This window comes from Oceanobacillus sp. MO10714A (assembly GCF_037072045.1).
Classification (GTDB): domain Bacteria; phylum Bacillota; class Bacilli; order Bacillales; family Amphibacillaceae; genus Oceanobacillus; species Oceanobacillus indicireducens.
Map to the genome: position 1 here is coordinate 57,672 of NZ_JAXHDC010000005.1, position 57,671 is coordinate 115,342.

Genomic DNA, 57,671 nt, shown 5'->3' on the forward strand with positions numbered 1-57,671 from the left:
CTAATTAATCTTGATCAGGAATATCATGTTTTCAATGAACTCACCTACTTCCGCAATAATGCATCAATTCCATTTGCCGGAAGATACCGTCTGATCGATTTTGCTTTATCAAATATGACCAATTCTGGAATGGAGGAAGTGGCAGTATTTGTTCGGCATAAATATCGCTCCCTGCTCGATCACCTTGGGTCGGGGGAAAGTTGGGATCTCGACCGGAGACATGGCGGGTTATTTATTTTACCGCCGGACTGGAATGATCCTAGTGATCGCTCACGTGGTGATTTGAGCTTTTTCCATAATAATCGAGATTATTTTAATCGGGGGAAGGCGAATCATGTCCTAGTTAGCGGCAGTCAGTTCATTGCGAATACGGATTATAAAGAAGCGTTCAGCCAGCATCTTGAAACGGACGCGGACGTGACGGTAATTTATACGCCGGTTGATGAGATCCGACCGGAGCATCAAGCTTATTTCCGGATTGAAGAAGGGGAAGACGCTAGGGTAATCGGCATAACGAATGATGAGCAGAATCCTAATGTATTCACGGGTGTCTATATCATTAAGAAGGATTTACTGATGGAGATCGTCAATTATTGCATCGCTTACCATAAGGAGAATCTTTTTGCCGATGGAATCAAAGACCAGCTCCATGAATTGGACGTCCGGGCGTATAAATATGATGGATATCATGCGTTTATAAATACGATTGAAAGCTTTTACCGGGAAAATATGAAACTATTGACGGAAGAGAATTTCATTAATTTATTTGCGAAACCGTTCATCCGGACGAAAGCATCAAGCAACCCGCCTGTGAAATACCAAGCTCAGGCACTCGTTAATCATTCGATTATCGCAAATGGCTGTATCGTGAATGGTCAGGTGGAAAACAGTATCCTTTTCCGAGGGGTGGAAGTAAGTGACCATTCTACAATCAAAAATTCCATCATCATGCAACGCTGTAAAATTGAAGAAGATGTCTACCTCGAAAATGTAATCTTAGATAAAGACGTCCATGTGAAAAAAGGCCAGCGCATCATTGGCACAAGCGACAAACCATACGTCGTAGCAAAAAGACAAATCGTTTAGCGGGACATTGGGGTCAGAGCATTTGTCCCAGTGGTGGGACAAATGCTCTGACCCCAATGTCCCAATGATAGGAGGTAAGTGCAAATGGAGAGGGTTTTATTTGTTGCTTCAGAGGGTGTGCCGTTTGTTAAGACTGGGGGGCTGGCGGACGTAATCGGTTCTTTGCCACAGGCTCTTCAAGCTCATGAGGAACTGGAAGTACGGGTAATGTTGCCTTATTATGATGAGATCGGCGAGGAATGGCAGGAGAAAATGGAATACCTTACGACATATGACGTTCATGTCGGCTGGAGAAAACAGCAGGCGGTGCTTTATACGTTAACTCATGAAAACTGTGTCTATTATTTTATTTCGAACGACTATTATTTTAGTCGAAAAGGTATTTACGGTTATTATGATGACGGAGAGCGATTTGTCTTTTTCAGTCATGCGGTGATTACAGCGCTTCCCCTGCTTGATTTCACACCAGACGTTCTGCACGCCCATGATTGGCAAGCAGGTCTTGCCGTCCTGTTAGCAAAAGTCATGCAGCCGTTGCCGAATTTAAAAACAGTTTTCACCATCCACAATTTGAAATATCAAGGGCTAATGCCAACAGATGTTTACGAAGATTTCTTTCAAATAGACCGCGGACATTTAGCGGGGATGGAATGGGACGGGATGATTAATAGCTTGAAGGCAGCTCTGTTTCATGCGGATAAAATTACAACGGTAAGCCCAACCTATGCGGAAGAAATAAAAGAACCGTACTACGGTGAAGGGCTGCATCAAATGATCCGTGAACGAGAAGCGGATGTCATCGGCATATTGAACGGGATTGATACGACGGAATATCATCCACTGACAGACCTGCATCTGCCAGTCAATTACCGGACAGCTCGTAGTAAAAAACGTGAAAATCGCGAGTTGCTTCAAGAAGAAATTGGCTTCACTTATCACCCGGATCGGCCGCTTTATGTGATGGTGACAAGGCTTGTGGAACAAAAGGGGCTTCACCTCGTTCAGCGGATCATAGATGACTTTTTACAAGAAGATATTCAATTCCTTGTTCTTGGTACCGGGGAGCAGGAGTTTGAGGATTATTTTACGTATCTTGAAGGGGCATATCCAGATAAGGTGAAAACATTGCTTACGTTCAGTGAACAGCTCGCTCGGAGAATTTATGCGAGTGCCGACTTTTTACTGATGCCTTCGAAGTTTGAGCCTTGCGGGTTATCCCAGTTGATTGCACTCCAATACCGCACTGTTCCAATTGTAAGAGAAACGGGCGGCTTGAAAGATACGGTGACCGCCTTTAACAAGGAAACAGGGGAAGGGAATGGCTTCAGTTTTACCAATTATAATGCCCATGAACTGCTTCATGTGCTCAATCACTCCCTCGAAATCTATCGCGATACAGAAAAATGGAAGCAGCTTATTAAAAATGTAAATAAAGGTGCTTATACTTGGAAGGAGTCAGCGAAACAGTATAAAGAGCTTTATAAGGAAATAGTATCACCGACAAATGAGTTTGATGAACAGGGAGCGATTTAATTTGAAGCGGTTAACTGCAGAAGACCTGAAAGCACGCATTACAACGTATATAAACACGAGATATCGTCTTGATGTAAAAGAAGCGACGGAGGAAGAAGTGTTTTACGCCTTAGCAGCTGTCGTCAATGAACAAGTGAAGCCGCTTTGGGATAAAACAAATGAACGTTATAAATCGGAGCAAGCGAGACAAGTTTATTACCTTTCTCTGGAATTTTTAATTGGAAGACTGATCGAAAGTAATTTACTGAACCTCGGTATGCTCAAGGAAGCAACTCAGGCGCTTCAAGAACTTGGGTTCCAAGCAGAAGACGTCTTTGCAGTCGAACAAGACGCTGCGCTTGGGAATGGCGGTCTTGGCCGGCTAGCTGCTTGTTTCCTTGATTCCCTCGCTTCTTTAAATTATCCAGGGCATGGTTACGGAATCAGATATCGTTACGGATTGTTCGAGCAACGCATTATCCATGGAAACCAGGTCGAGCTCCCAGACTATTGGCTGAAAAAACCTTATCCATGGGAAGTGCGGAGAGAGGAAGAAGCATGTGTTGTCCAGTTTCAGGGGATTGTCCGAATGCATCAGAGGCGTAACGGTTCACTCGAAATCAATCATGAACATACAGATAAAGTTTTGGCTGTGCCTTATGATGTTCCGGTTATCGGATATGAGAATGAGACGGTGAACACGCTCCGGCTCTGGAGTGCTGAACCTGTATCCGGGGCACCGGACAATTCCGGGAATCAAGAAGAATTTTATCATCACCTTGATTTCGAGCATTCGATTGAACAGCTCTCCGGCTTTCTTTACCCTGATGATTCCAGTTATGAAGGAAAGGAGCTGCGGCTAAAGCAGCAATACTTTCTAGTTTCAGCGAGCGTGCAGAATATGATCAAGCAGTTTAAGAAAAATCACCGGCTTTCCTTAAAACATATTCCGGAAAAGATAGTCATTCAGATTAACGACACCCACCCAAGCTTAAGTATTCCAGAGCTGATGCGTATTTTAATGGATGAGGAGGATCTTGGCTGGAATGAAGCATGGGATATTACGACACGTGTATTTGCCTACACGAATCATACAACATTAAGTGAAGCATTAGAAACATGGCCAATAGCAATGATGCAGAAGTTACTTCCGAGGATTTATATGATCATCGATGAAATTAATGAACGCTTTTGCCAAGGGATATGGTTTGACTATGAGGAAAAACGGGATAAAATTCCCGAGCTTGCAATTATTGCAGATGAACAGGTACATATGGCACGGCTCGCAATCGTCGCAAGCTTTAGTGTGAACGGGGTCGCCAATATCCATACAGAAATTTTGAAGAAAAAGGAAATGAAAGAATTCCACGAGCTTTATCCGGAGCGCTTCAATAATAAGACAAATGGAATTACCCATAGGCGCTGGCTCATGCAGGTGAATCCGAAACTCACCTCCCTTATCCAAGACATGATTGGCGATCAATGGGTCAAACGGCCGAAACAATTGATCAGCTTACTCCGGTTCCAACATGACAAGGATGTACTTGAACAATTTGCGAAAGTGAAAAATGAAAACAAGCTTGCACTTGCCAACTTTATCCACCAGCAAATGGGGATAACTGTTGACGACCGATCGATCTTTGATGTGCAAATTAAACGGCTGCATGAATATAAACGGCAGCTGCTCAATGTGTTCCATATCATTTATCTTTACAATGAGTTGAAGGGAAATCCGAATCTTGATATGACACCGCGGACGTTCATTTTCGGGGCCAAAGCTGCGCCTAGCTATCATTTAGCGAAGGAAGTCATTAAGCTCATCAATACAGTCGCATCGATTGTCAATTATGATAAAGATACTAAGGGTAAGCTGAAAGTGATCTTCCTAGAGAATTATAATGTAAGCTTGGCGGAGAAAATCATACCGGCTGCAGAAATAAGTGAACAGATTTCAACAGCGAGCAAAGAAGCTTCCGGGACAGGGAACATGAAATTCATGATGAACGGGGCGCTGACGATGGGAACGATGGATGGAGCAAATGTGGAGATCCATGATTTGATCGGTGAAGAGAACATGTTTATCTTCGGGCTAAGAGCAGAGGAAGTACTGGATTATTATCAGCACGGCGGGCGGGTACCATGCCCGTGATATTTATAACAAGGATGATCGAGTAAGGCGCATTCTTGATCAGTTGAATAATGGAGAATTTGGTACCCATGATATTGAATTTAAAGATATCTATTACAATATTCTATATCATAATGATCCCTATTTCGTCTTGAAAGATTTCGAGCCATATATTGAAGCCCATGAATACGCGGAAAGTGTCTACAGGGACAGACTGAAATGGCAACGTATGAGCCTCATCAACATCGCCCATTCCGGCAAATTCTCCAGCGACCGCACCATCCAAGAATATGTAAACGACATCTGGAAAATAAACCCAACCTGAGTGGGACATCGGGGTCAGAGGCACTGTCCCGTTTTAGGATCGGTGGGACATTGGGGTCAGAGGCACTGTCCCGTTTTAGGATCGGTGGGACATTGGGGTCAGAGGCACTGTCCCAGTTTGGGATCGGGACATTGGGGTCAGAGACACTGTCCCGGTTTAGGATCGGGACATCGGGGTCAGAGGCACTGTCCCAGTTTGGGATCGGGACATTGGGGTCAGAGACACTGTCCCGTTTTAGGATCGGGACATTTGGGGTCAGAGGCACTGTCCCAGTTTAGGAGAGTGGAACATAACTGTAAAATATCAGGTTATGTTCTGCTCTCTTTCTTTTTGGTTTCTCTTAGCGGGGTCTCGTGTGTGTGCTACAGTCGTTTATCGCACCTTTAATCACTCAAATTCTTCCACTTGATGAGCTTCGTTTGATAATAGAGATTCTCTAATCGGCCAAACAACTACAATTCCACATGCTTCGATCGGTAATAAGGCCTCTAATTCGACGAACGTCTCTACTTCCGCTTCCCTCAGGCTTTAACTAGTCCTCCCATAACTTCCATATCGCCTTTCTAGGTTCGCAGACAAGATAACCCCCAGACATCCTCGCTTGTCCAGATTTTCCTTTTAGCGGAAAAAGTCGAAAAATTTGTAGATTAGCTATTGTTTTTTGTATTAAAAGATAGTATAGTAGATTCCAGCCGATATATTGCATATAGCTCGAATTCTATTGAATTGTTTGATAATTCTATCAAAAGGGCTAACTAAAGAATTAACTAAAGAACATCTAGGAGGAAGAAAGATGAGAGATAAAATATCAGTATCCGCATATGTCGCAATAGGTTTTATGTTATTTGCATTATTCTTTGGAGCAGGGAACTTAATTTTCCCAGCACAGCTAGGACAGTATGCAGGAGAGAATTTATGGCCAGCCATTATCGGATTTCTGATTACCGGAGTTGGTTTACCGCTCTTAGGGGTCGTGGCAATTGCCTTTTCAGGAAGTGCCAACTTGCAAGAACTATCGAGCAGGGTACACCCAGTTTATGGAGTATTTTTTACAGCACTACTTTATTTAACGATTGGGCCATTCTTTGCAGCGCCGAGAACAGGTACAGTTGCTTATGAAGTGGGAATTATGCCGTTCGTTCCGAATGGTTCCGAACAAACTGGACTTCTTATTTTTACATTAATTTTCTTTGCAATTACTTTAATATTCTCGCTTTACCCAGCGAAAATAGTAGATAACGTTGGTAAAATTCTAGCTCCAGCTCTAGTTCTATTGCTGGCAATACTATTAATTGTAGCAATCTTTAATCCAATGGGCGCAATTGGCGAGGCTCAGGAAGGATATATTGAGGGAGCATTTGTTACAGGATTTTTGGAAGGTTATAATACAATGGATGCCCTTGCGTCACTAGTATTTGCTATTATTGTAATTAATGCGATTAAAGCATTGGGCATTAAAGATAAAGGCCAGATATTATCTGCAGCTACAAAATCTGGATTCATTGCGATCACGCTACTTGGAGCCATTTATATCGGAATTGCAATCTTAGGTGCGGGTTCGGTTGGCTCATTAGGCTTATTTGACAATGGAGGACCGGTATTAAGTGGTGCGGCGTCCCATTACTTTGGAAATGTCGGTTCCTTGTTACTCGCAGTCATGATTATTCTTGCTTGTTTAACGACGGCAATTGGCTTAGTGACTGCAAATGCGGAGTATTTCAATACTTTATTCCCGAAAATCAGTTATAAAGTTTTAGTTGTCTTTTTCTCAACGATTACCTTCATTGTTGCGAACTTTGGCTTAACGAATATCATATCCTTTTCGGTTCCGGTGTTGATGTTCTTATACCCATTAGCGATTGTATTGATCATTTTAACATTCTTATCACCACTATTTAATCACGCCCGTATTGTATACGTGGCAACAATCGGAGTAACTTTCTTAATCAGTATTTTCGATGGTTTAAAAACTTTTACAGATACACTTGAAATTGCTGATTTCGCATTTATGGTACCAGTACTCGATTTCTATGAGTCCTTTTTACCGCTTTATAATCAAGGACTCGGCTGGTTAGCTCCGGCACTAATTGTTATCCTCGTTACAGGAATTATTGCAAAGTTTACAGGCAGCCCTGCAGCGACAGAGACAAATTAATAACTTGATAAAGTGAAACTTCATTCAGGAGGGTTCCTTACCTCACCACTGAATGTTAGTTGAACAGAATCAGGGATTTACGGACTGTATATCCCCCACCTACTCATGCTGGGCTTCCCTTATGTTTAGAGATGGGGGTATTACAGACCGTTAATGCGTGATAAAAATAAACAAACCCCCGTATGAAACACTTATACGGGGGTTCAGTTTTTTTATTAATCTATTAGAATATCCAATGTCCTCAGCCAATTTTTCTCCATTATATCTGCAGCCTCTTCCGGTTTTTTCCTCTTAAGGTAATGGATAATGTTCCGGTGGTCGGCAATTGAAGCTTCGGTAAGAACGATCCCATTATGGAAGAAATGTCTTCTTACATGCGCCTGCAAGGAGCGGACAAGCTGCTTGATATATGTATTGTCAGCTGCATCGACAATTACTTGGTGGAACAATTCATCAATTTTGAGTGCAGAATAATAGTTCTCCGTCTCGATCGCCGCTTGGAAACGTTGATTAATGTCTTCCAGTTCCGTAATTATATTCTCTTCAATCTCTTCACTTACAAGCTTTGTTGCGAGAACCTGTAAAGATGCAAGTGGGGGAAGCAGCTCATGAATGGATTCCCGATGAATTTCAGTAACTTGGGTAGCTTTACCGGGAAACATCTTGACAAACCCTTCCGTTTCGAGAATTTGCAAGGCTTCTCTAATTGGCGTCCGGCTGACACCGAGGGCTTGTGCGAGCTCTGTATCATTTATTTTCTCCCCGGGCAGGAGGGTACCATCAATAATCCATTGTTGTATTTGATTGTAAGCATGGTCTTTCGCAGTTAAACGAACCGATATGGAATGATTATCAGGTATCGGCATCCTTTTACCCCCTCGTATACATTCTAGTACTAGTATATAGGAATGAACGAAGAAAAGAAATATACAATATATCGCTCCGGGAGGGATCCTATCAGTTAGAGCAGAAACCGCAACAAATGAGGAAAATTATTTTTTTATAATAAAGGATAGATATACTTTTGAGAAAAGGACAGGTAAATGTTTGACAAACTTTTTCTTACTCATCATGGAGGAATGGTTCAACTTCTGAAAATCAGGCATGTTTTTTGAGAGTTAGGGAATATAAGGAGAGAATGATTTTTTCATAGAGGTGTTTCCACTGGTTGGTAATTTTATGAATCTCCTCACTTATTTTTTTGTAACTATTTTAAAACAAATTACACCAATGTCCCAAACATTTGTCACTTCAGTCAGGATAAATTAGAATGATAGTAATAAACAAAAAAAGGGACTGGTGGCAGATGGGTCAGGGATATAAACTTGGTGATCTTACATTAGATGAAGGGATGCCGAAAGTTTGTGCGCCTTTAACGGGAACAACTTTAAAAGAATTACTGGATGAATGTGGGTTAGTGCGGAATTCGGAAGCAGATCTTGCTGAGTGGCGGGTCGATTTCTTTGAATATGCGCTAGATACGGAAAAGGTGCTTGAGGCATTAGCTAAACTAAGACAAGAACTCAGGTGTATGCCACTTATCTTTAGCTTTCGGACAGCAGAAGAGGGCGGAGAAAAGAATATCTCTGTCAGGCAATACATTGAACTGAATAAACAAGTAGCCCAGTCGGGAGCTGTCCAGCTAATTGATATTGAATTATTCCGTGGGGAAGATACCGTTAAAGAACTTGTTGCCATTGCGAAGGAGCAACAAGTTCTAACGATTATTTCAAATCACGATTTCTCACAGACACCTGAAACATCGGAAATTATGAGCCGGGTAGAAAAAATGCTTGATCTTGGTGGAGATATACCGAAAGTCGCTGTCATGCCGGTCAAAGAGGAAGACGTCCTCACTGTCCTCCAGGCGAACCTGCAATTGAAAAAATCGTATCCAAACCGAAAGATGATTATGATTGCAATGGGGAGTCTAGGCATCGTGACCCGAATGAGCGGAGAGATTTTCGGATCTGTGCTTACTTTTGCGGCGATAAAACACGCTTCCGCACCTGGTCAGGTGACTGCAAATGAGATGAAAAAGGTTCTACAAATCGTTCATAATGCCCACTAGTTAACGGTTTACAAATAGAAAAATCAACTGTAAAATGACGTACATCATCAAAGAATTGCAGCCAGATAAGTTGGAGGTTTGACAATGTTCACTTTGGAAAATTGGGAATTTCTCATATCTTATACACACTTGAAAGCTCTCGGAATCGCAGTAGGAGTCTTTCTCTTATTCTTGCTGTTCCGCAAATTATTTACGAAATATGTTTTCCGCATCATCATGCGCTTGATCAATAAAACGAAAGTTAATTTTCTATCGAATGTTTTCCAATCCTTTCAAAAGCCGGTCGAATGGTTATTTACACTTGTAGGGCTTTACGTAGCTTTACGCATATATCCTTATTTTAACCATGGTCAGGATTGGTTTATTAGTCTCATGAAAGTAGCGCTTATCGTGCTAATGACTTGGGGATTGTTGAATTTGTCGTCTTCCTCGTCGAATATATTTTATAAAATTAATCAGCGAACAAATGTAAGGATAGATGATATTCTTATCCCATTGTTGTCGCGAACTTTACAAGTCATCATTATTGGGGTAAGTGGAACGATTATTCTAAAAGAGTTCGGGTACAGTATCGAGGGGTTCATTGCCGGACTTGGCCTCGGGGGACTTGCGATTTCACTTGCGGCGAAGGATGCCCTTGCGAATATTCTTGGCGGGATTGTCATCATCTCGGAAAAACCATTCACACTTGGCGACTGGATTTTAACGCCATCGGTTGAGGGAACAGTAGAAGATATTAGCTTTAGAAGCACGAAGATCCGTACGTTTGAGGACGCTCTTGTTATCGTCCCAAATAATACACTTGCGAACGAGAACATTACGAACTGGAGTAAAATGGGTAAACGTCGGATTAACTTTTCCATTCGCCTTGTTTACGATACACCGAAGGAAAAAATCAAAAGCGTCTTGGAAAAAATTAATACACTGCTCAGGGAGCATGATGAAGTCCATCCGGAAACGATTATGGTCTATTTTGAACAGTATCAGGAAGACGGTATAGAAATTTTTCTTTACTTCTTTACGAAGACGACAGTTTGGGCGGAGCACTTAGCGGTTCGTGAAGATATTAACTTTAAAATACTAGACATTCTTGAAGAAGAAGGTATTGAAATTGCTGTGCCGACCAGACGGCTGATGGTTGAGTCGGAGGAAGAAAAGTCTCAAGGAAGGGACCGGGCAACCGAATAATCTCCAACCAAAGACGGAGAAACCCTACAACGATTGTAGGGTTTTTTCCAGTTTAAAAATCACCCTCCGAGCCGATTTCAACGAATGATTTCTCCTTTATGATGGAGTTAACAAGAAAACGAAAGGGGAAATCACACATGCAGTTAATTGATCGTTCTTTATACCGTTGCATCGTAGAAGACCGGATTAACGATAACAGGAAAAGTGCTAAAGAATTAAATTGGAGAATCTTGAAAAAGAGCAGAAAGTTTTTTCGTTAGTTTCCTAAGCGCTCCAGATTAAATAGTGACACAAACTAATAATTAAGATTGTTTCTTTTTATCCAAAAACCGGGTATAATAAATATAGAGAGTAATAAAATAATCAAACCGTCTGGTGCTCGAACACCAAACGGTTTAGTGCAATAGCCCTTCAAGGGGCGACTCACTAATTAAGGTTAAAAAATAACCTCCTAAAATTAGCATATCAGGCTGCTAGGGTGGTTATTTTTTATTTGAAAATGACAGAATTGCTATGATTAAAAGGTCAATAGTTTGATATCCTTTGAAAGGAGTCTGACAAATGTGGAGTCTGGTTGCTTTAACACTATTATTTATTAGCGCAGCAATTCTTCTTTCATTCATTCCAAAGGGATTAGGGAAAAAAATACTTATTCCGATAGCGTTCGTATTCGTTAGCATTATTTTATTTTTCACCAGTTTCCTTATTGGGAGATGGGAAGGGATGGGACTAGGAGCAGTAAGTGTTTCGTTATTTGTCGCATCGATTATTGCTCTTCCGGCTATTGTGTTATTAAACAAAAGGAAAGCGAGTAGCTGATCATACGCTTTTAACGTAAGATTAATTAACAGAAATATTTGTAAAGGTTAAAATATAAGATAAGTCCTCTTTCCCCCGGATTTATCACGTATTAACGGACTGTAATATCTCCACTTCTAAACATGAGCGATGCTCAACATGTGAAGGTGGGGATATACAGTCCGTAAATTCCTTTTATGATGGGGGTATTAGCAGATTTATTTGGGATTAGAATGGTATTTGTATTTTCTGGAATATTGCTATTGATTGTAAGCATGATGGTTTATCGGAGTAGGAAATTACTTGTTAGAAATGGGATGGAGCGATAAAATAAATGGCAAGGTCATTCGTTCATGACCTTGCCTATTCATTTGGGCCAAAGATTAATCGAATAAAAGGAGGCAGTCCTGTTGGAAACCTTACTAGAACAGTTACATCAACTCTCCATCTTATTGCTATTATTGAGTTCATTTTTTTACTATAGACACTTAAAGAAAATCAAAAGGGAAAGGAAGCTGACCCCTTTTGAATTCACGATGTATATTACAACTCAGCTTGCATATCTTCTTTGGGGATTTACAATGCTTATCTACCTCATGAAATAAGTGGGACGGAACAGAGACGTCACACGGTTTTTGGCACGCGGAAATAGTTTAGCAGATTAGTCCCAGTTTAAACAACATTAGCCTATGATTTTTAATAAAGTGAAACTTCATTCAGTGGGGGTATTACAGACCGTTAATGCGTGATAAATCTGTAAGACTCGAATCATTCATTATTAAAAAATTTAATTGCCAGCAAGGAGGCATGCAATGAATGCAACATGTGTTAAATTCTATGAATTTGGCAGTCCCAAGGATGTGTTAAGTGTTGAGGATAAGATAGTTAAGCCACCAAAAGAGAATGAAGTTCTTGTTCGAATGTTAGCACGTCCTATTAATCCTTCCGATCTTATTCCAATTAGAGGGGCTTACTCCCATCGTATATCCTTACCAACTATTCCCGGTTATGAAGGTGTAGGTGTGGTGGAAGAAGTAGGTTTAAACGTGTCCAACCAACTTATCGGAAGACGTGTCTTAGCCTTGCGCGGGGAGGGGACGTGGCAAGCGTATGTGAAGACCTCAACGGATTTTGCAGTTCCGATACCAGAGTTCATTGATGATTTTACAGCAGCGCAGATGTACATCAATCCGATTACAGCATGGGTGATTTGTACAGAGGTGTTGAAATTACAGCCCAATGATACTTTATTGGTTAATGCGTGCGGGTCTTCCATTGGTCGGATATTTGCTCAATTAGCGAAGGTGCTAGGATTTAAATTAGTTGCAGTTACACGAAATGATAAATTTACGGAAGATTTACTTGATTTAGGTGCCTCTTATGTTATAAACACTTCAAGCGCTTCTCTAACTGAAACCGTTATGGAGTTAACAAATGGAAGGGGTGCGGTTGCCGCTATCGATTCGGTTGGAGGCCCTTCTGGTAACGAGTTGGCCTTTTGTGTACGTCCGAATGGTAAATTCTTAACAATCGGCCTTTTATCAGGGATGCAAGTGAACTGGATGGAAATTGTAAATAAAGCAAAAGTGAAAGTTAATCTATTTCACTTGCGGAATTGGAATAAAATGAATGGCGGGGAGCCTTTGATCATGTGATCAGATTATTAGGTGAGCAGAAATTGCAGCTGATGGTTGCAGATTCTACATATGATTTATTAGATATTAAATCGGCTATACATGCTGTTGAGGCTAAAAAGGTTCAAGGGAAGGTGTTTTTAACAAGCAATTGAGTCAAGACCAGGTTTACGCCTGTTTATTTTCAGAAAATCTCAGATGTCAATTTGAATAAGATGAAGCAAAAGAGAAAAAGACGCATGTTCCGCAATTGCGGGAAAAACGTGTAACATGCGTCTTTCTACTTCAATCACACTCTCATTCTTCCTCTCTAATCAGGCAATACCACATTGAGACCCTGCTAGAAATCTATAATTAATTTCTACCCGTTGCTTTCGTTCTTTTTTAATTCAGTAACTGTCTCGTACTTGCGAATAGGCTCCATAAATTTGTTGGTACTTGGTGTTTTCTTTTCTTCGGTATTTACTTTAGATTGCAATTCCTTATATCTCTGAGTTACTTCCTTTTGTTCCGATTCATAGGTCAACGACATCTTGGAAAAGCGTTCATCTGTAACTTTTCCTAATGCATTTTGCTCAAAGAGTTTCATAATGATATGATCAATTTCTTCGATACGCTTTTCCAACGTTACCAGCTTTTGCTTGAATTGATGGATTTTTTTATTTCCACTTGTTTCACTTAACATACGCATTTCTTCCAGCCCTACTCATAGCTTGCGACGCTTTGAACGCTCGAACCATGACGGTAGGGGAGTATCATTATCATACTGATGGGTTATCGCCAGCAATCCACCACGATTGTATTAGACTCATAGATTATCGCTCACTTCTAACGAAGGTCATGGCGTATGAATCAAGTGGCTCACCACCAGTAGAACGTATCTGATTTTTTTCGTTTTATACTGCACGGTGTTATCTTCCGTGTTTTCTTTGTCAAAGAACAAACATATGATTATTGAAAGGAAAAACCTAGCCATTATTTAGTTAAATTTTGAAAGCCAAAACAGCTTGCATAAGCTTTGAACGTAAGCGATCACGTGTATCTTCGTCGATGCCCCAATAAGTATTTCCTTGCTCATCACGAAGCTTACGCATGGATAAACTTGTCATATAGCTTTTATAATGTAGAACAACTACTTTCATTGCTTCTAGCTCACCCTTATTTGCAGCTGATACGGCAACAAGCCACACTCGTTGTTTTCAACATTAGAATTAATCATCCCATTCATCTGCATGTTCCTCCAAAAACTGTTTTAACCGTTCAAAAGAGCTTGTCCGTCTATACTGAACGGTACTGCGTGGAATATTGAGTAGTTGACCAATTTCCACATCAGACAGTTGCAAAAAATAGTATAGTAGAACAGTGATACGCTTTTCTTTTGGCAAAGTACGCATTGCTTCAGCAAGTAATTTCGGAGTGATTTTCTTTCCAGCCACTTGAAAACTTTGTCCTTCTTCTCCTTCATATTGCTTATCTAAGGTATAAAGTTGATTTTCTTCTTGTGGTGTGAGATCAGAAAATGTCAGCTCCTTTGCCTGTTGCTGTCGTCTTTCGTTGTAAATGTTGATTGCTTCATACCTCAATACTTGTTTACCAAAAGCGTTAAATGCACAGCGTATTTGCCATTCGGTACGATTTGGTTCTATCATGCATTTCCTCTCCCTTCGCAACTGCAAAGGTGGGCGATGATTTCCCCTTTCATAACCTTCAACAAGATTTTTTATGAAATGCCAAAAATAAGAGCTTTTTTAAAAAAAATCGCCCCAAGCCAGAAAAAACCCAACCGAACATAAGTCAGCTGAGCAATAATATTTTTTTCATATTTTTAAATATACTTGTAAATAAATCACAACTAAAGCTAGAACTTCTGGTGTTAAGAGACTTGCTTTTATCTTTTGCTAGTAAGCTATGAAAATAACTACCTTAAAGTTTTATAGGTGGTTATTTTTGTATATAGCCTTTAAAAGTTAGACACTTTTTTAACTATGGTATATAGACCCATTAATACTTATGTTTGAACCATCAAATTTAACTCCAACTCACGTGTGGTATGTTTTGTGATGCTTGCTTTAAGATTGTCTGGACAATAATTTGTGAAGTGTCACCAAAATACTTATGTTTATGGTTATGTGCGGTAATCCATGAATGCAATTCCATATATAAAGTTGCCTCTGCTTAGATAATTGACTGCATAGGAGTGTCGCGACGAAAACATTGCTTTTACTTTCTTACCAATATCTCTATCAATGATGAAGGAGGTGAATCTTGTCCAATCAACTTCAACAATTTCACCTGGTTTTCTACGAATACGTAAAGTGGCTTTGTAGTTATTTGCAGCTTTATTGTAATGACACAAAAAGCTGCGATACGAGTAAGGGTTCTGTAATTCGCCGCGACACACAGCTTCATATTCATTATGAAGGAGGGAAGGTTTCAAATTAGGCTTCGATAACTCTTCATGAATATAATAAAAGTTTCAAGGTTATCACCCCGAACCCTTGAAATTCCACTCTAGAAAAGGAAACTCTTCAATCCATTGATCCGTCCATTTCTTCGTCTTTAAAGGTCAAACTAATCCTTTCTATTCTCCCAAACGAATAACCTCTGTTACTTTTTGATGAGAGTTAGAAGTACTTGCAGTAATGAATCTAAGACTGATTCCCTCATTATGTAATTCAAATATCTTTTGATAATGGATCATTAAAAAATAAAAAATACTTCCAATATAAAAAAATGTCACACCCACGGGTGTGCTCATTAGGTATACAAAGATATTAAGTGGTAAGTACATGGCATTTACGGGTATATTTTTTGTCATTCGATGGTAAAAACTATAACTTAGTTGGTACATTTTAGGGACGTGTAATCAAGCAATTCATTATTAAGTTTTGATGGTTTTTATTATGCACTTTTCTCAACTTCTTTTAATAATTCATTAAAATCTTCTTCGTTAAACCCATTTAGCCGTTTTATTATAGTTCCGTTTTCGTCTACCACATAAAAGACTGGAAATACTTTCATTTTTAAGTCAGACTGTATTTTTTTATCAGCAATTATGATGGGAAAATTAAAATTATGATTTTTCTTTACTTGCTCATATTCCTTCTTATCTCCTTTTCCAACCATAACAAAAGGAGTTTTTTCCTCTTTAAGTTTCTTTAATGTAGGATAGGCACTTTTGCATACCTCACAATCGCTTTTTGAGACCATAATAATAAATCTATTATCACGGAGTTCCTTTGTATTATATTCCTTGCCTTCAACTTCTTCTCCGGAAATGTAAGGCAGCTTGTCACCTTTATCAAATCCACCCATATCCACAAATATTTCGGCAACGCCTTTCGGATTATTTATTACATATATGAGAATAATTGGAATCAAGGCTATAAATATAAGAAATGTCCACTTGAATAAGCGTTTCATATTATATCCCAGCTTTCATTATTTTTTGTTCTTCCTTTTCTTTAATTACCTTTGTTGCATATAAATCTGCATAGTACATTTCTAAATTCATTAATTCCTCATGAGTTCCTTGCTCAACTATCTGGCCATCGTGTATAACAATAATGCTATCTGCATTTTTTATAGTACTCATTCTATGTGCAATAACAATGCGGGTACAATCTAGATTTGATAAGCATTGATCAACTTTTTGTTCTGTTAGGGTGTCAAGTGCACTTGTTGCTTCATCAAGTAACAATACTGAAGGGTTTTGACAGATTGCTCTTGCTAATGCAATTCGTTGCCTTTGTCCCCCAGATATATTTGACCCCATTTCAGAAATTATAGTTTCATATTTCATAGGCATACTTATAATTGTATCGTGTATTCCTGCAATTTTAGAGGCATTAATAACCTGATCATAACTTGTATTAGGGTTATACATTGCTATATTATCAAAAACTGAACGATTAAATAAAAATGTATCTTGCGTAACTACACCCAGTTGTTTTCTTAAATCAGATTTGTTAATTGCAGATAAATCATGCCCATCATATAAAATTTCACCTTCATTAGGATCATAAAGTCCAATTAGCAAATGAGCTAGTGTACTTTTACCTGAACCTGAAACACCGACTAAAGCCACTTTCTGCCCCTTAGAAATCTTCAAAGAAACATTGTTAACTACTTTTTTTCCGGATAAATGGTATTTAAAACTAACATTTCTTAGCTCTATTTCCCCTTCTAGCTTTTTGAGCTTTATTGTATTTTTTTCACCTTGCTCAGTAGGCGACTCTATAATATCTAAAACCCTATTTAAATAAACTCCGACAATTATTATTTGATTAAAAGTTGTCACAAGCGAGGTTAATGGTCCAAAAAAAGAGCTAGCTATTGTAAAAAAAGCAAACATTGCCCCCAATGTCATTTGATTCGAAATGACTTGATGTGTACCAATCCATAATAGAATTAATGGGGCTGCAAATTTTAAAATATTAGTAATTGATTCAGTATTCGCAGATAACATGCCTCTCCGACGTGCTGCTGTAATTTGCTTTTTAAAAAGATTGGACCAATCGTTATATGTTACGTCCTCTGCACCTGTTGATTTTACAACTGAAATCCCATGTATCGCTTCTGTTAAGTAACTAGAAGCCGCAGTTTGCCTAAGTAATTCCTCTTGTGAATATCGTTTCATTAGTAAGTTAGATAAACTAACGATTATCACCTGAACAAAGCCAATTAATAAGACCCAGCTTGTCATGATCAACGATTGTTGTAACATGTAAATAACAAAGACAATAATAAAACCGCCATCCAATATGGCATTGACCAGACGGGAAGAAAGAACTTCCCTTATAATCATGTTACTATTAGCCCTTAAAATTAAGTCGCCACTAGTACGTAGTTGGAAAAACTTGTATGGTAAACGAAGTAAGTGATGAAAAAAAACACTCATTAATTGCCAATCCAATGCATTTTGAAGTTTGACCAAGTATCTAGATCTTAAAAAGGTAAAAATAGTTTGAAATGCGAGTAGAAAGAGCATACCTACTGCAACTATTTTCATCGGCTCCATATTTTCAGGCATTAAAATTTGATCCGTAATATATTGAGTTAACATTGGTGTTAATAAAGCCAATATTTGTAGCCACAATGCCCATACTAGAATTGTAGAGACTAGCCATTTTTCTTTTAGCATCATCTTTAGAAGCTTTGCCCAAACAGATTTAGCCTTAATCTTAGTTAACTTTTTCGTTGGCTTTAGTAATAATGCCATACCGGAATAGCCGTTTTCTAATTCATTTTTATCAATGACCCTTCTACCAATCGCTGGATCAAGAATGCAAACTTTGTTCTTCTTAACCCTTTCTAATACCACAAAGTGGTTGTTCGCCCAATATAAAATAGCTGGCTGTGATATTTCTTTGAGCCTATCTATTGAAACCTTCTGACCCTCACTTTCCATACCTAATGAACGAGCTATATTTCTTAAAGTAAGAAGGTTGGTACCATCACGTCCACCTCCCCCTATTTCACGTAGCTTAGAAAGTGAGATGTTATGTTTATAATAAGATAAGATCATTGCCAGACAACAAATACCGCATTCCGATTGCTCCATTTGTTCAATAAAGGGAACTCGAAAACGACTGACATGTTCCCTATCTCTATTTCTTCTATTTGTTGTTATCATAATTAATTATCCTATCTAAAATTATTTTACAGGAGGGGCAAGTAAGACAACAGGTGGCACTTTATCAGGATTAGCTAGGCGAAGAAGCCCGTATCCAATTCCTGATAGACCAAGCATTAAACTTGGAGTTTCTTCTTCTTGCGGAATTCCACAAAACCAACCATCCTGTTTCGCATCTAATAATGATTTTGTTCCAAATTCATAGGCCTTTCCTTTTAAATATTCGTCATTTAACCTCATACCAGACGAAAGTAAAACTTCTAAATTACCAAAATCACCGTGACATAAACAATGGCTTCCACCAAATCCCGTTTTTAAAGTAGTATCAATTCCTACTTTGATTTCAATATCAATTTTAGGATCACTATAATATTTTTGTATCATTAGACGACCAAGTGTAATACCCGCCGCGCCATGACACCATTGAACTGGTATGCCTAAACCCAATTCCTCTCTCTTCTCCAGAAAACGAGTATCGGTCCAGTTTCCTTCTTCCTCATTAAATAAGGTTCTTTCAAATTCGATAGTCTGTAAGGCTTTTTCAAGGTATCTGTCATCCTTTGTGACATGAGTTAGTTCAATTAAAGCCCATGCTATTCCAGCTGATCCGTGTGAAAGTCCAGCTATTGGTTCATGACCAGCGCCGATATTAAAGGACCAACCACATCCAATTTCAAGCGGTTGGGCATTTTTTAGTAAGTGTCGGCCACATTTTTCTGCTATATCCAACGCCTTTTTCTCACCCGTTAATGAATATAAACGTAAACAAACTAGTATAGTACCCGCACTCCCACTTAATAGGTCATATAATACATCTTTTTCAATCAAAGGCTCAACTTTATCTAATAGATAAATAGCCTCATCTAGAAGTTCATCTTCTTCCCATATGTTAGAAAGGTGCATTAATCCATATATAGCTGAAGAATAGCCATGGAAGGCAGATAATGATTTTATAGTATCATCGGCATTTAAAAATTCCCTTGCTGAATTTAGGGAAGCACGCGCTATTTTTTCAAATTTTTCTATACCAGTCTCCTTGGATAAATAAGCATAAAATATTGTAACTCCCATTAGACCATCATATAAACTTGAATCTAGGGGAGTAAATAGCCACTGGTCATGTTCATCCGCACCTAACCCTATCCATGTTACTGTTTTGCCATCAGCACCCCAAATGGCTTTTTTCTCCAAACGTTCTCCTATGTCAATAGCTGCAGTTATAAATTCATCGCGAGTTGCTAACGTATTTACTTGCTTTTGCATTGGGTCACGATATGCAAGTTTAGCATCCCATTTTTTAATCATAGTGGCCATTGATGTCTTAATCATTTGTATCTGTTCTTGACAATCTTTCTGATTTAACCGTTCTAACAGTATAAAAGTCGCAGATAAGCTATCCTGCTCGTAGAAATTTTTTATTTTTTTCCCTCTGTTATCCCAAATATGGCAAGAGGATACAGTTGTTATAAATGAAGGAATGTCCCCTTGAAGTAGATCTCCATTCTCGGAAGGAACAACTTTAGAGATTTTAGGTACTTGTTTTACAAACCTCCACATAAAATCAAATAATTGCACACGTAACAATCCATGTTTTAAATTTTTCGGATGCATTCCGGCTTCTAGCATTGTGCCGTATGTTTGTGTATCTCGTATAATAGCTCGAACAGAATCATTTTTAAACTTTGCAATAGGACCACTTTCAGATTTTAATTCCTGCTTATTAGATAGAAATAGTTGATACGTATTATAAAATCCTTCTGTTATTTCTTGAATATATTCTTCTGAGTTTATTGTTTTACCGTTAATACTCGGTCGATTATTACCTTCTTCTAAATAAAATTGTTTCTTTTCCATTCTCATCTCATCGGTTCTTACATTTACAAAGCCATACGTAGATTTAGGAATTGCTTGCCCCTTATATCCACCTAATCCGCTCACTTCAATCCCCTTTAACACACCATTTTTAAATAATGAAACTGGAAGTAAACCAGTTCTTAAAACAGAGTTCATTAGTTTATTAGATGCTAACTGAGATGCATTCTTTTTTGTAAAGGCTGGAATACGATTTTGAAATAATGATTCAAGGTCAATAAAAAAAGGGTGTTCACCTGAGGCAATTATATTCTCCGAGTGAAAATCAGTAGCATTTAATAAATACGATATTGCTAGAAATCCACCTTGCCGCTGATAAAATCTACTAACCTGTTCCAATTCCATACATTCTTTAGTTTCAATGAATTCCTGCCATCCATACGTGGTACGATCAATAACCTTCATTATTTTAAACTTTGGTTTAGCTCCCTTATCATTCATCCAGGATAAAAACTCTTGAAAATGTTGATCAATTGCTAAAGAGCGCGGTTTATATATTAACTTTTTTCCGGAAAGAAATGAAAGGATTAAAACACTTCGACCATTATTATGCATATCCCCAACATTGCCCTCAATTGAAATTAATTCGTTATAATCACTACCGAATTTTTCTTGGATATCAATATAGTCAACTAAATAGTTTTCTATTGCTTCCAACCTAGAATTAATAATATTTTTCATGGAAGTAATCATTAAACGACCTAATACTGGGTATTTTTCAAGCAAGGACACAATGTCCTCTGATTTTGTAATGTGGGAGGAAATAAAATTATCAAATCTTTCTTCTTTGGTAGAACCAACTAATTTTCGTTGTACTCTTTTGGTATTTAATTCTAAAATTAAAGTTTGACATGATAAGGATAATAAACTTTGATAAATGGGTTTTAATATACTCGATAATACCCTCTTAGAGATAGGGTACTGATTAAAGTTATCTTTTAAAATATAGAGTCGATTTAATATGTCTTTTTTACTCCATATAAGAAAGGGTAAAGTTATGTTAAAAAAAGGTGCTTTCTCCCTCTCTTCGGGATTAATATCATCATCTGTTAAAACAATATCCTCTTTATTATTAAAAACTGAATTTAAAATTTTAAACCACGCTGGCTCTTCTTCCCCCATAAATCTAGGACTAGGGTTGGATAGAATAGATACGAAATCAGAATAACTAAGACCATCTTCGTTTAGACGATACTTAAGTATTTCTAAAGGTTGAAGACCAGTTCTTTCGACCCATGCCGCAGCTTTTTCTTGCCCTTCCTTGCTAGTTTGCGTTAAGTCAATTTGTTGCTCATTTAAAAACGTTGCTTTCTCCCATATATTCTTTTTAATAATATTATTCTCAGTTACCAACAATATGAGCTCCTTTACTTAATATTTAGAAACCAATCGGCAAGAAAAATTCTCCCACCGATTGGTTTCTATTAACAACAGTTAAACCAGCGAGTACCTGGACAATCTAGAGTAAAAGTACAAACCCAGCCACATCCGACACCACCTGACAATTCTGCTAATTCTTCGTCTGATACATTACTGATTACATTTTCCAAATTTTCCATTATAATTTCCCTCCTCTCCCCGATTTTTATGGGTATTTTTACATCCCATATACATAAAATACATTGAATACTTAAAAAGTTCTCTAGGTAATCCTTTAGATTGTGTCTAAAATTTTCTTAATGTATAATTAATATATTAAGAATCCCCACTTAACCTTGTGATTCTTGAGTAAAAATTAAATTTTCACAAACGAAATACCAATTAATAATTCAGATATTCTGTTTGCAAATGTATATATTCCAAAAGATTGTAATGTATTTATTCCTATTTGTTTTGTTGAGAAAACAAATAGGAGCTGGATTCATTAATAAAATTTACATTATCCATATTAATGGTGTAACCTTTACCCTTGTCTGTGAGTAGAATATTAGGACTTTTGGGATCGCTTTCAATCTTTTTCCTTAAATTTGCTATATGGACGTACAAACTTGAGATACTATAGAGATCAACCCAATTCATTAACTTGTCAGCACTCAGTGTACTTCCCAAATTATATACCAGTATATATAGCAACTTATATTCCGTGATTGATAAGTCTATATTTTCATTACCCTTAACAATACATTGTTTTGCAAGATTGAAAATTACATCAGGAGACAATCGAATGGTATCTCCAATCAAATTTCTTTGGCCATCTTCAATCTTATTCAAATGTAAGCTTTTAAAAAATTGAACCAAAGGTTCTCCTAAAATCAAGGTAGTTTTTTGTCTTAAAAGTATCCTGTCTGGATTTTCCTTATCAGTACTTAATATTAAAACGGGAACAGACGTTAATCTCAAAAGTTCCATCCAATACATTAATTCTCTTAACGTAGGATTAGGTAAGTCTAATAAGATGGCTAAAGGTTCATTTGTTTTAATACTCTTTTTTAACTTTTCGTAATTTGAATAAATTTTAATATTGATGCCATTGTGGTTAAGAATACTTTCAAATAGTAACGAACAGTAGCTATTATTTGTCAATATGAATACTGTCATTTCAATCTCCCCCAAAATAAATATTTTGTTTATATAGGGCTTAGTACTTATAAATGAATTTAAATATGGCCAATAAATCTTAACTTTTGGAAAAAAGGAACATATTAGTAACCATTGATAAAAATTGCCTAGTAATAAATATACTATTAATCACTACATACAGAATCAATGATCACCAATACCGTTTTACTGAATATCTCTTTTTTTGAAATCAGAAATACTAACTACAGTAAAAATAATGAATAGAATACTTGAGATCACCATAATTGATAAAGAAGAAAATGTATCAAACCCCTCACCTTTTGGTAACATACTAAGGGCTGGATACGACCAAATATATAATTTTGCATACTGTGAATTAGTTACTATTACTCCTATAATAGCCGTAATTGCACTTATTCCCATAGGTATGCCTATTCCAGAGAAACGTATACTTAACCATAATTGAATTGATATGATTGGCCATGATGCGACCCAACCAACTAAAGTATTTCCAAATATTAAAGTGTAAGGCACAGAACCTTGAACACCTATTATTTCCCCGCTAAGATATATACCAAAAGAAAGGAATAATATTGATATCCCAGTTAGGAGCATTAAATTAGTTAGCTTAGCCAGATATATTGTACTGCGGTGGAAAGGGAGCGCTAATAAATACTTCCAGGAATTTTCTGCATGCTCTGTACGACTTATCAAGATACTAAGAACCCCTATTGACATTGGATAAAGCAAAATGCCAAACCAAATTACTATTTGTACATATAGCTTCAACCAAGCTGCATCGTCTCCCTTTGTAAGCATATCTTGGAATCTAATAAAATTCGAAGATCCATTTAAAATCATAGCTAAGGGAGCTATAATTATGATTAACCAAATAAATGAACGCTTTAATTTAAAAATCTCAACATTTACCATACGAAAATAGGCTTGCATTTTTTTATTTTCTCCTTTCCATTATATATCTCTTCTTGAAAATTCACGGATACCTATGAGAGTGCATAACAATCCAACAATAATAGACAACCCACTATAGAAATAAGGTTCATAAGGGGTACCTATCGGTGCTGTCATAAAAGGGTAAGCCCACGGAAACCAAAAAGTAATGCTTGATTGAGCTACAAAAAGGGATACAACTATACACAGAATCCCAACCCCTATTGGTATAGATAAATTGTGGAATCGCGTACTCAGCCACATTTGTATCGATGTTAACGCTATTACTCCCAATAATGGGAAAATAAATAGCCACCAAATCTCCTGCAATGGAACCAATTCGTTAAATCCTAGCACTAAACCACTAATTATCATTCCACAAATTAAAATAACGGAAGCAATAGTTAATAAGAAAAGTGTCATTAATAACTTTCCAGTATAAATTTGCCAACGCTTTATTGGTAATGCAATTATATATTTCCAAACATTAGTTGAATGCTCTTGACCGCAAATAATTGCTGCAATAATCGCTGCAAGAATTGGTAATACTAATGCCCCCCAAAAAGATCCTACTTCTTGAATAAAGACCCACCAAGGTGAAGAACCTGATGGTATTAAGATGTCGTATCTTAATTTAAAATTCAAAAATTGTAACATTACAACGAATAACGGCGCACCCCAAACTATATACATGATTCCACTTCTTTTTAATTTTTGCCATTCTATTTGCATTATTCTCAGATAACTCATTATAATGTCTCCTTTGAACCAGTTAACTCCAAGAAAATATCTTCTAATGAACGAGGCTGTAGGCACAGTTGAGATACATCATAACCTGAATTTACAATTATTTTATTAATAAATGCTGCGTTTTCCTCATGACCTATAATTTCAATATTATTTTCCACAATACTCCCAAATATATTTTCTTTATTCAATATATCAAGGACTTTTTTCGGTTCATTTGTTTGTAATTTTAATAAAGGTTGACTTCTTGCTTGTAGTTCTTCAATTGTCCCCTGAAATAACAATTTACCATTACCAATAATCCCTACATGAGTCGCAATTAGTTCAATTTCGCTAAGATTGTGACTGGATATTAATACTGTTATCCCATATTCACTTGGTAATTTATTTATTAATTCACGAATCTCATGAATACCAGAAGGATCTAAACCATTAGTAGGCTCATCTAATATAAGTAGATCAGGGTTATTAAGGAGAGCAAGAGCGATTCCTAGGCGTTGTTTCATACCTAATGAATAATTTTTCACGAGTCGATCTGCCACATCTTTTAATCGCACAATTTTTAGAACACGGTCAATCTCTGTTTTTTTTATGCCCAATAACTTACGCGTTACCTCTAAATTCTCAAAACCCGTTAGATTACGATAATATGAAGGTGACTCTACAAGTGATCCAACTCTTTTAAGTATTTCTATTTTTTCCTCTTTGATATTCTTTCCAAAAACATGAACGTCTCCTTGTGTTGGTCTCATTAATCCCAACAGCATTCTGATTGTAGTTGTCTTACCTGCCCCATTAGGTCCCAGAAAGCCATATACTGAACCTTCCTCTACATGAAGATTTAAATTTTGGACTGGTTTAATTCCTTTAAATTGTTTTGTTAAGTTGTTCGTTTTGAGGATGACATTCCCCATTTACTACACTTCCTCTCGATACCTATTTAAAGACCATGTTAGCAGATCAAGCTTAAATCATATTTCAGTTTTCCTTAACTTAACCTTAAATTTATTAGCCAATTTCCATAGCCAAAATTACGAATGTGAAAATAAAAAAGCTAACATGGAATACCGTCTTTCATGTATCCCTGTTAGCTCAATGTGATTTAACTTTTCCTGTCTTAAGCAGAACTAGCTGAAACACTGCTATTTTTTGATTTTTTATATACCATCTATGTATCATAAGTTGGTTTTATTGGTAAAGATAATGGATATACAAGTTCCCTTATTAAGAGAGCTTTCTACAGATATTGTACCTTCATGAGAAGTAATAATCTGTTTAGCAATCGCCATTCCAAGCCCCGTCCCTGCATTATCACGATTCGTATTAGTGCCACGATAATAACGTTCAAATAGATTATCTAAATCCTCCGCGGGGATGCCTTTACCATTATCTTTAATAGTGATTTTGGTATCATGAAATGTCTGATTGACAGAAACCCATATTTCCGTTGTATTAGAATTATGTGTTAGAGCATTAAAAATGAGATTATTAAATGCTCTTGTTAACCACTTTGCATCTCCATAAAAGGGTATATTTTCGGTGTTAACATCAAAATGTATCTCCCGTTCTCTATACTGAGGGGTATTTAAAATTGCAATAATAATTGTTCTCAGAAGTTCTACAAGATTAATGTTTTTTTTATTCAATGGGAGCATATTATTTTTAAGCTGATATGTAAGTTTAAGATCTTCTATAAGAGATTCAATATACAATGATTTATTCATTATTATATTTGCATATTCTGCAACTTCCTTAGTGTTTGATATGTTTTTTTCATCTGAAAGCACTTCTCCATATCCTTTAATGGAGGATAATGGTGTTTTTAAATCATGTGACAAATTGGCGATCCATTCTTCTTGCATATTTTCCAAGCGTCTACGTTCCCTTTGATTATAATGCAACGTACTAGCCAATGTATTAAGGCCATAATACACATTTTTGTAAAGCCCTTTAGCTTTATAATTTATATGATAATGACCTTTTGCTAGTTTTGTGATGCCATTAATAATATCCAATACTGGACGACTTAACTTTTTTCCGAATAAATATCCTATAATAATAACTGTCAATAAAATAATCACTAGCGGGGTAATAAGATCTCTGTATCCTAAGCTTTTCGGACTAAAAAGGACAGTATATTTCGATACTCTATTTTCTGGAAAACCAATTACATAACTCCATTCCTTATTATCCACATTTTTACGGCTAACAAAGATTGTATTCCCATTATTAGAATACTTGTAATTAAAGATCAATTCACTTGGTGTGTAATGGTCATTAACCTCATCGGGTTTTCCCCAATTAGCTATTTCTGTACCATTCTTATCGAGGATTTGTAACCAGGCATTAAATTCTTTTAATTTTTCTTCTCCTTCTTTTTTTACCGTCGGCATACCATTGTCATTCATGATAAATTTCTCGAATTCCAAGGTAAATTGTTCTGGAAAACGACTTCTTTCAGTTTCAGGTACATTTACCCCAGCTATAATTGAAAACCAAATAGTAAATACAAAAATACATAATAAAAGTAATGATAGGATTAAAAGTGACCCAACATAAAGTCCAGTTATTTTCCATCTCATTATCTATTCTCCTGTGTAACCAATTTATATCCTAGTCCTCTAACGGTACGTATAAATATAGGCTTAGACGGATTATCTTCTATTTTTTCACGAAGATGTCTAATATGAACCATAACTGTATTTTCATTAGACAAATAATCTTCTTTCCAGATTGCTTCATAAAGTTGATTTTTGCTCAAAATTCGATTGGGATTTTTACAAAAGAATAATAGTAATTGGAATTCTTTAGCTGTTAAAATGACATGATTTCTATTTTTATAAACTTCACCTGTCTCTTCGTTAATACTTAAATTCCCAATTGAATAAGATGTTTGCTTGTCTAAATCTATTTGATGCCTCCGAAAATAAGCCTTAATCCGATAGGCTACTTCTTTGGGGCTAAAGGGTTTGGTAATGTAATCATCACCACCTATACCTAAACCAAGAATTTTATCGGTTTCTTCATTTTTGGCTGATAAAAACAAAATGGGGGATGTAGAATATTTTCTTATTTCTTGGCAAACTGAAAAACCATCAATATCCGGCAACATAATATCAAGTACTATCAGATCTGGTTTTTCCCTCTTACATATTTCTATACTTTCTATTCCGTTTTCTGCCTTTATAATGTTCTTAAAACCTTCTTTACGCAAAACTGTTTCAAGTAGGTTAACAATATCTTCCTCATCATCGACTAATAAAATTTTCTTGTTGGAAACTATATTCATATCAAAAACCATCGTGATAACTCCCTTCTTAGATTAATACAATTTGCTTATTTTCCAACAACTCCATTGTTGTAGAACTTTCAATAAATACCTTTTTGATGTAAAAGGCTTAAAACACTTTAGAAATTTGCCAAATGAAATTCTTTCCATGGCGAAATGTAATCTATTATCGAAAAAATTGGTTTTATCAGTTAATCAACCATGAGGAGATAAAAACAAATAAATTTTGACACTTTTATTTACATCCCTATTATATTATGAAAGTGCATAATATCAAATAAGACTTTTAGTTGTTGATCTTTTTTCTTTTTTAATCCAAGAAGCACTGTGAAAAGTACAGCATATTTTACTTATTCCTTTTCTAAAATAACCTCATTATTTTCAATTTGTTTAAGGTTTTCTACCCAATCCTCTTTAGGGAATTGAATTTAGACTCATCAGATAATTTAACCGAAACTAATTCATAGTAACCTCCTTCTTCTTTACTCTCATCACTCAATACTTGATACGGTTGTAATTGCTTTCAAAGTGAACAAGGTCGAAACCCATTGAAAAAGAAGTGCAATAGGTAGCAAGTTAAAAACAATTGCCATTTTCCCTATCCTATAGTGCCATTTAATTGAGTTAGCATTTGGTAATAATAGGCGCAGTACAAAAAGACAAACAACAATGATACTTCCCGTAACAGTTAGCGAAAAAAGTAGTTGAATCATCATACTCATAAATACCACCTACTTTTCTGAGAACCATTTTTTTAATTCTTCAATATCTTCATTTGAAAGTTTACCACCATCATATAAAGCTGAAATTAGATTTTTAATCGAACCTTGATATAATCCGTCAAGTACATTTTTTGTTTCCATATACTTATAATCTTCAAACGAAATACGAGGAGTATATTTGTTCGTTCGCCCATGTTTTGTAACTGACAAAGCTCCTTTATTCACTAAACGTGATAAAAAGGTAGAAATAGTCTGTCCTTTCCATTCTTTTCCCTTTTGGCTAAACAAATGTAATAATTCGTTAGAAGTAACAGGAGGGTTGCATTCCCAAATGACTTCCATCACTTCCATTTCTGTATCCGATAACTTTTGAACTTTGTTCACAGTGAACACCTCTTTACTTTTCATCGTGCGTTCATAAGAAATTCATTCACTACAAGTTGTAGTAATTATAACCTACTATATATTGCAGTGCAATGTCAAGTGAAATAAATAATAAAATATAAACCGTTCCAAATATCAAATCATGCGGCTACTAGTCCACAAAGATAGTTTGGTGTACATGGACACAATGAATCGGTAAAGAGTATAACCATCTAACTCTCCAAGATGAGTTTATATGTAATATGCTATCGTTGTACTTTTAATTTTTGATACCAAGGTTCTTGATTCATTTACTTTCCTTCAATGCAAAAAAAAGATGTTAACTAAGGCATAAAATCTGACATCCTGTAATATGCTCCAAACCGTTGTGCCGTCAGGTGTTATTGGCTTTTGGAACAGTCTTTTATTGTTTTTCTACCCCCCTGTTAGAAACAGGGGGTAAGGGCAGGGCAAGCCCTGCCCGACAAAGACAGGTTTTACGGTTTGGGACCGTAAAACCCGCCTTTGTCGTCTGCTTTTGATAGCCCTTGTATTCCAGTATAAATCACTACAAAATCAACCTCTGGCTCTATTCGTGACTCCTTGTCCTTTTCTTTTACGATACCGCCAGGGTGGATCAGCATAAATGATGTTGTATTTCATCATTACCACTCCAAATCTAGTAAATTAAAAAGCGCCATTGATCGGTGAAATACCGTTCAAATGACGTTTTAGGTGTAAATTATAGATATGTTTAAGATCTTTAAAATTTTGCATACAAAAAAGACGTTTCTATCTTCCATAAAGGAATTAGTAAACGCCCAAGTTCAATTTACATAATGAAAGCGACTTGGCAAGTGAATCAAATGGCTCTTTCATGTAAATATCTATTTAGTTTTCTTAATTAAGTGAGTGAGATGAAGCTGTTTGCTTGCTGTTATACGGTTTTAAGTTGGGGTCTTATTGGGGCATTATCTTCACCGAATAGATGGACTCCTTTTTTATTTTGAAGCTTAAAAATAGGGAACCGAGCAGGAATAAAACTATTATAGCAAATGCAGATCCGATAAAGTAGAGCAGATATTCAAACGCAGGTTACATATGATTGATGAGCAATAAAATAATGGAACAGTTGTTTTGCCAAGGGATTCCGATTACATTATTATTAACAGTGATTTTATTGGTTATATCAAGTATTAGAATAAAGAAGGAGAAGCTCTAAACAAAGAGCCAACTCCTCCAAGTAAAGGATACCCGTTCCTCCTGCTTTATGATAAAATAAGAGAGATGCACGAGTGTAGGAGGAAAGACCATGTATAATTTTGCAGCACATGTAGTAAAAATTATCTTGAATATTTTTGGAAGAATCAAAGTCTATCAGAAAGAAAAATTACCCGATAAAGGCGGATACATTATTGCTTGTACGCATACAGGCTGGGTTGATATTTTATGGCTTGGTGTATCTTTATTGCCAAATCAAATTCATTATATGGCAAAAAAGGAATTATTCCAGACGAAATTCACAAACTGGCTGATGAATGTTTTGAATGCATTCCCAGTTGACCGGGATAATCCGGGACCGAGCACGATTAAGATACCTCGTAAACTATTAAAGGAAGAGAAAATTATTGGAATTTTCCCGAGTGGAACGAGAACAACGGAGGAAGTTCCTCTAAAACGGGGTGCCGTGACGATTGCAGCTTATGGTAAAGCACCGATTATACCAGCAGCTTACGTTGGCCCGAACAACTTTAAAGACTTACTCAAATTCCAGAAGCCGAAGCTCATTTTCGGTGATCCAATTTATTTGCCGGAAGATCAGCCGCGAAGAGAAGCAATGGATACGATGATGGAAAAGCTGAATGATGAAATGCATAACTTGCAAAGACAATTGAAGGAAAAATAAGAGAGCGCAAAGACCTTATGAAAAACGGGGAAGAATGTTTATCATAAGGTCTTTCGTTTTTGGATAAGAACAATGAAAAAGACGACAAAGTGAAACTTCATTCAGTGGAGAAAAAAACACCCACTAAATGAAGATATAATTTACTTTTTAATGGATCGTAGTATTGCAACTGCAATTATGATAAGAGCGATGAATGGACCTACAAAGCTTACGATGAGAAAAATAAGTCCGTCCAAAAAAACAACTCCTTTCTCCCCCAATCTTATCATGTTTAATCTTGGAGTAAAATATTTCAAAAAGTCGCAGGTCTTACGCTGAAAATACGTAAGACCCGCGACTTTATTTTTATTTATACCAGGCGGCAGCTGCTTGTACTTCCGTCATCGTTAATTGGTGACCACGGTTTTCCCAGTGGAGTTCAACTTCTGCTCCAGCATCGGCAAGTAGAGTGTGCAATTCCTCTGATTCCTGCGCTGGGCAAATTAGATCATTCGTCCCTGCTGCGATAAACACGCGCTTCCCAGTCAAGTCAGGCAAATCAATCTCTCTTCTTGGCACCATTGGGTGATGGAGAAGGGCTGCTTTCAGTGCATCTTGATAATGGAACATCAGACTCGCTGCAATATTTGCACCGTTGGAATATCCGACAGCAGTTATATTGTTCCGGTCGAGTTTATATTTCTCTGCCGCTTCATCAAGGAATTCATTTAACTCTTGCGTACGGAAAATCAAGTCCTCCTCATCGAATACTCCTTCTGCAAGCCGCTTGAAGAATCTTGGCATCCCATTTTCAAGGACATTGCCACGAACACTCAGTACGTTCGCGTCTTTATCGATAATTTCTGCAAGGGGAAGCAAGTCCTGTTCGTTTCCTCCGGTACCATGCAGTAAAAGTAATGTTGGTCTGGAAGGGTCATTGCCTTTTTGGAATACGTGTTTCATTTATATAATCTTCCTTTCTATACCGGTCTTTCGATACTGAATATATTGCCGATTGTGGCGTAGTCGTGACCGGCAAGCCTGCTAACAGCTTTTAATTTGCCGTAATTGATCTTGCCTGCTTCATACACATCTTCAGCGATATGGAATCTATCCACCTTACCGATGATCAAATCGGCAGTAGTTATGTCATCCCGTCCAAGTTCGATTGCTTTTTCCAGTGTACATTCAAACCGGACTTTTGCTTGTTCGACGGCGGGAACAGCTACATCGGTACTACCTGCCAGATTCAGTTTGGTCACATCGATTTCACTTTTATTCGGGGGAAGGGACGCAGCTGTTTTATTGATTTCCGCTACATTATCCTCATCGACAATATGAATGACAAATTCTTTCGTATTGATTATATTTCTTGCTGAATCCTTCCGGGTGCCGTCCTTCCGTTGAATCGAAACAGCGAGCATCGGTGGATCGGTTGCAGCGATGTTGAAATAGCTGAATGGTGCTGCGTTTATGATACCGTCTGAAGATTTAGTTGTAATAAATGCGATTGGTCGTGGAATGATGGAGCCGATTAGCAGCTTATAATTTTCTCTTTCCGTTTGCTCTTCTGGATCAATCGAAAGCATGTTGCGGCACCTCCTGTCTGCATTATTTTCCACCGGCATTAAACAAGGTCGCCAGCTCGTTTACCTACTGTTTTAATCGTCTCGATCAGGATTTCTTTATGTTCTTCCGAGATACCTTCGAAGATTTCTTCAATCCGCGCCTGATGCTTAGGGAAAACTTCATTCATTACTTCTTTACCTTTATCCGTAATCTCAATATAAATAACGCGACGGTCGTCTTTACAATTCGTGCGGCGCAGTAATTCATTTTTCTCCAGTTTATCGATGACATACGTGATGGAACCTGTATTAATCAGCACCGCTTCAGATATTTGCTTGATTGTTTGTCTGCCTTTATGGTATAGTGCTTCCAGAATAGAAAAATCGGATAATTTCATACCATGGGCAGCGATGTCCTTTTTCACCATTTCTTCTAATGTCTTCGATGCTTTCATTAAAACAACAAACGATTTCAAAGATAAATTCTCACTCATCGTGATTAACTCCTTTTCATATATACTGAATTAAGATATATTTAATTAATTAAAAGTATAAAGGGAAAAATATCTTCTGTCAAGCATTCGCCTTAGCTGAAAATGAATAATAAAGAAAAAAGTAACCCTGCCTGGTCAACTTATTAGGCAGGGTCATTGTTTTTATCGGGCCATTTCACAAGCTGCATTCGACTATTGAAAAGGGTTGGATAGGACAGGAAGCCTAGAATAATACTCGTAACGGCCGCTGTCGTCAGCAATAGGAAGAGGATGAGAAGTTGAAATTGGACAGCTTGCACGGGATCGGCGCCTGCGATAATTTGTCCGCTCATCATGCCGGGGAGCTGGACGAGTCCGATTGTCTTCTGGCTTTCAATCGTCGGAATCATACTTGCTTTAATAGAGGTAATCAACGAGTAGTGGATTGCCTGTTTCGGTGTTCCTCCAAGAGAAAGAATAAGTTCCGTTTCCTCTTTCCTCGCTTCAATCTCAGCTGTGAAACGATTTAAGAAAAGAATCGAGAGAACCATCGAATTCCCGATTAGCATGCCACTGATTGGGATAATGTATTGGGCTTCTGCCGGTGTAATTTTAAAGCCGATCAGGATTCCCTGTGTGACGACTTCGATGATGATGAAGGTGAGCACGAGTTTCCACGTGATTCCTTGGATTGACGCACCTTTCTTCCTTGCGTTATGGGTTGCGGCGGTGATCATAAGAACAACCATCAAGAAAATATAAATTAGATTTTCAGATTCAAAGACGAAGGTTAAAATATAACCGACTGCAAGTAATTGGATGATCGATCGGATTGTTGCAATGATTGTGTCTTTCCCAAGGCCAAGGTTTAATGTCTTTGTCAGAATAAGAGGGATGAGTACGAAGACAAGCGCTAGCGATAATGTTAGAAAACTCATATGAAATCCCCCTTTGCAAATTGTTTTACTTTCTCGTTCTCTGGATTTTTGAGCAGGCTGCTCGGTCCGGATTCGATTAATTCACCATTCATCATAACCCACGTATCATCCCCGATTTGAGTGGCTTGGTTTAAATTATGGGTAATCCAGATAATCGTCACACCGTTTTCTTTGTTGATTTTTTCAATCAAGTTTTCAATATCATTGGTGGAAACTCGGTCAAGCGATGACGTGATTTCATCCAATAATAAAATTTCCGGCTGGTTCACAAGGGTTCTTGCGATGGATACTTTTTGCCTTTGTCCACCGGAAAGATCACCGACATCTCGCTTCAGCAAATCTTTATCCAAGCTTACCTTCGTAAGTAAATCGGCAGCTTCATCTTCGGTCAACGTTTCCCCGGCAAGCGTCCGAGGGAGTTGTAAATTTTTATAAACGGTGCCTTGAAGCATGGTCGCATTTTGCAAGGCTAGTCCAACATTTCTCCTTAGCTTTGTCGGCTCATATTCTTGGATATTTTTTGAGTAAATGGAAATCGTGCCGTGAGTTGGCGAGATTAGTCCATTGCAAAGTCGGAAAAGGGTTGTTTTCCCAGCGCCGGACGGGCCGACAAGGGAAGTGATTTTACCTTTCCGGAACGATCCGCTGACATTTTTAATAATTTTTAGCGGACCGTCAGAGTAAGAGACATTCTCCAATTCAATGGCGTATTCTGTATTCATATCTACGTACCTCTTTTCTAATCCGGTAATAAAACCGGAGTAACTATGTATCAGTTTACCCTATTTTGCTGAAAGAATTGGGACAGGGGGTCAGAGCAACTGTCCCAGTTGGGAGCGGGAATTTGTTTGTCGGTGACTTGGAATGCTGGAAATTCGTTGGAGATGGCACGGATAAGCATTATCAGTGCCATCCAGTTGGCTGAATAGGGAACGGGGCGGGCGCTTCAGTACCTTGACGAGATCCATACTTGATTAGAAGAGAGCTGATACATCTTATCAAAGCCCTAGTCCGCCGATATGACACACGAAAGTGCACGGACAAAGCGTTCCAGATCCATCAGTCATCTGCATGCCATACACCACATCACCCACCGCCTCACCACAAATACTCCAATATCTCTTCAGAAAATAAATTCGTATCAATTGCGCACGCTTCTGCTTCAATCGCGTATTGCCATCCGAGTACCGGTGCAGCTTCTGGCCCTTCTGGATTAAACTCGGGAGCATTTTCTGGTGTCGTAATTTCCTGTTGCGGGTAGGCAGTCCAAACAATTGTACCTTTCTGGATATCCGCATCCAGCGCTTCAAATGCAAGCATTAAGTCACTGTCCTCATTAAATACCCCGTAAATTCCAGGTGCATAATCCGATGCAGTCAACGTATCGTACCATCCTTCGATAAAGGCGTGATCGACCGGATAGTCCGGTTCAATATCACCAAAGATGGCTACTCCTTCAGGCACCCCGACATTCACTGCAAACTGTATCGCCTGATTTGCATGCGTTACTCCTTGCCCATACCCGCGGGCATCATTTACATGATTATAAATAACGAGGATCTGAATATTATTTTCATGCAAAAAGTCAATTTCTGCAGCGTCAAGTCCAACAGACACACCATCCCGGTCGCCGAGGTATCGTCCCCAGACTTCCGGCTTTCCAACTTGATCTGCGACACATTGAAATAACTCCTCGTCCGTATAACTCGCCGAATCTACTCCCCAATAATACTGTTTTTCCTCGTCCTTATTATCCCCATTTCCATTCGTTTCTTCCTCATCCTCGGACGGGTCACTCGGTATCCCTGGAATGGGAATCTTTTGATCAAGGAAAAAATGCAATACAAAAGGTATTGCCACAATGAATACGACAAGCCCAATGATCAGCAACCATTCATCCCTTCTCAATCGGCATCCCCCATTTCTCCTTTGCAGTATATGAAAAGGGGGGATGCTTCGGTATAGGTGAGCTGTGCTAAGTTTTCTTCATATGCACATGCGCTTGTTCCTATTCATCAAGTATTTTTCTTTTCTCTTTTAACAGCGATTGAAATTCCTCTTCTAATTCGTCAGTCGGTTCCAAACTCAGTCTGCTCAAAACTTCCGAGATTCTTGTCTCGATGACGAGTAACTTTTGTTCCTTTGTATCAACTTCAACTTCCATGTTGCGATGTTTAAATTGTTCATAGCTCCCGTGAAAGTCGATGATCTCATTTTTCTCGATCGCCAGAATCCGTTCGGCAATTCGGCTGGTAAACATTCGGTCATGGGAAACGAAAACGATCGTGCCCTCGTATTCTTCCAACAGTGCCTCGAGCTCCTCCATCGCATAAATATCCAGGAAATTCGTCGGCTCATCTAAAATAAGGGTGTTACAATCACTCACCATCAGTTTCGCAAGTGTGACCTTAACCCGTTCACCGCCGCTTAGCACATCCATTCGTTTATAGACAGCATCGCGGAAAAAATGCAGTCGCGCGAGCACGGTTCGGACGGTTGATTCTTCTTGGATAGCTGTTTCCATGACGTTCTCTAGAATTGATTTTTGTGGATCTAAAACATCCAGATTCTGACTAAAATAGCCGAGTTTTACCGCCGGGGAAATCGAAATGCCGGATTCTTCGTTTATTAACTTTTTGATTAAAGTCGTTTTCCCTGTTCCATTTTCTCCAATAATCGCTATTTTATCTCCACCTTTAATCTGAAAACTCGCCTCATTCCAAAGGACGCGCTCCCCGAAAGATTGTGCGATATGTTCAGCCCGAATGATGATTCTACCTTGCAGCGATTCCTGATTTGGGATTGACATTTTAATTGGCGGAAGCTCTTTTACTTTCTCCACCTTTTCCAATTTTTCAATCCGTGTTTCAATCGATTTCGCTACTTGTTGCAGCTTTTTCTGCTTTTTGGCGAAATAAGGTTTTGCACCTTTTAATCTCGCTTCTGAACTACTTAAATTTTTTGGCTTTTTTGTTGCCCGGTCTGCTTTTTTCTCCTTGAGCATAAGGGCATCTTCCAGTTGCTGTCTCTTCTGAACATAATTTTCATAAGCTTTCTCTTGCTCTTGGATTTTTTGCTCTTTCTGCTCGGTAAAGTCGGAATAGTTCCCTTTGTACACTTCAACTTTCCCATCCGCAATCTCCCAGATTGTTTCACATGTCGCATCAAGAAATGCACGGTCGTGGGAGACAATAATGATTGCGCCTTGGAGACGTGCGAACGTTTTTTCCAGTTTTTCAATTCTAACTGTATCGAGATTGGTTGTAGGTTCGTCCGCTAAAAGCAATTCAGTTTTGCGGGCTAAGGCTTTGTCGATATACTGCTGGGTTACTTCTCCGCCGCTTTTCACCGTACTGGTTCGTTTTAATTGGGGGAGAAGGGTGGCAGTACCATTTCCGGAAATAGTTCCGGATTGGATGCTCCTTTTTCCTGCAATGATTTCAAGCAAGGTCGTTTTGCCAGAACCATTTCTGCCGACAAGTCCAATCCGTTCCTTGTCACGTATTTGTAGATGCTCAATGTCAAAGAGTTTCCGGCCTCCGATTTCATAAGTTACATCCGTTAATTCCTTTATAATCATAAAAACAACTCCTATTTTCGGGCATAAAAAAGCCCCTATAATCGTGTTTGAAATAGGAGTTAGAAAGCATGGGAAAATGAAAGGTCCCCGAATATAGTATGGTCAGCCAATCTAATCCTATTTCGAAACAAAAGTGCATGAGAAAGAAGCAGGTCTTCTGCTTGAACACTACATATCTCATCCGTTTCGCTTTTTAAAAATAGGATTAGTTTTTCATTGTCTCTTGGCTCACCCTTTCGATTCATGTTACTTTTATTATACTATATTTAATGAAGATTGAAAGGGGAAATTTTTAAACACAGAAAAAGCCAGCTTCTACCCTTGAAGCTGGCTCTTTCCCCGTCGTGGTGACCGGTTGCGCGGAAAATTCTGTTTCCTTGTTCTGTGATGACGGAATTGATTTACCCGTCTCGATTCTTAATATTTACTTCGTGCTGTTTTTACTTCAAACAGCTATTTGTTGCAGTTGCACTTTCACAAAAAATCACTTTCTTCAAACATGCAAGAGAATTGGAATCTCATGTTGTTGCTGACGGGATGATTCCGTCGTAAAGCAAATTTTCCGCCAAGGCTGTGCATTTCTCTATTAGAATCCGCTTCTTGATAAGTTGTTTGCTATGAAACACAAGTTATCATTCGGCTCGAATTCCAATAGTAGTTCGCCTTGTACTTTACTATACCCGTTCTGCAGTTCTTAAAACATAAAATAACATCTTTTTTAAAATTTTTTTATAAAATTGGAAAGCAGCGCTGGTGATTAAAAGAATTCGTGGTTTTTATTTTCTTTTTTCGTATAGTAATCAATGAAAGGTTGAGCCATCCTGTTGCTTTATTTCCGATTCTTGTGTTCGTCTTGCTGGAATGGGAGAACAAAGGAGTTTTATTCTCCGCTCGTAGCGCTTATCTTGCTGGAATGGGAAAATAAACAGGTTTTATTTTCCGATTCTTGTGCTCGTCTTGCTGGAATGGGAGAACAAAGGAGTTTTATTCTCCGCTCATAGTGCTCGTCTTGCTAGAATGGGAAAACAACCGAGTTTTATTCTCCGCTCGTAGCGCTTATCTTGCTGGAATGGGAAAACAACTAAGATTTATTCTCTCATCGTTGCACCGATCCCGCTCGAATAGGAAAACAAATGACTTTTATCCTCTCATCATTGCACTTACCCGCCCACACATAGCAATCCAGACAAAAACTGCGCTCATGCAGCATAAGTCAAGTTTTGAAGAAAGAATTTAAAAAACATCTTTACAACCCAAACCATTTCCCTTATAGTAAAGATACCTAATTATTCTAGGTAGGTGAAAAATATGTTTAATCGTGAACTCGTAAAAGGGAGTACGTCCATTCTTGTGCTGCAATTGCTGAATGAACGGGATATGTATGGCTATGAACTCGTGAAGGAAATGGCAAAAAGAAGTGATGATCAACTGCAAATGAAGGAAGGGACGCTTTACCCTGCGCTTCATAAAATGGAAAAACAAGATTATGTTGAACATTACTGGAAGCAACAAGAAAAAGGGCCGGCCCGCAAATATTACCGGATTACCGAAGAAGGAAAAGAAATTCTAGCTGAACGGACTTCCGAATGGAAGCAGTATGTTCAGGTTATGAATAATCTTATTGGAAGAAATGAGATATGAACGTGGAGGCACAACGGTTTCTCCATGAGCTTGAAAAAGCATTGGAAGAAGATCCGAACCGTGCAGAAATTATTGCAGAATATCGCATGCATGTAGAAGAGATGCTGGCGGAAATAACAGAAAATAATGCGGACATTTATAACCTGCTTGTTACCCGGCTGGGTTCTCCGGAAGAACTGGCAGAACTTTGGAAAGAAGAAAAGTCCGTTACGCCGAAGAAAATGCAGCGGCTATTCGTTTTCCTTAATATCGCAATATTTGTTGGTGGTGTGCTTTTTACGATTGGTTACAATGTCCTCGGCTGGAAGTGGCTTGGGGTCCTTTGGGAAAGTTTAACCGAATCGACGACAATTATTATTTTAGTCTATTTATTTTTCTGGGGTTTACTTGGCTATGAAATCGGCAAAGCCTTAGGAGCACGTGGAAAAAAGGTGCTTACCCGGACGTTTCTCATCGGGATTATTCCGAATCTGTTGCTTATGTATTTGATTGTTTTTCGACTGATTCCTTATGAATGGTTCGATCCACTACTCGATCAATCTTTTATCGTGCTCAGTATCCTTTGTACCGTGGCATTATATCCGATTAGTTTAATCGGTTACCACTGGGGAAGAAAAGCGTCTGTTTAGTCGGACTGGATACATTCGTTCAGTCCGAAAGAGTATGAATGATTTTTACCTATGTACATAGTTTATCTATATACATAGGAATTCTATGTATACAGGAGCGTTTACCATGCGGACAAAACAAAGAGAATGGCTATTTGTAGCAGCTTGTCTGTTGCTCGGATTCCTGGCTAATGTCAGCTTTTTATACGGGAAGATTGGAATATCCTATCTTATCTTCATCGCGGTCTTTTATACCGTGTTATTTGTGCGGTTTGGTTTTACCTTTGAACACCGGCGAATCGGCTTGTTACTTATGGCGGGAATCTGGTTGCTTGCAGGAAGTTTCCTGTTCTTTGACAGTACGATATTTTACGTATTGAACCTATTCGTTATCCCAGCTGTTGTATTCTTCCATATCGTCTTAATTACTAGCCCGGCGAAATTGAACTGGGGTAAGTTATCCTTTATCAGACTCGTAACTGGAAAGCTTGCAGATGCCCTCCTTTATTTGACGAACTATTTACGTTATATCGGAAGAATCGTTGCCCGTAGTAGAAGGCGGGTGAAAAACAGGACATTAAGACAGATTCTTATAGGAATCTTGCTCGCTGTCCCAATCCTAGTCATTGTTGTGCCACTCTTAATGGCTGCGGATGCGGTCTTCCAAGAGCAAATCGAAAATCTATTCGTTTTCCGAATCGACGTGAATTTTGTTGAAATTGGGTTCCGTCTCGCCTTTACGGTCATTGCAGCGCTTTTCTTCTTCTGTATTTTTCAAGTCATTGGGAAGAAGACGAAGCGCGAGATAGAAATTTGTGAGACACCAAATAAGAGAAATTGGCCGGGGATTGTTGCGGCAACGATTCTACTTATATTAAATGTGGTATATATGCTGTTTATCGCTGTACAGTTTCAATATTTCTTTCATGAAGGGCTGCTTGATGGGTTTACGTATGCCGATTATGCAAGAAGAGGTTTCTTTGAGTTAATTCTCGTAACACTGATTAACTGGACGATTTTACTCGTATTCATGAAACGGGTGAAAGAGGAGGGCGGCAAGCAGAAACGAATCTTGCAAACCTTATATTCTGCTCTGATTGTCGCTAGTGGCATCTTGCTTATATCTGCCTGGCAGCGGCTAACGCTTTATGAAACGGCGTACGGTTTTACAATTGACCGGTTGCTCGCCCATTATTTTATGGCATTTTTACTCGTGATTTTTGCTTATACACTCATTCGTGTTTGGTTAGAGAATCTGCCCATTTTACATTTTTATCTGATTTGTGCATTTCTTTTTTATGCCATGTTAAATGCGGTCAACTTGGAAGAAACGATCGTGGAAAACAATATGGAACGCTATAAGGCAACAGGGAAAATTGATATTCATTATTTCTATACCCTAGGTGCTGAGGGAGTGAAAGGACTTGTTCAGTTGTATGAACAGGAACCGGAAATCCCAGAACTAAAGAGTTTATTAATAAATAAAAAGATACAGTTTGAAAATGGAGAATATGAATCCTGGCAAGCATTTAACTTTGCGAGGAATGAAGCGAAAGAATTACTGGAAGAGCTTGAGCTCTAAACTTAATGGAGGTGGATCGTCGTGGTCGATATACCGAAACATGTCGGGATCATAATGGATGGTAATGGAAGATGGGGAAAATCCCGGGGACTCACGAGAAGTGAGGGGCACTATGCTGGAGTTCAAGCGATGGAAAAAGCGATTGATGCAAGTATTGCTCTTGGTGTCGAAGCGTTGACTTTATACGCCTTTTCTTCAGAGAACTGGGCGCGGGCCAAGGAAGAAGTCAATTATCTGATGCGGCTGCCGATTCGTTTTTTTAAATCGAAACTTCCTGAATTTATGCGACGTAATGTGAAAATCACCATATCAGGAAATATGGATGAGCTGCCAAAAGCAACGCGGAAAACATTGCAACAGTCGATTGATCGGACAAAGAATAATACAGGGCTGATCGTTAACTTCGCCTTTAATTACGGTGGAAGGGGCGAGATTGTGCAGGCTGTGCAGCACGTGATTCGTGACATGCAGGAAAAAAATATAGAGCTGGATGAAGAAACAATTGAAAACTATCTTTATACTGGTGGATTGCCGGCGCTTGATTTAGTTATCCGGACGGGTGGCGAGCAACGGCTAAGTAATTTCCTTTTATGGCAAGCTGCCCATGCCGAGCTTTATTTTACGGATATTTATTTCCCGGATTTTGATGAGGCGGACATGCAAGCAGCAATTTATGAATATCAGGAGCGCAGAGCAGTTTATGATTTTGCGGAAATGTATCGTAAGGCAAAATGAATAGCTTAAAAGTTGAACAAAACTAAAAGTAGGATAGTTGTAGTGTGTGGTTCCTTGAGGAATTGGCTTCAACGCAATAATAAATGATTCATGGAAGAGGTGACCTTTAGCATGAATACAGCCAGAGAACGTTTACTTAAAATCATAGAGAAAATACCTGATCAGGAAGTGGATGAAATTTTAGACTTCGCTGAATATTTAGCAGCTAAGCAAGAAAAGAGAGTATCTGATGATTTAACAAAGGCTAGTGAAAGCAGCTTAGATTTTTGGGATAATGATATCGATGGTGAGGTCTGGAACAATTAAAACTAAGGTGATATTCTTTTACTAAATAATTAGACTAAAGAGGCTGGGACATAACTTCTTAGTATGGTTATAAATCCGAACAAATGATAAGAAAGAGCATCAACAACCGCTCCGGGAATATACTACGCTTTCCGCAGGCGGCTGGTGAGCCTCCTCGGACTGCCGCCCTGCGGGGTCTCACCGATGCCTTTCCTCCTGCTGGAGTCTCCGTATATTCCCGGAGCTAGTTAGCAGTTTTGTTCGGATTTAATTCATATTAGAATAGTTATGTCCCAGCCTCTTTATTTTTCCAAAACACGGATAAATCGCTCTCGGAAATTCTCTCTGTCTTCGTTTGAGAAGGCTTTCGGGCCTTTCGTACGCTGTCCGGCCTTCCTCGCTTGAGCACTCAGGTAACGCGTTTGCAGCAGCTCATCGATATTCTTATTCGTATACATAAAACCTTTATGATGCATGACAAGACAGCCCTTCGGAAGAGCGAGGGAGGCGAGGCCGTAATCTTGCGTAATGACAAGATCCCCCTTTTTGGCAAGCTTCATAATCCGGTAATCTGCCGCGTCTCTGGCGTTATCAACATAAATTGTCTCGACACCTGGCGGGTTTTCTTGCAAGGAAAAATGAGAAATGCTCGTTACGAGAAAAACATTCAAATCCCTCCGCACCGCTTCATCGATAATAATTTCCTTCACTGGGCACGCATCCGCGTCAACATAAATATTCATCCTTCACACTCCTTGAGTCATCTCCTCCTAGCATACCAAAATTTAGTTGCATTCTATACAAAAATATTATATAGTACATTACATGAGTAATGCACTATATCAGAGGAGGTGCAGGCCTGATGATTGATCCAAATGGCGGAAGACCAATTTATATCCAAATAGCTGAATGGATAGAAACAGAAATATTGAATGATAATTTCAAGGCCGATGATAAGGTCTACTCCCAATATCAGCTGGCGGAAATGTTTACGATCAATCCGGCAACAGCGGCCAAGGGTTTGAACGTCTTGACGGATGAACATATTTTGTACGGGAAGCGGGGACTTGGAAAGTTTGTGACAACAGAAGCAAAAGCAATTATTACCGATAAAAGGAAAAATGAAAAGCTGAAGGGATTATTAACGGAAGGTGCTCTTGAAGCAAAGCGATTGCAAGTAGGCGAGGGAGAGCTGATCGAAATGTTGCAACAAGCGATTACAGATGTGAAGGGAGATTAACATGAAGGTGATTGAATGCAGGGATCTAACGAAAAGAATGATTGGAAGAAACGCGTTAAACCAGCTAAGTCTCACATTGGAAGGCGATAAAATTACCGGATTAATCGGCCGTAACGGGGCGGGGAAAACAACGCTCATGAAGATCCTTGCCGGGTATTGGCATGAGACTTCGGGTAAGGTCGAAGTATTTTCCGAGCGGCCATTTCAAAATTTAAACGTATCCGTGAATGCGATTTATGTGGATGATCAAATGAAGTTCAGCCATACATTGACACTGGAAGATATTTTAAAAGAAGCAGCACGTTTTTATCCGAACTGGGATGCTGTTCTTGCGGAGCGTCTCTTTGACTATTTTTCCTTTCACCCAAAAGAGAAGCATGGTTATTTATCGAAAGGGAAGAAGAGCACGTTCAATATGATTATTGGGCTTGCGTCAAGATGCAAGCTGACGATGTTTGATGAGCCGACAACGGGGATGGACGAATCTGTAAGAAAAGACTTTTATCGGGCCCTGTTGAAAGATTATCTGGCACATCCAAGAACAATTCTTTTATCGAGCCATCATTTGGAAGAAATGGAGGACTTGCTGGAGGAAATCATTTTAATCGATGAGGGGCAAGTTGTCTTGCATGAGTCGATGGATGAATTGAAGGAATACGCGCAAGGAATAACTGGAAGAGCGGAAATATTGGAGCCATTGCTTGCGGATGAAGCAGTAATCTATGAAACGCGAGTAGGCGATTATTCCACTTATGCCGCTGTAAAATCAGACAGTCCCGTTATACGGAAGGCGAAACAACATGGGATGACTACAGGACCTGTGCCGCCAAATGATTTATGTATTTATCTGACTGCAAAGCAAAAGGGAGGGATAGATGATGTCTTTAAATAAGATGGATCTTTCTGCTGCTGTGAAAAAACAATTAAACTATAAGATGAAAGTATATGTTGGCATGTTTAGCTCACTTGTCTTTGTTCAAGTTATTGGAATCTTTTTCTCCGTCGTTAGTCCGTTACAGGGATATTCTACAATGGACTACGTGGAGATTGAGTACATGAATTATAATACGCTCAATATTATTACATTGACTTCACTCTGGGCACTTATTCATGCGATTATCATGACGACAAAGAATGAATGGGAGAACGCCTTTCCTTTTGTAGGGAATACGCTTAGTAATCATCTGGCGAACATGATCTTCCTCGTTGGAGCAAGCATCGTTGCCGGAATTGTAACAATACTTGCATCATTTACGGTTCGAGTGTATCTCTATTATTTTACAGATGAACGGTTCGTTATGTCACCGGGATTCGTCTTAAACGGTGGAGAATTGCTCGCTGGGACAGTAACGGTAATTCTCCATTTTCTATTACTCTGTGCGGTCGGCTATTTACTAGGTACGGTGACAAGGCTGCATCGTTTGCTTCCCGTCCTGTTGCCAATTGTGGTTATTGGGCTATTGATTACGATAAATTATATCAACCATGAATGGATGATGAATACGATAGATTTCTATTACGGGGAAACAAGTATGGCTGTATTCCTTATGAAAATAGTTGTTACAGCTGGGATACTATTTGCTTGTTCCATTGCTATATCAAGCAGAACGGAGGTTAGAAAATGAGTATACTTTTCACGATACTGCTTCTCCTTGTTATAATCGGATTTCCGTTCTTGTTGAGAAGGTTGCAGATAAGTAGATTCGGTTACTGGCTACTTGGCGGGTATTTCATTCTATTAATTGCTTCCGTTATTGCATATACATTTATCCCAACAGAGGAATTTGTGGATGAGGAAGAGCTGCCAGCGGAGATGACAAATCGGATTTACCTTGTCCATGAAATATTGGATCAAGGAGTGCAACTGGAGGAATTTGAGCAATATAAGAAAGAGGAATGGGAATTTCCCACGGCTACAGAGGAAAGTTTTTCATTGGAAAGTTTTTCATTATATGCCAGTCCAGATTACCAATTTCCGGTCATCATAAAAAGGGTGGAGGATCAGGAGGCCATTCATGTTGATTATTATGAGGTAACGCCTGAGATTGATGTGGAACCAGTCTATGATGAAGGTGAAGTCACGGTCTACAATCATAATGGGGAGCTAACGCTTGAAGTACTTGGGTATAAACTTTATCGTTTCAATAGTATGGAGAAAGGATTTCCATTTAACCAATTTGAAGAAGAAGAGGATCATTCTTGGATTTATTATGATGTATTCGATGATGAGAGAATGTTTTATATTACAATTCCAGCAGATATCGAATTAAACGTTCATCCGGATACGGATGTCCACTGGTTAAATTAAGAAAAAGTCGGCTACTATTAGCCGGCTTTTTTCTGCTTATTCAATATGAATATAGCGAGTATAACTGCGCTAGTCCCACCTAATAGTTTACTAATAATCATCGGAAGAACAAGTTCCGGTTCAATCCCTGCGACAAAGCCGAGATGGCTCCCAAGCACAAAGGATGCACTTACGCTAAAGGCAATATTAATAACTTTCCCACGTGGATCCATATCCTTTACTAGAACAAGCATCGGAATAATATGGGCAATCGTGGCGATTAGTCCTGCTGTTGCCGTGGTATTGATGTCAAGTGCTGATCCAAGTTTTTCAAGCGGCTTTTTACATGCTTTCGAAATGAAGAGCACCATTGGAAAAGCTCCAGCAAGGAAAATAGCAATCGTCCCGACAATTTGAATCCCTTCTTCAAGCGGCGCAAGTCCTGGAATGATTACGAAGCCAGTTAATGTTTCGATCACGATAGCAACGAGTCCACCCATAGCAAGAAACTCAATGAACTTCCCGAAAATGGAGAAACCTCTTACTATAAGAATAGGAATTTTCCAGAGGCCGATCACGATGAAGAGCGATATGATGATGGTTGGAATCAAATTTCTAATGAGCATCTCTAAGCTGAAGCCAGCTGTAATTCCGCCAATAAATGTGCTGAAAGGGATTGTCACCAAACCAATAAGAATTCCTTGTGCTAGAAATTCACGGTCTTCTTTTTGGATTATCCCGAGCGCAACCGGTAGGCTGAATACAACGGTTACTCCAATTGTTGTTCCGAGGAAAACCCAAGCGAAGAATCCAGCTTCAGGAGTTCGTGCCATCGTTTCAGCTAAAGCATAGCCTCCCATATCGATGGCAAGAATCGTATTCGCGAAGGTTGCCGGGTCTGCCCCAATTAAGCCGTAGACGGGTGAGACGATGGGCAACAAAACCTTTGCTATGACTGGTGCCAAGGAAATAATCCCAATCATTACAACGGCAAGGGAACCCATCGCCATCAAGCCCTCCATAAAGCGCTCACCGAATCCAAAGCGGTTGCCGATTATTTTATCAATAGCCCCGATAATAAAGAAGAGAACTACGATATAAACTATGATTTCATTCATCTGACTTTCTCCGTTTCTTGTATGTGTGGATGATGTTTCTATTATGGGGCTTGTCAGTAAAGATATAGGTAATCAATCTTCCTTATTCCGAAGTATTTGGACTAATTTTTCTAAAAATACTAATGAAAAATAGTAAGATAAACCTGCAGCCGCCATCAGAAAAAACGTACCATCCAAGTCTTGTAGATTGCTATTCATAAAGTATAAGAATAGTCCTCCAGCCATTCCAGCTAAGAATAATTTATCCACCGTACACCTTTATTAACTCGTTCAATGATTAAAGATATAGGAACCCCAATGAGAAGATAGATAGGCAAGGCGTAAATGCAAATAAGAAAAACACCGAGAATTTGTCCGGCAAGCGTAAAATATGTATTTAAAGAATTACTAACTATAATATCAGCAATTATATTATATAGTAAAAAAGGAAACATAATATAAAAGGTGCTAAAAAAGCAGCTGGAACCTTTAAAATTACTTTCATTATACTCATTAAGCTCCTCATACTCCTTCCTTACACGAGACTCTTTAAAAATATCAGAAAATTTCTATTTTTATCATGTATTAATGGTCTGTAATACCCCCACTGAATGAAGTTTCACTTTATTAGTCCTATTGTCTATAAAGTTTTTCTTTTTTGTAAAGGAGTGTTCTTTTGTTAAAAATAAATGACTTAAATATTGATGAAGCGTTGACATTCAAAATAATACTCTAAAGAGAAAGAACCCTCTGTATTAATGCAAAGGGTGGGTTCTTTCTCTTTCGGATTACACAATTCCATTTTGATGTGTCCAAAATTTAGACAAACATTATTTTAAGCCAATTTCCCATCAAACTTCTTAAACAAATCATTCAACCCCTCACTCATCGTCGGGTGGGTGAAAATATTATCTCGTAAAAAGGTATACGGCAGATCCGCTTCCATTGCTACCCGAACGGTATTGATCATCTCGCTCGATTCCGCCGAGAATAATGTACATCCGAGAATCCTATTTGTTTCAGGATCAACTAATGCTTTTAGCAAACCGTTCGGCTGTTTATTGATTTTCGTACGTGGAATATTCGCTGCCGGCATGGTTGCGACGACATAATTTATATTTTGTTCCTGCGCCATTTTTTCATTCAGTCCGACATGGGAAAGCACGGGTTCGATAAACACACTATACGGCACATTTTTACGTTTCGCTAAAGAGTAAGAGCCACCAGTTAAAACTTGATCCCGGACAATCCGGTAATCATCAAGTGAGATATACGTGAATTGCGGACCGCCATTCACATCACCCAGTGCCCAAATTTGTCTGTTAGAAGTCCGTAAATAGTCATCGACAATGATTGCACCGTTATCATCAACTTCTACACCTGCTTTAGCAAGCTCAAGTCCTTCTGTATAAGGCTTCCTACCAGTCGCAAGCAGGAGAGCGGAGGCTGTCTCTGTGAATTCTTTCCCCTTATCATTTTCATAGGTTACTTCTGTTCCACCAGATTTACGATTGGAAACCGACGTCGCTTTACTTCCATGGACAACGGAAATACCTTTATCCTGCATGACTTTTAGTACTTCTTCTGCAATATCTCTGTCGTCGTTTTCCATGAAGTCTGTCGCGCTATCAATTACAATGATTTCCGACCCGAAATTCGCATACATAACAGCAAATTCAAGCCCGATATACACGCCACCGACAATGATTAATTTTTCCGGAAGCTCGGCTACTTGTTGCAGTTCTGTTGATGTATAAACATGATCTGCTTCTTTTAATCCATCGATTGGAGGAATGACTGGCTCCGAACCGGTATTGATAATGAAATAATCCGCAGTAAGGTCCAGTGTTTCTTCTTTAGCTTCGAGATGGACCTGGTTCGTTCCGACAAAGCTTGCTTCCGCCGTATAAACCATGACCGTATCTTGATCTGCTAGGGTTTTGTAGTTCTTTTCCCGTAAGGCGGCGATTGTTTTATTTTTATCCTCAATCGCGCTCCGGTAATATTCATTTTTATCATTTTTTAATTGGCTATCCTTCTCTGCGTGGTGGATGAGTAATTTTGTTGGGATACAGGCGATGTTAATGCATGTCCCGCCATACATTTCATTGGACTTCTCTATCATCGCAACGGTTTTACCTCGAGCGGCAAGATCTGCTGCGAGCGTTTTCCCGCCTTTTCCAAATCCGATAATAATATAATCATAATGTTTCATTCAATCGCTTCCCTTCATAAAGACTATTGCCTTTTTTAGGGTTCATTAAACAGGGAGAATGACGAAAAGTGCGTAAATTAGTTAGGAGGAAATGGTTGTTATCTTGTTTACGTTTAAAACCAATTTCGTTTCGGATGCATAGAGGTGTTCTTATCTCCTGAAAGATTCGTAATCTGTATTGTTCGCCTGAATAGAGGCACTCTAATCGCTTGAAAGATTCATTTTCTGTTTTGTTTGTCTGAATAGAGGCGCTCGCACCGTCCGTTCAAGCGGGATTCCTGTAAGATTGGGCAGTGAACTTTCGATATCATTAGGAATACGCTGAATTAAACAAATCAGCTGCCCGCTTATTTTCTGAGGGTGCTCAATTGTGTTATTTCCCCCTTTGTTTTGTGATGTAAAGCATTTTATTGATGTTTATGTCTAAAAGTTGCCTATTTTACCATAAGGTTTAAATTTTTTTATAAAAAACTATTGCATATTTATGAATAATTGTGCATAATAATACATAACTTAAATTTCTGGGAGGAGTATCATCATGATTTCGTTAGCGAAAGATTTGCAGATTGATAACGAAGAATTTTTTGGAAGAGACTTACTTAGCCTTGAGGATTATACACCAGAGCAAATTCATCATTTATTGGAGCTTGCTTCTTATATAAAAGATCAGCGTAAGAAGGGGTTTGCCTTTGAACCGTTAAAAGGGAAAGTACTCGGCATGATCTTTGAAAAATCATCGACGAGAACGCGTGTCTCTTTTGAAGCGGGTATGATTCAGCTTGGCGGGCAGGCGATCTTTCTAAATTCAAAAGACATCCAGCTTGGCCGTGGAGAGACAATTGCAGATACGGCGCGCGTGTTATCCGGCTATTTGGACGGAATCATGATTCGAACTTACTCCCATGAAGATGTGGAGGAGCTTGCTGAATATGCATCTATTCCGGTTATCAATGGATTAACGGATTTGCATCATCCATGCCAAGTGCTGGCAGATTTGCAAACGATGTTAGAAATCAAAGGGACGCTGAAAGGTCAGAAGCTTGTATATATTGGAGACGGAAATAATATGGCGAATTCACTTCTGATTGGAGCTGCGAAGATGGGAATAAATATGGTTGTCGCAGCACCTGAAGGTTATTTCCCAGATGCAGAAGTCGTAAAACAAGCAGAAGAAATCGCTTCGGATACTGGTGGAAAAATTTCAATCATGACAGATCCGATTAAAGCCGTAAAAGATGCAGATTTTATTTATACAGATGTTTGGGCAAGTATGGGCCAGGAAGCGGAGCAAGAGGAAAGAAAAGCAATTTTTGCAAACTACCAAGTGAATGACGAATTGTTGGCAAAGGCTAAATCAGATGTTACGTTTCTTCATTGTCTGCCCGCGCATCGCGAGGAAGAAGTGACAGCAAGTGTGCTGGAAGGGAAGCAATCTGCTGTATTCCAGCAGGCTGAGAACCGTCTTCACGCGCAAAAGGCATTGTTGACTGCCTTGATGAGCTATTAGTAGTTATAGAAATAAGGGTGCGAGCGAATATAGTTATTCGCTTACACCCTTATTTTTGGTCTACTTTTAATCCACCAATATCCATTTTTAAACTTTCCAAGCGATAATCAGGCAATACCTCTTCTAATGCAGTGATGATCTTATCCCTGCGGTCACTTGGTACAAAGGACATCATCGTCGGTCCGGCACCACTGATGACCGTTCCGAATGCCCCGTGCTCCTTCGCTGTACGTTGGATCAAATCATAATTTGGGATGAGCGGCTTGCGGTGGGGTTCATGGAAAATGTCTTTTTCCATCATTTTCCCAGCAAGTTCATAATCTCCACTTACGAGCGCTGCAACGGTCACATTGCCGATGCCGCTCCCAAGGGCAGCATCGGCAATTGAAAACTGTTCCGGTAGCACGTCTCTTGCCGCTTTCGTCTTCAATTCGACTTCCGGGATAAGCGCAATAAATTCAACGTGAAGTTGGTCGATTTTCAACCAGTCCACTACTCCGTCGATATACGTGGAAATAATGAGCCCGCCGAGGAGGGCAGGCGCAACATTATCCGGATGCCCTTCCATTTCTGTTGCATCCGTTAATTTTTCCTCAGCGGTTAAGTCGAGCCCGCCGAGCTGGTTGGCAAGCTCAATTCCTGCTACAATCGCTGCCGCGCTGCTTCCTAAGCCACGGGCAAGCGGGATGCTCGTCGTTTCTTCTACACGAGCGGGGCGTAAGCTTTTCCCATGTTTTTCGGCGGTTTGTTTTGCAATTAGATAAATGAAATTCTCTTCAAAAGGGACGTCACCAGCAGACGGAGAAATGAATTCCCAATCTGCCTGTTCTGTCACTTCCAATGTTAAGTATAAATCAACTGCTAAACCGATGGAGTCGAAACCGGGTCCGATGTTCGCGGAGCTTGCTGGAACCCGTATCATGAAACTACTCATGGCTCGTCAACTCTTCAATATATTGTTTGATTGCTGCAGTGTCATTCGGAAGGGAGACCGGTTCGATTTCCTGATTGTCCTGAACGGTCTGCGGATCCTTCAATCCATTTCCAGTTAGAACGGCAACGACTTTACTTCCTTGTGGGATATTACCCGCTTTACACTGCTGGATGACGCCGGCAATCGATGCATTGGATCCTGGCTCGGCAAATACGCCTTCCGTTTTAGGAAGATGCTTGAATGCGTATAAAATTTCCTCGTCTCGGACAGAAGTGATGATTCCTTTTGATTCATCGCGGGCAGCTGTTGCGAGGTCCCAGCTTGCCGGGTTCCCGATGCGAATTGCAGTCGCAACAGTTTCTGGATGAGCGATTGGTTCATTTTTCGTAATCGCTGCCGCTCCCTCCGCTTCAAATCCGTAAATTTGCGGTAATCCAGTTTGTTTTTCTTCATGATATTCTTTGAAGCCTTTCCAGTATGCACTGATGTTACCGGCATTACCTACTGGGATAGCTAAAATATCTGGTGCGGATCCGAGCCAATCGCAAATTTCAAAAGCAGCTGTTTTCTGTCCTTCGATCCGGTAAGGGTTTACCGAGTTTACAAGGGTTACTGGGGATGTTTCACTAATCTCACGTACCATCTGCAATGCCTCGTCAAAGTTGCCATCGATTTCAATAATTTCCGCACCGTAAATGACCGCTTGGGCCAATTTCCCTAGGGCGACTTTGCCTTTAGGAATGACAATGATCGCGCGCATCCCAGCCCGAGCTGCATAGGCTGCAGCTGCCGCAGAAGTATTCCCGGTAGATGCACAGATAACTGATTTGCTTCCTTCTTCTTTCGCTTTCGCAATTGCCATAACCATTCCCCGGTCTTTAAACGAACCGGTTGGGTTTGCGCCTTCGATTTTCCCGTAAAGCTCGATACCAAGTTCTTCCGATAAGGAAGGGAAATGGAGGAGTGGTGTGTTTCCTTCATTTAGTGTAAGTTTAGGTGTGTTTTCTGTTACCGGTAAGTAATTCTCATAATGTTGAATCAGTCCTTGCCAAGTCATTCGCTTCCATCTCCTTCAACGCGGTAGTAACTTGAGATTTCTTTTAATACGTCTAATTTCTGGATTTTCTCTAGTAAGTTCGTAAAGTTTTCTTCAGATGTCTGGTGTGAAATGACAATGATTTCAGCAGTTTTCTTCTCATCATTTGGACGTTGAATAATGCGCTTCAAGCTAATTTCATGTTCATGGAAGAGATTAGACAGTTTGGAGAATACGCCTGTCTCATCTTCTACATTTACACGTAAGTAATATTGGGAGAAGCGCTCACTCTCGTCTTTCAGAGCTTTCTTGTAATAACTGTTCACAACCTGTTCTCCTGTAACACCAAGACGGATATTTTTTACGACAGCTACAAGGTCACTCACGATAGCTGTTGCAGTAGGGAGGCTTCCGGCACCAGGTCCGTAAAACATTGTTTCTCCAACCGCTTTTCCGTGTACATAAACGGCATTGTATTCATTCTTCACCGATGCAAGTGGGTGTTCATTAGATAAGAACGTCGGCAGTACATGGGTTTCAAGTTCGCCGTTTTTAAAATCCGCATAACCAATCAGCTTCATCGTATATCCAAGTTCATTTCCGTTCTGGATATCTTCTGCTGTAATGTTGGAAATACCTGATACTTTTACATCACCCAGGTCAACCGGTACTGAAAATGCAAGACGGGCAAGGATAGCCATTTTACGAGCGGCGTCAAGTCCTTCCACATCCGCAGTCGGATCGGCTTCTGCAAACCCAAGCTCTTGCGCTTGTTTTAAAGCAGCTTCATATGTGGCTCCTTCTTCCGCCATTTTTGTTAATATGTAATTTGTCGTTCCATTGACAATTCCCATGACACGTTCAATCCGGTCAGATGATAATCCATCTGTAATTCCTCGAAGAATCGGAATACCGCCAGCAACGCTCGCTTCATAGAAAAAGTCACATTTATTTTTCTCTGCTTCGGCATGCAGTTCTGGGCCATGTAGGGCGACTAAGTCTTTGTTCGCTGAAATGACGTGCTTTTTCGCAGCAAATGCTTGGAGGATATAATCTTTCGCCGTATCGATTCCACCCATGACTTCAATGACAACATCTATCTCTGAATCATTTAATACATCATCCGGATTAACGGTAAGGAGGGAGGGGTCGACATCTACTTCTCTCGCCTTTTCCAGGTTGCGGACGAGGATACGCTTTACTTCAACAGTTACACCAAGCTGATGCTTTAACTTTTCCTGGTGTTCGTTAATAATTTGAACAACCCCTGATCCAACGACACCGAGACCTAATAAACCAACTGATACTTTGTTCTCCATTTCATCACCTCATCACTGCAGTAGAATGCAGTATAATTTTCTATATTTAATCAATTTAACCATGAAAAGTGCAGGATATCAATACGGAAGCAAAGAGTTTTTTATTTAAAGCGCTTACTTTTTGGAGGGGATGAATAACAATTATGTTTTATCTTAATATCTTATAGTAGCCCGTTACAAGAGGGAGGAAGTGCAATTGCGTTATGAAATAATTGGAAGTTTATTTTTTATCCTACTGTTTCTTGGAGTGTTCGTTGGAATCATCTTTAACAAAGTCGAACTATTCGGCTTCTTAGGTCTACTGCTTGGACTAGGAGTAGTTTTCTTATTTCGGAAAAGGAAAAAATGAGCGGGACAGGGGGTCAGAGCGATTGTCCCCGGGACAATTGCTCTGACCCCCTGTCCCGCTAGGCTTACGCTCCTTCGAGTTGGAGGAGGGATTTCTTCAGGGTGAGGCCGGCGCGGAAGCCTCCAAGGGTGCCGTTCTTCTGGATGACACGGTGGCAGGGTACAGCAATGAGGACAGGATTTCTTCCAATTGCTGTTCCGACAGCTCGAATGCTTTTCGGATTTCCAATTGCCTCTGCAATCTCAGAATAGGTTCTCGTCTCCCCATAAGGAATGTGCTGTAAAGCTTCCCAAACGGCAAGCTGGAACGCGGTGCCCTTAAGATCAAGAGGAACATCAAGCATTTTTTTCTCCCCTGAAAAGTAGTTTTCGAATGCGCGCTTATAATATTGTAGCTTCTTTTCATTCCGCTCAAATGATTGATTTGGGTTCTGCTTTAGTAGCCAAGTCTTCATATCTTCTTCTGTTTCATTGAATCCACCGGCCCAGCACAACCCTTTCTCCGTAGCAGCTAAAATCATACGCTCCCCGTTCGATTTTAGCGAGCTGAAATAAATGACGTCCGCATTCCTATCCATCTGGAACAACTCCTAACTGTTTTTTATTTCATCCTCGTTAATCGGATACGTTCCGTGCACTTCACCAAAGAACTTATTATATCGTTGTTTAAATTTATCAAATAGATATTGGACAAGAACTTTCAAAATTGCATATCCTGGGATCCCTAGGATAACACCAACAATGCCGAAGAGATTTCCGGATACAAGCAAGACGATGATAATCGTAAGCGGGTGGATCTGCATCGTGCGCCCCATCACATTCGGGGAAATAAAGTTCCCTTCTAAGAACTGCACAGCCGCCCAAACAATCGCAAGCTTCAGCAGCATAAACGGGGAGTCGACAATCGAAATAATGATTGCCGGAAGAATCGCGATAGTCGGCCCGAGATATGGTACAACAGACGTCACTGCAGCAATGATTGCGAGTGTCAACGCGTAAGGCATACCAATAATTAAGTAACCGATATATAAAAGAATTCCGATGCAAGTCGCAACGATAATCTGACCTTGGATATAAGAACCGACCTGTGTATCCATATTATGAAGAATCCGGCTCACATCTTTTCTGAAAGCTGGTGGCAGCAAGGTCAAGAAATAATTTTTAAATCGTCCTCCATCCTTTAACAAGAAGAAAAGAATAATAGGAAATGTCACAATCGTGACGACAATATTTGTTACCGCAGAAGCGAACGTCTGCACACTTTCAAAGGCGTTAATCAGGTATCCGCCAACGATACCCGGCAGATCACTTAAATTATTAGCCACCCAGTTATATCCTTCCTCATAATAAGGTGCGAGAAAAGAGCTTTGCACCCAATTCGTAATGGTTTCCCCGAGTTGGGATAGATAATTAGGGAAGTTCCGGATTAAATCGTTAATTTGCGTTTCGATCAGTGGAGCTGTAAGCAGCACAACACCTGTTAAAATACCGGCAATCGCAAGTATCAGAATAATGATTCCCCAAATCCGTTTAATTCGGAACCGCTCGAGTAAATTCACAATCGGATTTAATAGATAAAAGGCAATGAATGCCAATATCAGTGGCGGCGTTATGGTCGAAACGATAACGAGCACTGGATAGAACACAAAAGAAATCCGCTCAAAAATAAAAATGGTGAGCCCAATCAGCGATAATAAAGCAAAGAGAAAGAATAAATTTTTACCGCCGAGAAATGTAATAAATCTGCTTGTTTGCTTCATCTTTTACCTCTTTTCCCCGTAGACAGTTGTTCGTTTTAGTTTAATGAAATAACTTACCTTCAGTATAAGATAAATAGAGATTAAAAAACAGCATCAATTCGTTACCAATTCTTTATTTTTCTCCTTTTGTCTGTTAGAAAGAAGCATCGTGAGAAAAGCAACGACAACAAATAGGCCACCGATGTATGGATTGATTTCTACTCCTACTCGGTCAATTGAAATTCCGCCGATGAAGGAACCAAAGGCAATACCGAAGTGGAGAGCGGAGTTGCTGATGCTGATTTGCATATCCGCTGTTTCCGGAGCAGAATCGATTAAATAACTTTGCATCGGGGGTGTGACTGACCAACTCATTAATCCCCACAAGGCAAGCACGACAATAAATAATGGCATGATTGATGTTGTATGGGAGATGGCGAATAGCATGGCAGCATAAATCGTAATGAAGAGCAAGATTACTCGCGTATTACCAAATTTATCTCCCAATGTTCCACCGAAAGCTCCTCCACTTACCGCAGCAAGCCCGAACAGGAGATACACGATGCTAATGCTATTTTCCTCAAGCCCCATCGTTACTTGTACAAATGGTGTCAAATAGGCATATAACACTGCATGTCCCGTGAGCATGAGAAAGATGGTTAAATGGGCGAAGAAAACTTTCTGGTCTTTCAGTGAAAGGAATTGTTCTTTAATTGTACTGACTGGACGTGGAGCAACGCGCTCCATGAAGAAATAGACTCCAACCATACTAATGACAGTGAGAATAACAATCATGAGAAAAGGAGCACGCCACCCGAACAGGTTGCCAAGACTTAGCCCAATTGGTACACCTAACACAAGCGAAGCACTAACACCCATACTTACAATCCCAATCGCACGTCCGCGGTATTTAGGTTCGACAATGTTCGCTGCGAGCACAACACAGAGGATGATTAAGATTGAACTGCTCACGGCAGAAATAATTCTTCCGATAAAGAGAATACTATAAGACGGACTAATTAGTGCAAGTATATTCCCGAATAAGAAGACGGTTAAGGAAATCAATGCGAGTCGTTTTCGCTCGACTTTCGCAGTGAGAACGAGCAGAATCGGAGCAGCAATAGCGAATGTAAGAGAGAAGATTGTAATCAGCATTCCCGCAGATCCGAGACTCACATTCAAATCTTCCGCAATCAGATCGAGAATTCCCCCGATAATGAGCTCCACCATTCCGACGACAAAGGATACCGTCATTAAAAAATAGACACGTTTATTCATGATGTAACGACCTTTCTATTATTAGTACATGTATTAACAGTCTGTTATACCCCCCACCTCTAAACAAGAGGGAAAACCAAAATGTTAAGGTGGGGATAAACAGTCCGTAAATTCCTGATTCTGTTCAACTAACATTCAGTGGGGAGGGAAGCCCCACTGAATGAAGTTTCACTTTATTATTCTACGGGTTAACCGTTAATTTCACAAGAGTCGAGCATAAGGAGGAAAAAGCGCGTGAAGTTTGTTATAATTGAATTACCTCAAGTTTTAAAGGGAGGACAACGTGTTGAGCACAGAAGTGAAATTACAAAAAGAAGCAATGCACATGTTAAAGCTGACAAGTAGAACTTTTTATATACCAATTAAATTATTAAAATCGA

At 39.2% G+C, this 57,671-nt stretch carries 58 protein-coding genes and 2 pseudogenes (2 of these 60 cut by a window edge); 25 read left to right on the forward strand and 35 right to left on the reverse strand.

The window, feature by feature from the left end; all coding sequences use genetic code 11:
* The 4 genes and pseudogenes from glgD to brnQ all read left to right on the forward strand — a co-directional run.
* Positions 1-1,086 carry the 3' portion of a glucose-1-phosphate adenylyltransferase subunit GlgD gene (gene glgD / locus SPD53_RS05850; protein WP_156857102.1) on the forward strand. Its footprint begins 18 nt before the window's first position, so the window shows 1,086 of its 1,104 coding nt (coding positions 19-1,104); its start codon lies off the left edge, out of view; it ends in the stop codon at positions 1,084-1,086.
* Between the two features lie 84 nt (positions 1,087-1,170).
* On the forward strand, positions 1,171-2,619 hold the full coding sequence (locus SPD53_RS05855; RefSeq protein WP_336251928.1) for a glycogen synthase: 1,449 nt from the start codon (positions 1,171-1,173) through the stop codon (positions 2,617-2,619).
* Positions 2,600-5,051, forward strand: a pseudogene (locus SPD53_RS05860) (glycogen/starch/alpha-glucan phosphorylase). Before SPD53_RS05855 ends, SPD53_RS05860 begins: the two are co-directional and overlap by 20 nt.
* A gap of 793 nt (positions 5,052-5,844) precedes the next feature.
* The gene (brnQ, locus tag SPD53_RS05870; protein WP_336251930.1) at positions 5,845-7,206 is read left to right on the forward strand and encodes a branched-chain amino acid transport system II carrier protein; all 1,362 of its coding nucleotides are present in this window, start codon (positions 5,845-5,847) and stop codon (positions 7,204-7,206) included.
* 215 nt (positions 7,207-7,421) lie between these two features.
* On the opposite strand, the gene SPD53_RS05875 is transcribed toward brnQ, so the two are convergent.
* Positions 7,422-8,072, reverse strand: a complete 651-nt coding sequence (locus SPD53_RS05875) for a GntR family transcriptional regulator (RefSeq protein WP_336251931.1) — start codon at positions 8,070-8,072, stop codon at positions 7,422-7,424.
* 404 nt (positions 8,073-8,476) lie between these two features.
* Between SPD53_RS05875 and aroD the strand changes: the two genes are divergently transcribed.
* From aroD to SPD53_RS05905, 6 genes and pseudogenes are all read left to right on the forward strand, one after another.
* On the forward strand, positions 8,477-9,277 hold the full coding sequence (aroD, locus tag SPD53_RS05880) for a type I 3-dehydroquinate dehydratase (RefSeq protein ID WP_336251932.1): 801 nt from the start codon (positions 8,477-8,479) through the stop codon (positions 9,275-9,277).
* An 84-nt stretch (positions 9,278-9,361) separates the two neighbouring features.
* Entirely contained in the window at positions 9,362-10,465 is a 1,104-nt protein-coding gene (locus SPD53_RS05885) for a mechanosensitive ion channel family protein (RefSeq protein ID WP_156857109.1), read from the forward strand.
* Positions 10,466-11,026: 561 nt separating this feature from the next.
* A complete protein-coding gene (locus SPD53_RS05890) occupies positions 11,027-11,284 on the forward strand; it encodes a YesK family protein (RefSeq protein ID WP_336251933.1) in 258 nt (85 codons plus the stop codon).
* Between the two features lie 176 nt (positions 11,285-11,460).
* Positions 11,461-11,592 carry a hypothetical protein gene (locus SPD53_RS05895; protein WP_336251934.1) on the forward strand — a complete coding sequence of 44 codons (132 nt, stop codon included), beginning with the start codon at positions 11,461-11,463 and terminating at the stop codon, positions 11,590-11,592.
* A 78-nt stretch (positions 11,593-11,670) separates the two neighbouring features.
* A complete protein-coding gene (locus tag SPD53_RS05900) occupies positions 11,671-11,868 on the forward strand; it encodes a hypothetical protein (RefSeq protein ID WP_336251986.1) in 198 nt (65 codons plus the stop codon).
* Positions 11,869-12,075: 207 nt separating this feature from the next.
* Positions 12,076-13,052 (forward strand): annotated as a pseudogene (locus SPD53_RS05905) (zinc-dependent alcohol dehydrogenase family protein).
* 206 nt (positions 13,053-13,258) lie between these two features.
* Here the strand turns inward: SPD53_RS05905 and SPD53_RS05910 are convergent.
* From SPD53_RS05910 to SPD53_RS05990, 17 genes are all read right to left on the reverse strand, one after another.
* Positions 13,259-13,582: a hypothetical protein gene (locus SPD53_RS05910; protein ID WP_336251935.1), complete on the reverse strand. Its 324-nt coding sequence runs from the start codon at positions 13,580-13,582 to the stop codon at positions 13,259-13,261.
* A gap of 298 nt (positions 13,583-13,880) precedes the next feature.
* A complete protein-coding gene (locus tag SPD53_RS05915; protein WP_442946173.1) occupies positions 13,881-14,087 on the reverse strand; it encodes a helix-turn-helix domain-containing protein in 207 nt (68 codons plus the stop codon).
* Between the two features lie 21 nt (positions 14,088-14,108).
* Complete coding sequence (locus SPD53_RS05920) at positions 14,109-14,546, reverse strand: RNA polymerase sigma factor (protein ID WP_336251936.1); 438 nt, start codon at positions 14,544-14,546, stop codon at positions 14,109-14,111.
* 476 nt (positions 14,547-15,022) lie between these two features.
* The gene (locus SPD53_RS05925) at positions 15,023-15,334 is read right to left on the reverse strand and encodes a hypothetical protein (RefSeq protein WP_336251937.1); all 312 of its coding nucleotides are present in this window, start codon (positions 15,332-15,334) and stop codon (positions 15,023-15,025) included.
* A 464-nt stretch (positions 15,335-15,798) separates the two neighbouring features.
* Positions 15,799-16,320 carry a TlpA family protein disulfide reductase gene (locus SPD53_RS05930; protein ID WP_336251938.1) on the reverse strand — a complete coding sequence of 174 codons (522 nt, stop codon included), beginning with the start codon at positions 16,318-16,320 and terminating at the stop codon, positions 15,799-15,801.
* Between the two features lies 1 nt (position 16,321).
* Entirely contained in the window at positions 16,322-18,532 is a 2,211-nt protein-coding gene (locus SPD53_RS05935) for a peptidase domain-containing ABC transporter (protein ID WP_336251939.1), read from the reverse strand.
* Positions 18,533-18,553: 21 nt separating this feature from the next.
* On the reverse strand, positions 18,554-21,757 hold the full coding sequence (locus SPD53_RS05940) for a type 2 lanthipeptide synthetase LanM family protein (RefSeq protein WP_336251940.1): 3,204 nt from the start codon (positions 21,755-21,757) through the stop codon (positions 18,554-18,556).
* Positions 21,758-21,828: 71 nt separating this feature from the next.
* Positions 21,829-21,963 carry a type A2 lanthipeptide gene (locus tag SPD53_RS05945; RefSeq protein ID WP_156858062.1) on the reverse strand — a complete coding sequence of 45 codons (135 nt, stop codon included), beginning with the start codon at positions 21,961-21,963 and terminating at the stop codon, positions 21,829-21,831.
* Between the two features lie 265 nt (positions 21,964-22,228).
* Positions 22,229-22,942 (reverse strand): winged helix-turn-helix domain-containing protein, encoded by a 714-nt coding sequence (locus SPD53_RS05950; protein ID WP_336251941.1) that lies wholly within the window; start codon positions 22,940-22,942, stop codon positions 22,229-22,231.
* Between the two features lie 186 nt (positions 22,943-23,128).
* A complete protein-coding gene (locus SPD53_RS05955; RefSeq protein ID WP_336251942.1) occupies positions 23,129-23,857 on the reverse strand; it encodes an ABC transporter permease in 729 nt (242 codons plus the stop codon).
* 39 nt (positions 23,858-23,896) lie between these two features.
* Entirely contained in the window at positions 23,897-24,625 is a 729-nt protein-coding gene (locus tag SPD53_RS05960) for an ABC transporter permease (protein WP_336251943.1), read from the reverse strand.
* Entirely contained in the window at positions 24,625-25,536 is a 912-nt protein-coding gene (locus SPD53_RS05965; RefSeq protein WP_156858066.1) for an ABC transporter ATP-binding protein, read from the reverse strand. The genes SPD53_RS05960 and SPD53_RS05965 overlap by 1 nt, the downstream gene beginning before the upstream one ends.
* A 261-nt stretch (positions 25,537-25,797) precedes the next feature.
* Complete coding sequence (locus SPD53_RS05970) at positions 25,798-27,204, reverse strand: sensor histidine kinase (protein ID WP_156858067.1); 1,407 nt, start codon at positions 27,202-27,204, stop codon at positions 25,798-25,800.
* Positions 27,204-27,923, reverse strand: coding sequence for a response regulator transcription factor (locus tag SPD53_RS05975; RefSeq protein WP_156858068.1), 720 nt, complete (start codon positions 27,921-27,923; stop codon positions 27,204-27,206). The genes SPD53_RS05970 and SPD53_RS05975 overlap by 1 nt, the downstream gene beginning before the upstream one ends.
* A gap of 479 nt (positions 27,924-28,402) precedes the next feature.
* The gene (locus SPD53_RS05980) at positions 28,403-28,633 is read right to left on the reverse strand and encodes a hypothetical protein (RefSeq protein WP_336251944.1); all 231 of its coding nucleotides are present in this window, start codon (positions 28,631-28,633) and stop codon (positions 28,403-28,405) included.
* 9 nt (positions 28,634-28,642) lie between these two features.
* Complete coding sequence (locus SPD53_RS05985) at positions 28,643-29,017, reverse strand: BlaI/MecI/CopY family transcriptional regulator (protein WP_156857659.1); 375 nt, start codon at positions 29,015-29,017, stop codon at positions 28,643-28,645.
* A gap of 476 nt (positions 29,018-29,493) precedes the next feature.
* The gene (locus tag SPD53_RS05990; RefSeq protein ID WP_156857658.1) at positions 29,494-29,640 is read right to left on the reverse strand and encodes a hypothetical protein; all 147 of its coding nucleotides are present in this window, start codon (positions 29,638-29,640) and stop codon (positions 29,494-29,496) included.
* Between the two features lie 668 nt (positions 29,641-30,308).
* Here SPD53_RS05990 and SPD53_RS05995 point away from each other — a divergent pair.
* Entirely contained in the window at positions 30,309-30,902 is a 594-nt protein-coding gene (locus SPD53_RS05995; protein WP_156857657.1) for a lysophospholipid acyltransferase family protein, read from the forward strand.
* 345 nt (positions 30,903-31,247) lie between these two features.
* Here SPD53_RS05995 and SPD53_RS06000 read toward each other — a convergent pair whose 3' ends face one another.
* From SPD53_RS06000 to SPD53_RS06030, 7 genes are all read right to left on the reverse strand, one after another.
* The gene (locus SPD53_RS06000; RefSeq protein WP_336251945.1) at positions 31,248-31,844 is read right to left on the reverse strand and encodes an alpha/beta hydrolase; all 597 of its coding nucleotides are present in this window, start codon (positions 31,842-31,844) and stop codon (positions 31,248-31,250) included.
* 17 nt (positions 31,845-31,861) lie between these two features.
* On the reverse strand, positions 31,862-32,470 hold the full coding sequence (locus SPD53_RS06005) for a flavin reductase family protein (RefSeq protein WP_156857655.1): 609 nt from the start codon (positions 32,468-32,470) through the stop codon (positions 31,862-31,864).
* A 38-nt stretch (positions 32,471-32,508) separates the two neighbouring features.
* The gene (locus SPD53_RS06010) at positions 32,509-32,943 is read right to left on the reverse strand and encodes a MarR family winged helix-turn-helix transcriptional regulator (protein WP_156857654.1); all 435 of its coding nucleotides are present in this window, start codon (positions 32,941-32,943) and stop codon (positions 32,509-32,511) included.
* Between the two features lie 143 nt (positions 32,944-33,086).
* On the reverse strand, positions 33,087-33,860 hold the full coding sequence (locus SPD53_RS06015) for an ABC transporter permease (RefSeq protein ID WP_156857653.1): 774 nt from the start codon (positions 33,858-33,860) through the stop codon (positions 33,087-33,089).
* Entirely contained in the window at positions 33,857-34,582 is a 726-nt protein-coding gene (locus SPD53_RS06020) for an ABC transporter ATP-binding protein (RefSeq protein ID WP_336251946.1), read from the reverse strand. Before SPD53_RS06020 ends, SPD53_RS06015 begins: the two co-directional genes overlap by 4 nt.
* A 376-nt stretch (positions 34,583-34,958) precedes the next feature.
* A complete protein-coding gene (locus SPD53_RS06025; protein ID WP_156857651.1) occupies positions 34,959-35,768 on the reverse strand; it encodes a glycoside hydrolase domain-containing protein in 810 nt (269 codons plus the stop codon).
* Positions 35,769-35,868: 100 nt separating this feature from the next.
* The gene (locus SPD53_RS06030; protein WP_336251948.1) at positions 35,869-37,440 is read right to left on the reverse strand and encodes a Vga family ABC-F type ribosomal protection protein; all 1,572 of its coding nucleotides are present in this window, start codon (positions 37,438-37,440) and stop codon (positions 35,869-35,871) included.
* A gap of 387 nt (positions 37,441-37,827) precedes the next feature.
* Here SPD53_RS06030 and SPD53_RS06035 point away from each other — a divergent pair, with 387 nt between their 5' ends.
* The 7 genes from SPD53_RS06035 to SPD53_RS06065 all read left to right on the forward strand — a co-directional run bounded on the left by SPD53_RS06035 (position 37,828) and on the right by SPD53_RS06065 (position 42,312).
* A complete protein-coding gene (locus tag SPD53_RS06035) occupies positions 37,828-37,992 on the forward strand; it encodes a hypothetical protein (RefSeq protein ID WP_194461797.1) in 165 nt (54 codons plus the stop codon).
* Positions 37,993-38,440: 448 nt separating this feature from the next.
* Positions 38,441-38,677 carry a hypothetical protein gene (locus SPD53_RS06040; RefSeq protein WP_336251949.1) on the forward strand — a complete coding sequence of 79 codons (237 nt, stop codon included), beginning with the start codon at positions 38,441-38,443 and terminating at the stop codon, positions 38,675-38,677.
* Positions 38,678-38,748: 71 nt separating this feature from the next.
* Positions 38,749-39,081: a PadR family transcriptional regulator gene (locus SPD53_RS06045; RefSeq protein ID WP_156857649.1), complete on the forward strand. Its 333-nt coding sequence runs from the start codon at positions 38,749-38,751 to the stop codon at positions 39,079-39,081.
* Positions 39,078-39,710 (forward strand): HAAS signaling domain-containing protein, encoded by a 633-nt coding sequence (locus SPD53_RS06050; RefSeq protein ID WP_156857648.1) that lies wholly within the window; start codon positions 39,078-39,080, stop codon positions 39,708-39,710. The genes SPD53_RS06045 and SPD53_RS06050 overlap by 4 nt, the downstream gene beginning before the upstream one ends.
* Before the next feature lie 106 nt (positions 39,711-39,816).
* The gene (locus tag SPD53_RS06055) at positions 39,817-41,271 is read left to right on the forward strand and encodes a DUF4153 domain-containing protein (protein WP_336251950.1); all 1,455 of its coding nucleotides are present in this window, start codon (positions 39,817-39,819) and stop codon (positions 41,269-41,271) included.
* 21 nt (positions 41,272-41,292) lie between these two features.
* Complete coding sequence (locus tag SPD53_RS06060; RefSeq protein WP_232334468.1) at positions 41,293-42,006, forward strand: isoprenyl transferase; 714 nt, start codon at positions 41,293-41,295, stop codon at positions 42,004-42,006.
* Positions 42,007-42,117: 111 nt separating this feature from the next.
* Positions 42,118-42,312, forward strand: coding sequence for a DUF2281 domain-containing protein (locus tag SPD53_RS06065; protein ID WP_336251951.1), 195 nt, complete (start codon positions 42,118-42,120; stop codon positions 42,310-42,312).
* A gap of 281 nt (positions 42,313-42,593) precedes the next feature.
* On the opposite strand, the gene SPD53_RS06070 is transcribed toward SPD53_RS06065, so the two are convergent.
* Positions 42,594-43,034 carry a YaiI/YqxD family protein gene (locus SPD53_RS06070; RefSeq protein ID WP_336251952.1) on the reverse strand — a complete coding sequence of 147 codons (441 nt, stop codon included), beginning with the start codon at positions 43,032-43,034 and terminating at the stop codon, positions 42,594-42,596.
* 116 nt (positions 43,035-43,150) lie between these two features.
* Between SPD53_RS06070 and SPD53_RS06075 the strand changes: the two genes are divergently transcribed.
* From SPD53_RS06075 to SPD53_RS06090, 4 genes are read left to right on the forward strand one after another with little or no spacing between them, the layout of a single operon-like run.
* Positions 43,151-43,531 carry a GntR family transcriptional regulator gene (locus SPD53_RS06075; protein WP_336251987.1) on the forward strand — a complete coding sequence of 127 codons (381 nt, stop codon included), beginning with the start codon at positions 43,151-43,153 and terminating at the stop codon, positions 43,529-43,531.
* A gap of 1 nt (position 43,532) precedes the next feature.
* Complete coding sequence (locus tag SPD53_RS06080) at positions 43,533-44,423, forward strand: ABC transporter ATP-binding protein (RefSeq protein ID WP_336251953.1); 891 nt, start codon at positions 43,533-43,535, stop codon at positions 44,421-44,423.
* Positions 44,410-45,156, forward strand: coding sequence for a hypothetical protein (locus SPD53_RS06085; protein WP_336251954.1), 747 nt, complete (start codon positions 44,410-44,412; stop codon positions 45,154-45,156). The genes SPD53_RS06080 and SPD53_RS06085 overlap by 14 nt, the downstream gene beginning before the upstream one ends.
* Complete coding sequence (locus SPD53_RS06090; protein ID WP_336251955.1) at positions 45,153-45,839, forward strand: hypothetical protein; 687 nt, start codon at positions 45,153-45,155, stop codon at positions 45,837-45,839. The genes SPD53_RS06085 and SPD53_RS06090 overlap by 4 nt, the downstream gene beginning before the upstream one ends.
* 17 nt (positions 45,840-45,856) lie before the next feature.
* Here the strand turns inward: SPD53_RS06090 and eutH are convergent, their stop codons facing one another.
* The 3 genes from eutH to SPD53_RS06105 form a co-directional block, all read right to left on the reverse strand.
* The gene (gene eutH / locus SPD53_RS06095; RefSeq protein WP_336251956.1) at positions 45,857-46,936 is read right to left on the reverse strand and encodes an ethanolamine utilization protein EutH; all 1,080 of its coding nucleotides are present in this window, start codon (positions 46,934-46,936) and stop codon (positions 45,857-45,859) included.
* Positions 46,937-47,008: 72 nt separating this feature from the next.
* Positions 47,009-47,185, reverse strand: coding sequence for a hypothetical protein (locus SPD53_RS06100; RefSeq protein WP_336251957.1), 177 nt, complete (start codon positions 47,183-47,185; stop codon positions 47,009-47,011).
* Between the two features lie 565 nt (positions 47,186-47,750).
* Positions 47,751-49,130 carry an FAD-dependent oxidoreductase gene (locus SPD53_RS06105; protein WP_336251958.1) on the reverse strand — a complete coding sequence of 460 codons (1,380 nt, stop codon included), beginning with the start codon at positions 49,128-49,130 and terminating at the stop codon, positions 47,751-47,753.
* A 538-nt stretch (positions 49,131-49,668) separates the two neighbouring features.
* Between SPD53_RS06105 and argF the strand changes: the two genes are divergently transcribed.
* The gene (gene argF, locus SPD53_RS06110; RefSeq protein ID WP_336251959.1) at positions 49,669-50,637 is read left to right on the forward strand and encodes an ornithine carbamoyltransferase; all 969 of its coding nucleotides are present in this window, start codon (positions 49,669-49,671) and stop codon (positions 50,635-50,637) included.
* A gap of 49 nt (positions 50,638-50,686) precedes the next feature.
* Here argF and thrB read toward each other — a convergent pair whose 3' ends face one another.
* From thrB to SPD53_RS06125, 3 genes are read right to left on the reverse strand one after another with little or no spacing between them, the layout of a single operon-like run.
* Complete coding sequence (gene thrB, locus SPD53_RS06115; RefSeq protein ID WP_336251960.1) at positions 50,687-51,571, reverse strand: homoserine kinase; 885 nt, start codon at positions 51,569-51,571, stop codon at positions 50,687-50,689.
* Positions 51,564-52,628 carry a threonine synthase gene (gene thrC / locus SPD53_RS06120; protein WP_336251961.1) on the reverse strand — a complete coding sequence of 355 codons (1,065 nt, stop codon included), beginning with the start codon at positions 52,626-52,628 and terminating at the stop codon, positions 51,564-51,566. Before thrC ends, thrB begins: the two co-directional genes overlap by 8 nt.
* Positions 52,625-53,926, reverse strand: a complete 1,302-nt coding sequence (locus tag SPD53_RS06125) for a homoserine dehydrogenase (protein WP_336251962.1) — start codon at positions 53,924-53,926, stop codon at positions 52,625-52,627. The genes thrC and SPD53_RS06125 overlap by 4 nt, the downstream gene beginning before the upstream one ends.
* Positions 53,927-54,122: 196 nt before the next feature.
* On the opposite strand from SPD53_RS06125, the gene SPD53_RS06130 reads away from it, so the two are divergent.
* Positions 54,123-54,275: a hypothetical protein gene (locus SPD53_RS06130; RefSeq protein ID WP_156857631.1), complete on the forward strand. Its 153-nt coding sequence runs from the start codon at positions 54,123-54,125 to the stop codon at positions 54,273-54,275.
* A gap of 64 nt (positions 54,276-54,339) precedes the next feature.
* Here SPD53_RS06130 and SPD53_RS06135 read toward each other — a convergent pair whose 3' ends face one another.
* From SPD53_RS06135 to SPD53_RS06145, 3 genes are all read right to left on the reverse strand, one after another.
* Entirely contained in the window at positions 54,340-54,852 is a 513-nt protein-coding gene (locus SPD53_RS06135) for a methylated-DNA--[protein]-cysteine S-methyltransferase (RefSeq protein WP_336251963.1), read from the reverse strand.
* A 12-nt stretch (positions 54,853-54,864) separates the two neighbouring features.
* Entirely contained in the window at positions 54,865-56,034 is a 1,170-nt protein-coding gene (locus SPD53_RS06140; protein ID WP_336251964.1) for an AI-2E family transporter, read from the reverse strand.
* Positions 56,035-56,127: 93 nt separating this feature from the next.
* Positions 56,128-57,291, reverse strand: a complete 1,164-nt coding sequence (locus SPD53_RS06145) for an MFS transporter (protein WP_336251965.1) — start codon at positions 57,289-57,291, stop codon at positions 56,128-56,130.
* 286 nt (positions 57,292-57,577) lie between these two features.
* Here SPD53_RS06145 and SPD53_RS06150 point away from each other — a divergent pair, with 286 nt between their 5' ends.
* A protein-coding gene (locus SPD53_RS06150; RefSeq protein ID WP_336251966.1) for a phytoene/squalene synthase family protein crosses the window boundary here: on the forward strand, positions 57,578-57,671 show its start. The gene runs 734 nt beyond the window's last position; 94 of the gene's 828 nt are visible here — the first part of the coding sequence; it begins with the start codon at positions 57,578-57,580; its stop codon lies off the right edge, out of view.

Coding starts and splice junctions, on each gene's coding strand:
- SPD53_RS05855 (WP_336251928.1), top strand. CDS start 1,171: ATGGAGAGGGTTTTATTTGTTGCTTCAGAGGGTGTGCCGTTTGTTAAG.
- brnQ (WP_336251930.1), top strand. CDS start 5,845: ATGAGAGATAAAATATCAGTATCCGCATATGTCGCAATAGGTTTTATG.
- SPD53_RS05875 (WP_336251931.1), bottom strand. CDS start 8,072: ATGCCGATACCTGATAATCATTCCATATCGGTTCGTTTAACTGCGAAA.
- aroD (WP_336251932.1), top strand. CDS start 8,477: ATGATAGTAATAAACAAAAAAAGGGACTGGTGGCAGATGGGTCAGGGA.
- SPD53_RS05885 (WP_156857109.1), top strand. CDS start 9,362: ATGTTCACTTTGGAAAATTGGGAATTTCTCATATCTTATACACACTTG.
- SPD53_RS05890 (WP_336251933.1), top strand. CDS start 11,027: ATGTGGAGTCTGGTTGCTTTAACACTATTATTTATTAGCGCAGCAATT.
- SPD53_RS05895 (WP_336251934.1), top strand. CDS start 11,461: ATGATGGGGGTATTAGCAGATTTATTTGGGATTAGAATGGTATTTGTA.
- SPD53_RS05910 (WP_336251935.1), bottom strand. CDS start 13,582: ATGTTAAGTGAAACAAGTGGAAATAAAAAAATCCATCAATTCAAGCAA.
- SPD53_RS05920 (WP_336251936.1), bottom strand. CDS start 14,546: ATGATAGAACCAAATCGTACCGAATGGCAAATACGCTGTGCATTTAAC.
- SPD53_RS05930 (WP_336251938.1), bottom strand. CDS start 16,320: ATGAAACGCTTATTCAAGTGGACATTTCTTATATTTATAGCCTTGATT.
- SPD53_RS05935 (WP_336251939.1), bottom strand. CDS start 18,532: ATGATAACAACAAATAGAAGAAATAGAGATAGGGAACATGTCAGTCGT.
- SPD53_RS05945 (WP_156858062.1), bottom strand. CDS start 21,963: ATGGAAAATTTGGAAAATGTAATCAGTAATGTATCAGACGAAGAATTA.
- SPD53_RS05950 (WP_336251941.1), bottom strand. CDS start 22,942: ATGACAGTATTCATATTGACAAATAATAGCTACTGTTCGTTACTATTT.
- SPD53_RS05955 (WP_336251942.1), bottom strand. CDS start 23,857: ATGGTAAATGTTGAGATTTTTAAATTAAAGCGTTCATTTATTTGGTTA.
- SPD53_RS05960 (WP_336251943.1), bottom strand. CDS start 24,625: ATGAGTTATCTGAGAATAATGCAAATAGAATGGCAAAAATTAAAAAGA.
- SPD53_RS05965 (WP_156858066.1), bottom strand. CDS start 25,536: ATGGGGAATGTCATCCTCAAAACGAACAACTTAACAAAACAATTTAAA.
- SPD53_RS05970 (WP_156858067.1), bottom strand. CDS start 27,204: ATGAGATGGAAAATAACTGGACTTTATGTTGGGTCACTTTTAATCCTA.
- SPD53_RS05975 (WP_156858068.1), bottom strand. CDS start 27,923: ATGGTTTTTGATATGAATATAGTTTCCAACAAGAAAATTTTATTAGTC.
- SPD53_RS05980 (WP_336251944.1), bottom strand. CDS start 28,633: ATGAGTATGATGATTCAACTACTTTTTTCGCTAACTGTTACGGGAAGT.
- SPD53_RS05990 (WP_156857658.1), bottom strand. CDS start 29,640: ATGCTGATCCACCCTGGCGGTATCGTAAAAGAAAAGGACAAGGAGTCA.
- SPD53_RS05995 (WP_156857657.1), top strand. CDS start 30,309: ATGTATAATTTTGCAGCACATGTAGTAAAAATTATCTTGAATATTTTT.
- SPD53_RS06000 (WP_336251945.1), bottom strand. CDS start 31,844: ATGAAACACGTATTCCAAAAAGGCAATGACCCTTCCAGACCAACATTA.
- SPD53_RS06005 (WP_156857655.1), bottom strand. CDS start 32,470: ATGCTTTCGATTGATCCAGAAGAGCAAACGGAAAGAGAAAATTATAAG.
- SPD53_RS06010 (WP_156857654.1), bottom strand. CDS start 32,943: ATGAGTGAGAATTTATCTTTGAAATCGTTTGTTGTTTTAATGAAAGCA.
- SPD53_RS06015 (WP_156857653.1), bottom strand. CDS start 33,860: ATGAGTTTTCTAACATTATCGCTAGCGCTTGTCTTCGTACTCATCCCT.
- SPD53_RS06020 (WP_336251946.1), bottom strand. CDS start 34,582: ATGAATACAGAATACGCCATTGAATTGGAGAATGTCTCTTACTCTGAC.
- SPD53_RS06030 (WP_336251948.1), bottom strand. CDS start 37,440: ATGATTATAAAGGAATTAACGGATGTAACTTATGAAATCGGAGGCCGG.
- SPD53_RS06035 (WP_194461797.1), top strand. CDS start 37,828: ATGACGGAATTGATTTACCCGTCTCGATTCTTAATATTTACTTCGTGC.
- SPD53_RS06045 (WP_156857649.1), top strand. CDS start 38,749: ATGTTTAATCGTGAACTCGTAAAAGGGAGTACGTCCATTCTTGTGCTG.
- SPD53_RS06050 (WP_156857648.1), top strand. CDS start 39,078: ATGAACGTGGAGGCACAACGGTTTCTCCATGAGCTTGAAAAAGCATTG.
- SPD53_RS06055 (WP_336251950.1), top strand. CDS start 39,817: ATGCGGACAAAACAAAGAGAATGGCTATTTGTAGCAGCTTGTCTGTTG.
- SPD53_RS06065 (WP_336251951.1), top strand. CDS start 42,118: ATGAATACAGCCAGAGAACGTTTACTTAAAATCATAGAGAAAATACCT.
- SPD53_RS06070 (WP_336251952.1), bottom strand. CDS start 43,034: ATGAATATTTATGTTGACGCGGATGCGTGCCCAGTGAAGGAAATTATT.
- SPD53_RS06080 (WP_336251953.1), top strand. CDS start 43,533: ATGAAGGTGATTGAATGCAGGGATCTAACGAAAAGAATGATTGGAAGA.
- SPD53_RS06085 (WP_336251954.1), top strand. CDS start 44,410: ATGTCTTTAAATAAGATGGATCTTTCTGCTGCTGTGAAAAAACAATTA.
- SPD53_RS06090 (WP_336251955.1), top strand. CDS start 45,153: ATGAGTATACTTTTCACGATACTGCTTCTCCTTGTTATAATCGGATTT.
- eutH (WP_336251956.1), bottom strand. CDS start 46,936: ATGAATGAAATCATAGTTTATATCGTAGTTCTCTTCTTTATTATCGGG.
- SPD53_RS06105 (WP_336251958.1), bottom strand. CDS start 49,130: ATGAAACATTATGATTATATTATTATCGGATTTGGAAAAGGCGGGAAA.
- argF (WP_336251959.1), top strand. CDS start 49,669: ATGATTTCGTTAGCGAAAGATTTGCAGATTGATAACGAAGAATTTTTT.
- thrB (WP_336251960.1), bottom strand. CDS start 51,571: ATGAGTAGTTTCATGATACGGGTTCCAGCAAGCTCCGCGAACATCGGA.
- thrC (WP_336251961.1), bottom strand. CDS start 52,628: ATGACTTGGCAAGGACTGATTCAACATTATGAGAATTACTTACCGGTA.
- SPD53_RS06125 (WP_336251962.1), bottom strand. CDS start 53,926: ATGGAGAACAAAGTATCAGTTGGTTTATTAGGTCTCGGTGTCGTTGGA.
- SPD53_RS06135 (WP_336251963.1), bottom strand. CDS start 54,852: ATGGATAGGAATGCGGACGTCATTTATTTCAGCTCGCTAAAATCGAAC.
- SPD53_RS06140 (WP_336251964.1), bottom strand. CDS start 56,034: ATGAAGCAAACAAGCAGATTTATTACATTTCTCGGCGGTAAAAATTTA.
- SPD53_RS06145 (WP_336251965.1), bottom strand. CDS start 57,291: ATGAATAAACGTGTCTATTTTTTAATGACGGTATCCTTTGTCGTCGGA.